Origin of the sequence: Agrobacterium tumefaciens, from assembly GCA_025559845.1 — a bacterium.
In the GTDB taxonomy this organism is placed as follows: Bacteria; Pseudomonadota; Alphaproteobacteria; order Rhizobiales; family Rhizobiaceae; genus Agrobacterium.
On the sequence record CP048470.1, the window covers coordinates 446,028 to 503,698 of the forward strand.

Below are 57,671 nucleotides of genomic sequence, written 5' to 3' on the forward strand. Positions count from 1 at the left end.
GCGCCAAACAGCGCCGTGATAACCCCGATCGGCAAAACCTGTCCGGGAATAACGATACGGGACAGAATGTCGGCGACGATCATGAAGACCGCACCCGTCAACGCCGTCACAGGCAGGAGAATGGCGTGGCGAACTCCGACCAACATGCGCGCGGCGTGCGGAATGACCAACCCGATAAAGCCGATTGAACCGACCAGCGACACCATCACTGCCGTCATCGTGGCCGAAACGCAGATCAATACTGCATAGACACCGCGGACAGGAACACCGAGAGATGCGGCTGCATTCGCGCCGAAGGAAAATGCATCGAGTGCTCGCGCATGCCACAAGCAGACGGCAAGCCCAACCAGGCAGACCGGGAGCGCCAACCAGACATCAGGCCAGCGAACACCGGAAAGGTTTCCAAGCAGCCAGAACATGATGCCGCGCGCCTGTTCGGCGTTTGCGGATTTTGTCACGACGAATGAGGTAAGCGCATTAAAGAGCTGCGAGCCCGCGACACCAGCCAGGATGATGGCGCTATTGCCATGTCCCGCCCGAATTGCGAGCAGGCTGACGAGCGTGAAAGCAATGAAAGCGCCGATCAATGCACCGACAGGCATCGTCAGCATCCCAGCCCCGAAACCGAGCAGGGCGACGGCGACAGCCCCGGTCGATGCACCCGCGGAAATGCCTAGGATGTAAGGATCTGCAAGGGGATTACGCAGGAGTGATTGCAACACGGCCCCTGCTAGAGCAAGCGAGGCACCGCAACAGGCAGCCACCACGGCCCTGCTTAATCTGTAACTCCAGACGATCCCCTCATCGAGCGGTTCGAGTGGATAACCCGCATGGAAAACCCGATTGGCTATGGTTTTGACAACGACATCGAAGGGGATCGACGTCTCACCGATGGCCGCACCTGCAACAAGCGCGGCAATCAGTAGAACAAGTGCGGCAACGGCCGCACTCACTCTGGTTGGATTGAGAAAACCCGGCCTCACTTGGCGAGGCCGGATGCGGCAATCGCATCAGCCAGCGTCTCGATTCCTTCGATCGTCCGGATCGTCGGGTTCATGGCCTGCGCATCCATGTCGAATATGTGGCCTTCCTTGACTGCGGGCATGATGCTTGCAACGGGATCGCTGGCAAGGAATTCGCGTTTCACAACGACATCATCTGCGGGGAAGCGACGGCGGTCCATCTTTCCGGCCACGATGATGGTCGGATTGGCCTTGGCCACGGTTTCCCAACCGACGGTCGGCCATTCCTCATCGCTTTCGATGACGTTTTTAATGCCAAGTGCAGACATGATGTAACCCGGTGCACCCTTGCGACCGGCGACATAGGGATCGATATCGAGTTCGGCGCTGGAGAACCAGAAGACGGCAGAAAGCTTTCCTTCAGCCGACGCGAGCTTGGCGCGCGCCGCTTCCTCACGCGTTTTGAGGTCATTGACGATTTCTTCGCCGCGATCCTGAACGTTGAAGATCTTCGCGAGATCGCGAACCTCCTGATAGATCAGATCCATCGTGAAAACTTCGTTTCGCACGCCGTCACCACCACCCGAATTGTCCTTGCCCATGCAGTCGGCAGGAGAGGTGTAGACCGGAATGCCCAGTTCCTCGAATTGCTCGGGGGTCGCAACGACACCTTCTGGGCCTATCTGCCACTGAAATTGTGTCGTCACCAGATCCGGCTTTTTGCCGATCACTGCTTCAAAGCTTGGATCGTTATCGGCCAATCGCTCAATCTTGGCATTGGCGTCCTCGTAGCCTGTCAGGACCGGGCCGATCCACAGAGCCGTACCGGCGACTTTCTCGGAAAGTCCGAGCAGGTAAAGAACTTCCGTTGTACTCTGACCTACGGATACGGTGCGTGTCGGAGCCTGCTTGAAAGTGATCTCGCGACCGCAATTGTTGATTGTCAGCGGATAGGTGGTTTCGGCGGCATGTACCGGCTGCGCGAGGGGAAAAACAGCAACGGCAGATGCAAACAAGGCCGCGCCAAAGGACAAAGGTTTAAATTCGAACATGCGTTCTCCAGTCAGTGTGTTTGCGTCGGGTGATGGGAAAAATCGCAAAACGTCAAAGCGCATTGCGACAAACGTCCGACATTCCTGGAAATGGAGAACAAGACACGGAACACATGTCCGCGCATGAAGGTATCATAACCTGCTCCTCTTCCGGGCATCCCCGCCCGTAATGATGGTCGTTGTTCTGACGGCAGGTCTCCTGGCTCACGAATATCTATCGTCCACCTACCTTCCCGCATCTCTTCAAGATGCAGTGGCATGACGCCTCAAGCGCCACGAGGATGGACGGTAATCCGCTTACAGTTGCGGGGGCAGCCATGGCATTGAACCGTCAAGCAGATCCGCACCATGTTCCCTATTAATCCCCTCACCCTTTGGGTTCGAGGAACCGTCGTCCGTTGACATACGCAGCAACGCCCTGTGCGTCAATGCCTTGCCAGCATCCAGATGCTCCGATGAATTGCGTTTCTCTTCTTGGGGGAGAATGGAAAGAAATGTCTTGGCGTCGTGGAGCCTCGAAAATCCGAGCCGACGCCTGCACTTTCAGCGCGAAAAGCCCGATAAACAGGCTTGCAGAGGAATTCGCTAAAAACTACTTAGTAAGTTGAAAACAATCGATCCGGCATTTCAGAGTAAGCCGGTTGCACCCGGGCGGAACAATGCTGACGAAAAAAGGCAAATACGGACTGAAGGCTCTCGTTGATCTGGCACGCCTTCCGCCTGGTGAGACGGCCTTCGTGACCGAGATTGCAACGCGCAACAATATTCCAAAGAAATTCCTCGATACGATCCTTCTGGAATTGCGAAATACCGGCATTCTGCGTTCAAAAAAGGGTCCGAACGGCGGTTATTCGCTGTCGAAAATGCCAAACGAGATCATGATCGGACAGGTCATCCGGACGCTTGATGGCCCCTTGGCACCCATCCGTTGCGCCAGCCGCACCGCTTTCGAAGCATGCGATGACTGTGACGATCCGGATAACTGTCAGGTAAGGTTGTCGATGACAGACGTTCGAGACGCCATCGCAACCATCCTCGACAATATGACACTGGCCCAGTTCGTGGAAAAGGACGCCGCAAGCGCTCAATCCATCCCAGCCGGCAAATAAACGGCGTAACAGCCTACCGACTGAGCAGGTCACTACCGAGAACAGCGACCGGATGAATTGTGCTGTCTGTCACGGCGCTTCTCATTCTGGTCATCAATATCTCGAGAGCGGCGGCGCTATGCCGGACGGATTGAACAGTAACATGCTCAGCCCCGACCTGTGCCGCATCGATGATTGCTGCGACACGCGCGATTTGCGCCTTCAACAACTCGGTCCCAAGATAGGCCTCGCCGACTTCAAGCGCTGTGACACCTTCATTTGTCGGGCTGCGTTCAATCAGATCGGATAGGATGCACTGCGTCTGTCCAAGCAGAATTGCCGCGCGCAGCAGGGTTGCGACCGAAATCGGAAGGTTTTCTGCGCCTAAGGTGAGCGGCAACACGTCATCGACGCGCAGGTCCGTCTCCACGGCAGCGGATCGCCGGTTTTTCACCACGACGAGCACGGGCTGGCGAAGATAATTGAGCGCGGGCATGACGATCCAGTCGACATCGGAACGAACAGACGTCAGCCGCGCATCGGAAACCCAAAATGACAAGTCGTCCCCGAGCAGTACCGGGTGCTCCGGATCTGGAGAATCTGCAACCAGAAAAAATGTCTCTCCAAAACCTGCCCGGGCAAAGAGCGCTCTACGTTGATCTTCACTCCCGGCGTTGCGAACAAACTCCAGAGCTTTGAAGTGATCAGCAAGGCGCCGCGCAACATCAGCATCCGCTTCTGCGATAATCGTTACAACCTGCGCCAGAATATCGTTTGTCACGTCCGCACCACCGAGATCGCTTGGAACAGATAGCGAAAGCAGTCCCGAATGCGACATCGCCTCGTGGACCCGGTCAGCCGTCTCCAGGCCGCATCTACGGGCAATTGCGCGCGCTGCGGTCAGGATATCGTCGTCAGCGAAAAGTTGTGGCGGAACGGAGCGTATCTTCTCATTGAACTGCGTAACAGAACCCATGCCCAACTCCCTCAAAAGCTTCAAACACAGATAGCGGGATACTCATCTCGCGCGCAGCTTCACCAGGGCTTAGCCCAGCGCGTGATAGCGACCATTCTGGTAGACAAGCGAGCCACCATTGCCGATCCGGATTGCTTCCACCTTGCCGATGACGATGACATGGCTGTGCCGTTCGATGGCCTCTTCCACCGTGCAATCGATGGCCGCGACGGCGTCTTCCAATATCGGTGCCCCGCTGGCGAGCCTGGTCCACTCCGCGCCGCGATAACGCTCAACGCCCTTCAGGCCACCGATGCCGGCAAACTGGTTTGCAACGAACTGGTGGTGCTCGCCGATAATATTGATGGCAAGGTGGCCAAAGCGTTGCACAATCGGCCAGGTCGAGGAAGACCGGTTCAGGGCGACGAGCATTCTTGGAGGATCGACAGACAAGGCAGTGGCCGAGGTCACCGTTGCGCCAGTGCGCAACTCACCCTCACCTGCCGTCACGAGACTGACACCGCCGCCAAGCGCTCTGAGCGCAACCTTCAGACTATCGGCATCGGCGACACGGTCCGAAACGCTCCCCTTTGCAGCCCTGAACTGTTCATCATTTGCGGCAAATTGCACTGTCATGGAAAGCTCCCGAAATCATTTGCATTGTCTAAACAGTTAGCGGGCCGGGCGATTTCTACACAGGCATTCTTTTTCATATTTGATATATTATATGGAATTAATGTTTTAATTGCTGACAACGTGCGGCGTCCCTGCGACGCGAAGCAATCTCAGCGCAGCCAATCGATCATGATCCAGATGCAAGCTTGATGTTGCCGCCATGACCTCCGCCACCGAAGGCCTGTCTGGCGCCAAAGGATGAGCGGATTTGATTTCGCGGCGCGCCGAGACCAATTTCGGGGAACAGCAGTTCCGAAACGCGGTACGCTTCCTCTAGATGCGGATACCCGGAGGCAATCACAGTGTCGATGCCGAGATCCTGATATTCCCGCAAGCGGGCAGCGACGGTTTTGGGTGAACCGACCAAAGCCGTTCCGGCGCCTGACCGAACAAGTCCTATACCTGCCCATAAATTTGGAGAGACTTCCAGACTGTCGCGTCGGCCGTTGTGCAAAGCCTGCATGCGCGCCTGGCCAACGGAATCGGATGCCTTGGAAAAGACCTCCTGCGCAGCGGCGATCGTTTCATCGGAAAGCTTTGAAATCAGCCTGTCCGCATCCGCCCACGCTTCTTCGTCGGTCTCTCGCACAATGAAGTGCAGCCGAATTCCGAACGTCACTTCGCGCCCCTGTTTTGCAGCGGCAGCGCGCACCTTGGCGATCTTTTCGCCAACCTGTGTCGGCGGTTCGCCCCAAGTGAGATATTTGTCGGTGATGCCTGCAGAAAACTCGATCCCCGCGTCCGACGACCCACCGAAATAAATTGGCGGACGCTCCTGAACGGGCGGCAAGCCCAGTCTTGCGTCATGTGCCTTGATGTATTTTCCGTCGAGATTGGCTTTGCCGGTTTCAATCAGCGAATTGAAAACTTCGAAAAATTCTCCAGCATGATCGTAGCGCTCGTCATGCGGCAAGAAGATACCGTCACCCGCCAGTTCCTGCGAACTTCCGCCCACAACAATGTTGAGCAACAAACGCCCGCGAGAGACGCGATCGAGCGTGGATGCCATACGCGCATAATAGGCTGGTGAAGCGACACCCGGCCTTATGGCAACGAGAAACTTCAGTTTTTCCGTATGGGCAGCGAGATTGGCCGCGAGAATGAACGATTCCTCACAGGCAACGCCTGTTGGAATGAGTACGCCAGAATAACCGAGACGATCGGCAGCCTGGGCAATTTCCTTGAAATAGTCGGGATCAGCAGGGCGTGAGAGGTCGTCCGAGCCAAGATAACTCCCGTCACCCGAGGAAGGTATGAACCAAAGAAAATCGAGCGGCTTATCTGTCTTGCTCATTGAGAAACCTCTGCAGTTTGCCCGGCTGGGCTTCCTAGACCGAGTTAAAAGGGTAGCCATTTCTCCGAGGCAATTAAGAAATTTTGTTCCAATTTGCGATCAGGAGAGAGAGTTTCTCTCTACGCAAGGATGTAATCACGTCGAACGCGGCACGACGGGTGCGAAGCCGATCCCGCCTGTCCCACCCTGTTTGACTAGAGCACCGGGTGGAAGCCGAACGTCGCAAATGCGATTTCGGAGATCTCTTTCCTCTCCAGCTCCAGATCGGTTTTCTCCGGCTCCTTTTCCAAGTCTCCGGTGACTGGCACGTCAAAATCCGGCGATGGCCTCGAAGGAGCGTTACGGGTCGAGCCAATGAAATCGAACGCAAATGATTGCAGTGCTTGCAGCATGGTCAGCCTCCAGCAACGAGATCGTCATATCGTTAAGTGAAAGGCCCGGACCGTCAAGATTTTCCACTAAATCACTATTCTATTTTCGCGTTCGCACACGATGGTTTCAACCCGGAAAATTCGCAGCCGTGGAAGACAGTTTCAAACGGGTGAAAGCAACCAAATTCACGTCCTATGGCAACGCAAAACGACGTTTGAGGATAAGGCCACAAAAGGCGCCAAGACCGCAAAAGAGTAAGAACACCCAGCCGGACAAGGCGCCCGCGTGAATGCCTGATAGCAATACGCCAATGGTGCACCCCAACGCGGTCATCCCACCCCAGCCCATCAGCACACCGCCGACAAATCGGGTCGCCAACCCACCTAGAGATGGCCATGATGGCTTGAACTTCTCCGAAACCAATGCGGAGGCGAGACTTGCAACAATAAGCCCAATGACGAATACGCCGTTTGGAGAAAGCAGCGTGGTTTTGACCGCGCTTATGCAACCCCGCACCGTATCGAGCCCAGCCAGCGTTTCGGACATCCAGCCTTGCTGGGTGGAAACGGTTCTAACAATGCTTCCCAATTCAGCCGTGACGCCAATGGGTGCTAGCCGAAAATACGAGAATGCGCTGATCGTGGCGACGAGGATGCCGGTGACGACAGGGGGCCAGCGGGCGATGAACACCCGTGTCAGTGCCTGATGCAACTTTGCGTCTGCCGCCTTTTCGGGCGGGATGTCGTTGTTGTTATCCGCATAAAGAACAAGGGCAATCAGGATTGCGAGTACGCAAAACGACACAATAAACGCTGGACCGTAGCCCAGGTAGTGCGGCAGCCACACAGGAATGTCGTCGTACACAGCCAGGCTGTAGAGAAAATTCCAGCTGAGGAACGCCACGAAAAAACCGACGGCCGCACCGGCAAGCGCGAAAATCGATCCAAAGGCACCCTCCCCGAGACGATAAAAATGACCGGAGAGGCATGAGCCCGACAAAGCGGCGCCCAGACCGAAAATCGATGCGGAAACCGCGAGCACCCAGCCGACGGGACCAACATGAGCGTTGGGCGGCAAACGGCCCGGCTGTGGAACAGGGACCCAGGCCATCATGACAATCTGGTAGAACGCGACCCCTGCAATCAAGGCTACAAAAATCGCGACAAGTCCATCAGATCGCCTGTTTTCAACGAAATCGCGAAAATTGCAAAGAAAACAAAAGCGACCGCGCTGCAGGACAATGCCGAAGGCTGCCCCGGCAAGCAGCGCAAACCCCAATTGACGCCCCTCTACCAGCATGGAAACGCCGTAGAAGGTAAGAGCCAGTAAAGCTATCAGGGCAATGCCTGCCCAGCGATGGAAGCGTAAATTCATGAGATGCCAGGCAAATCTTTCAATTAACATCGCCAGCACGCCTAACGCGGCGTGCTGGTCGTGGATGGGATATGATCAGTGGTTATTTGCCGGTCCAGACGGTTCCAGTCGGGTTGCTGATCGGGACGCCGACGGCATTGCCGTATTCCGTCCATGAGCCGTCGTAGTTGCGGACATCGTATCCAAGTATTTTCTTCAGGGCGAACCAGGTGTGGCTCGATCGCTCACCAATACGGCAATATGTGATGACCGGAGCTGTACCGTCGATGCCCTTTTCGGCATAAATCGCCTTGATTTCTTCAGCCGATTTGAACGTTCCGTCCTTGTTGACGATGGTGCCCCATGGGACATTCACCGCGCCTGGAATATGGCCCGCCCGCACTGACAGCTCCTTGACGCCATCGGGCGCAAAGATTTTGCCGGAATACTCATCTGCCGAGCGGATATCGACGAGCTTGATATTGTGCTTGCCCTCAGCCACAGCGACGACATCGATAAAGCGGGCGCGAACTGACGGGTCGCTGTCCTTCAACGTCAGTGTTGTTGCCGTCGTTTTTGGCGCGGAGGTATCCAGAGGCAGACCCTCAGCCTCCCAAAGCTTACGACCACCGTCCAGAAGCTTCACCCGATCGCCCAGACCATAGGTTTCAAAGATCCATGCTCCCCAGGCTGCGAACCAGTTGTTGTTATCGCCGTACAAGACAATCGTTGTATCATCGCCGATACCGGCCTGCTGCAACAGGCTCTGGAAATGCTCCCGAGAGGCTATATCGCGACGTTCCTTGTCGACGAGATCGGTGTGCCAGTTCAGATTGGTCGCGCCGGGAATATGGCCACGCTCGTAAACGCCGGTGTCGACACTGACTTCGAAAACCTTGACCTTCGGATTTTCCAGATTTTGCTTTAGCCAGTCCGCGGTAACCAGCGCGTCCGACGCATTGGCCGATGCCAGACCGACCGTTGAAAGCAACAATCCCCCGAATACGGACGCCAGCAACTTGATATTGTACATTTCCCTACCCCTTCCTGATTTGATGACAATGGAAAGGTAAGAAGAAAGCGGAGGCACGCGAAGAAACCATTTTCCATATTATCGATAGGAAAAGAATAACTCGGTCAAAAACAATCAAAAGGTGAATATGAATACCCTATGGCAATTTACTCCCACAAAAACCCCCATAGGTTGTGCATCACACCGGCATCAAACACCCTCCAGCGGTTTAAACCGTTGGCTCAGTATTTTTATCGTGGCAGAGCCTCGATATAGGCGCGATATGCGGGCGATAATGTGTGGCGGTCGCGCCCGATAGCTGGAATGTTTTCGACAGAAACGCTCTTCAATCTGTCGAGCAATCCGTAACCCTGCGACCAGCGTCCGAAGCCGCTGGCAATGTTGATATGCCCGACATCGCCAAGATTAAGGAGATCGCTGCCCCAGGCCGCGCTCGTTGATGCCAGCTCTTCCGGCTCCATGTAGGGGTCAGACATGCTACCGACAACAAGGCTCGGAAACGGGAGCGGATCGGTCGGGAACTCACCAAACCGCACGATGCATGGATGGAGCGCCTCGACCTTTTGAAGGTGGGCGGGTGCGACTAACAACGCAGCCTTTATCTTGGCAGCAAGGGGACGCGCAGCCATATTGGCGACCAACAGGCAACCAAGGCTATGAGCAACGATGTAGGCGCCGTCACTAGCCGCGATCGCATCCTCCAGCCTCACCAACCAGTCCTCTAGGACCGGGCACTGCCAATTGTCCTGATCGACCAGGCTCGCGTCCGAATGATCCAGCAGCCAGTGCCGCTGCCAATGTCCTTCATCCGAACCATTGAGGCCAGGCACGATCAAGGTGGTACACATGTTTGCTCCGTGGATTGCTTGCGTCCCACAGCCAAGATGATGAATTCCACTATTTTAGTCGACTATTACATTTTCATGCGCCCGAGAGATCGGGAAAAAAGCATCCATTCATTTTCAAAAGCATGAAAAAAGCATCGCTTCAGATTTCCGCGATGAGCGAAACCGGCAAACTAAGTGTGATATCTCCAAGTCGGCGAGACGCTTGCAAGGCGCCTGAAGGCGCCTGCAAGCTCCAATCATGTTAGCGAACTGTATGACGCACTTCAGCGGGGTTTTCGGCCGCGCTTTTCCTGATCAGTTCGCGACCAATGATCGTACGGATCATATGGCTCTGCGGCGCATGTGCTCTTGCAGTGATCGCATCCCGGTGATGGCGCTCCAGATGATAGTCCCGGCGCAAACCGCGATTGCCGCCAAGCTCTAGTGCAAGATCGGTGATCGTTACCGCATTCTCGATGACCACATGGCGTACGGCCAGTGCATCGGTTCCGACATTTTTCTTGTCATCAATGTCGCGGCCGACGGAGACCAGGAGGCGTCTGTTCGCGGCAATCAACACCTCGATTTGCCCGAGCGCTTCCTGAATTCTAGGGATTGATGAAAGTGGTGCGCCGAGGCTCGCCGGCACATGGCCGGTCAGATGCTTTATCAGATCATTGCGGGCTGAGACGGCCACGCCATGGTAGACAGCCGCCAGCAGGACAAAAAAGTTATACCCGTCGACCTCATCCCGACGAAGAGGCTCACTCGCCGGCTGCTCGGCAACGACGTTTTCCAGAGGCACGCGGACGTCATTTAAAAGCAAGTCATCACTCGCGGTCGCAAACATGCCCGTCGCGTCCCAGGCCTTCTCACGGCCGATACCATCGAGGTCCAGAGGAACCAGCAACTGGATCAGTCGCGGTGTCTCCTCAACCGTCGTCGCCAGAACGATCGCCCATTTCAGACCGGGTAGCCCGGTTACGAAACTCTTGCGACCGTTGACGACCCAAGCGTCTCCGTCGATGCGCGCGACCGTCTCTGGCAATCCACCGTGGGCTGGAGAACCAATGCCTGGCTCGGCCTGTGCATTATTGAGCAAAGCCGGTCCGGAAAGATTTGCCGTCAAGACTTTGGCAGCAAGAACATCAGGCCACTTGCCGCGGCGGATGCTGCCGTGAACACTATAATGCATCGCAAGAACAAGGGCGGTAGAGGGGTCACCTTCAGCAATCGCTGCGATGACAGCCTGGGCTGTCTCGATCCCTTCGCCCCACCCCCCGGTTTCCTTAGACTGGATCAGGCTGAGAAGGCCTGACCTGAAAAGCTCGATAAAATTCTCTGCAGGAAATTCCCCTGTCCTGTCGTGAGCGGCTGCGGTCTTACCGAAGCCCTCAGCAAGCGATCTGGCAATATCGATCGGGTCTAAAGTGGGCCTTTGTGACGGCGCCACAGCGGAAATCAGGGCCGTCATGCAACTGCCCTTTCATTCGCCAGAACAAAACGGTCATCGATCCAGGTGTGAATGTCGAAGTTGTCCTCAAGGAAACCCCATTCGTGCAGGAAATCCTTGTAGTGGCTAATGGCCGTTACGAGTTCCTTGTCGAGGCCAAGGCCAAGATGGCGATGAACATCGGGGCCATTGGCAGCCAGAACCTGTTCTTCAGTGGCACCGGCTTCGCGCGCTATGAAGCGTCTTGTCTCTTCCGGGTGCTCTTCTGCCCAGACAGACGCCTTGCGGATTGCGTCAACCAGGCGCTCGACAAGGTCCGGACGTTCATCGGCCAGGCGAGCATCAACTGTCAGAACCCTCGGCGAACCCGAATTGATACGGATGTTCGGGTCGGAATGAAACCCGAACTCAATCACCTGGACTGCGCCAATCAGATTTGCGACAGAAACACCGGCGGTCCCTTTGACAAAGATCGCATCGACCTCGCCGCGCAAGAGTGCAGCGATCTCCTCTCCAAACGATTGTCGGCGCTTCAGACCGAACAGCGAAGGTCCCTCCTGCGTTTCCAACACGGAATGGTCCTGGACGATATCGATGAGCTCAACATCGCCGATCCGCAAACCTCCAAGAGACAAGGCCGAGACGATGCCCTTCAGCGCCGTTGCGCGCATGAAATCGACAATGCCCTCCGGCCTGCGCGGTACGCCAACGCGGCGCCCTGCTAGATCAGCAACCGTTCGAATACCTGTTTGCGGCAGCGTAATGATTGCCTGAAACTCGTCCGTCCATGTAATGCCGACAAGACGTGTATCGCGTCCTTCCGATCGGGCGCGGATGGGCGGAACGTTGCCACCGTGCCTGAATGACCATTCCAGCGTGTGGTTGAAATGGCTTTGCCTGATGGAACGATCCGGCGAATCGATGATCGATTTCAGGGCAATACCGACATCGCCAAAGGCCTTTTCGAGATAACCAAGCTGGACGGCCAGACCGACCGGGGTCGGAACCGGGCAGCGCGTATACCAGATTTCAGATAGTGGAGTGCTCATCGCTTGACCCTTCATGACAGGCGGAACATCGACAGTGTCTAATGTCCGCGAATAGACCATTTACTGAAGGCCCGCCGTTACCGGGCGGGCGATATTGCTGTTGAGCTCAGGACGCAACGATGTGCGCAAAGGCAAGGCTTCCTGAGACCCCTTCGGCCCCGACCGTGTGGCCCGATATCCGTTTGTTGAAGATGGTAATCTCAGGGGCCGCGACGATATCGATCGCAGGGACATCCTCGATCAGGATCTGCTGGATCTCTTTCCACTGGGCAACGCGTTTGACCGGATCAATTTCGACCGCCGCCGCTTCCAGCAGGGAATCAACCTTCGGGTTGCTGTAGGCCGCACCATTGGAAAAAGGCACGCCTTTCTTGAAGTTCTTTGACCAATAAAGACGCTGAACACCAACCGTCGGATCGAACAAATTGCTCATGCCCTCATAGGCAAAATCGAAATCGCGATCGGTGTAGATGCGTTTCGTATAGGTCGCGAAGTCCTGGGTACGCACCGTGACATCAATGCCGACCTTCGCCAAAGCCTGACGGATATAATCCGCTCCGCGCGGATAAGCCTCGGTACTCGGAACGTAATCCAGATTGAGCTTGAAGCGAATGCCGTTCGCGTCTCGTTTGTAGCCTGCATCATCCAGCAGCGCTTCCGCAGTCTTGAGATCGATCGGATAGGTTTTCAGATCGTCGACAAACCATCGCGTCAGCTTTGGGTTGATGGGCCCGGTGATCGGCGATCCGTATCCGTAATTGACAGTATTGAAGATGACGTTGCGATCAATCACATGGGCAAACGCGCGACGGACGCGCACGTCCTTGAACACCTCTTTTTCGAGATTGAATTCAACGCGGCTGATGGAATTTGAGTACTGATAACCATTGGTCTCAAAGGCCAGGTCCGGCAATTCCTTCAGGCGATCAAGGTCGCTGTAGGCCACCGGTGTGCTTGGCGCGAGATCGATCTCGCCAGTTTCGATCGCAATGGCTCGGGCGGCCGCATCGGGAATGAAACGAACGATAAGCTGATCCAGATAGGGGCGTGGCGCATCCCAATAGTCTGGATTGCGCTCATAAACGACATGGCTGCCACGCACCCACGCCTTGAATTTAAACGCTCCCGTGCCGATTGGTGCCAGATTGACCGGGTTTTCGGTCACCTTCGTTCCTTCATAGAGATGCTTGGGCACGATCGGCGATTCCGCAGCGGCGAGCGCGGTGATCAGGTAGGGTGCGGGCTTCGATAGAACCAAGACTGCCGTCAGCTCGTCCGGAGTTTCCACATCCGTCAAATTCAGGAACGTGTTGCGCCCGCGCGGATGGACCTCCTTGAGGGTCCGGATTGAGAACGCGACATCGGCAGCGGTAAACGGCTTGCCATCATGCCACTTTACACCAGACCTCAGATTGAAGGTGTATCGCAGGCCATCGTCACTGATCGCCCAGGACTTCGCAAGAAGTGGTTGGGGGTTGAGGTCGAAGTCGTAGGTCAAGAGCCCCTCGGTGACCTTCGGCGATACATAGACGGAGTTGTAGGCGGTGTGGGCGATCGTTGTCAGAACAGGTGGCTCGGATGATATCAGCAACGTCGCAGTGCCGCCGCGTGCCGGCTCAGCGGCACCCACCTTCAAACCCGACATTGATGCCGCGCCGAGCGCGACCGACGCCAGAAGGAAACTCCGTCTCGTCGTGCGATTGAAATCAGTCATGTGATATTCTCTCCTTTTGAGCGGTAAAAACCGGCAAACCAAACGCTGGCGCATTGAGAGAAGTTTCTTTCGTCATTGGGAGCCCTCGCGCCAAAAAACGCTACAGCTCCCATTTTGTAGAAATTATCTTTTCTTATGCGGGTTATTTTCTGTAATTTACGGAAAATAATTCCATTACTCTTTGACAAATTCCATAAAATTAGTCAACTAATGACGCACTCCTGATGGAGCATGAGCGACTTGGACGGTTACGGATGGGAGCCGATGTCAAATTCGAAACGGATTTTCTCTCAGGCACGTCGTGTCGCCATTCAGGCGGTTCCGACAGTCCTTGGAATTGTCATTCTGAACTTCTCTCTGCTGCAACTTGCACCGGGCGACGCAGCCGATGTCCTCGCTGCTGAAGCTGGTTCGGCGACGGTCGAGACCATGGCCGAAATCCGCTCCCGCTTCGGACTGGATCTGCCTGTTCTTCATCAGCTGATGAACTATCTGGGCAATCTGGCGCAGTTCAGCCTCGGTTATTCTCCGCGCTACGGCATGCCTGTTGCAGATCTCATCGGTCAGAGACTACCCGGGACCCTTGCGCTGATGGGCGCAGCACTCGGAATCGCCATTGTCGCAGGCGTATTCCTTGGTGCGATCATGGCGCTTTTCTCCGGCAAGCTGCCAGACCGGATTATCTCGATTGGATCACTGATCTTCTATTCTGTACCGGGGTTCTGGATCGGGTTAATGCTGATCCTGACATTTTCCGTGAAGCTCGGCTGGCTTCCGTCGGGTGGGGACAGCACGATTGGTAGCAGTCTCACGGGCTTCGACGCGGTCGTCGACAGAGCCCGCTATATCGTCCTACCGGCTTTGTCGCTCGCCTTATATTTTCTGGCGATCTATGCGCGGCTGACCCGCGCCGCGATGCTGGAGGTCAAATCACAGGATTACGTCCGCACGGCACGCGCGAAGGGTGTTTCGCCCTGGCGGCTGACAATTCGCCATATCCTGCGCAATGCACTCATTCCAATCACCACGATGGCCGGCATGCATATTGGCGGCCTGCTTGGCGGCGCCGTCGTCGTCGAGACAGTCTTCAGTTGGCCAGGCCTCGGTCGACTGGCGTTCGAAGCCGTCATGGCCCGCGACTTCAGTGTCCTGCTTGGCATCCTGCTCCTGTCCTCTCTGGTCGTCATCGTCGTTAATGCAGCCGTAGACCTCCTGCAGGCATGGCTAGACCCTCGCATTGGAGAAAGCCGATGAGTTCCACGAACACCACCGCACTCCTGCACGCTCCCGAGATCACCGCTCAGGCAAAGGCCGGCACACTCGACACCCAAAACGCCTTGCCCCCCAAGGACGACAAAACCTGGCCTTACCTTCATGCCCCTGACGCCCTGTCGGCCAGGACCGCATCGGTACCGCGCAGAGGATTGCGTCGTGAAATCAAGGTCTTTCTGAAAAACCCGAATGCGATTGTCGGGTTGCTCTTCCTTGCCACCGTAATCGTCACCGCACTTCTCGCCCCGCTTGTCTATCCCGGCGATCCCCTGGAGATGGTAGCGCGTCCGTTCCTGTGGCCCGGTCAGAACGGAGCCTTTCCGCTTGGCACGGATTCCATGGGCCGCGATGTGCTGGCCGGGATTGTACATGGTGCGCGCATCTCTTTGACCGTCGGCGTCGTTGCCACGCTGATCGGGCTCACGATCGGCATTTCGGTCGGCGCCTTTGCCGGGTACTTCGGCGGTGTCATTGATGACGTCCTCGTTAAGCTGATCGAAATCTTCCAGACGTTGCCAAATTTCGTACTGCTCGTTGTACTCGTCGCCATTGCCCAGCCATCCGTCACAACGGTGACCTCCGCAATCGGTATCATTACCTGGCCCTTGGTCGCCCGGCTGACGCGCGCCGAATTCCGCGCAATCCGCGAAAAAGATTACGTCCTGGCGGCCCGCAGCCTGGGATACGGACACGCGCGCATTGTCTTCACCGAAATCCTGCCCAACGCCCTGCCTCCCATCATCGTGACGTCATCTGTCATGGTCGCCGGTGCGATCCTGATGGAAGCAGCACTGTCCTTTATGGGTCTCGGCGACCCCAACCGTGTCTCCTGGGGTTCGATGATCGGATCCGGACGCGACGTGATCAGAACCGCCTGGTATCTCACCGCACTGCCGGGCCTTGCCATCGTCTTCACCGTCATATCGCTGAACCTCATCAGTGACGGGCTGAACGACGCACTCAATCCCCGCTTTTCGGAGGAACGCAGTTGACCCCTTTGGTGGAAGTCCAGGATCTGTCCGTTGGCTTTGGCACGGCACAGCCCGTAAAAGGTGTGAGCTTCAAGGTGCACTCCGGTGAGATGTTGGCAATCGTTGGCGAAAGCGGTTCAGGTAAGTCCCTGACGGCCCTCTCTCTGATTGGACTGTTGCCATCGAACGCAAAGATCGGTGGCCGCATTTTACTGGAAGGTAAGGATCTTTTACCTCTTTCCGAGCGCCGCTGGCGGTCTATTCGCGGCCGAGACATCGGCATGATCTTTCAGGAACCGATGACCTCGCTCAACCCTGTGCTGACGGTTGGCGAACAGATCATTGAGGTCCTGCGCATTCACGAGCGCATTAATAAGCACGAGGCGCGCAAACGGGCCATCGAACTCCTGGAACTCGTCAACATTCCGGAAGCTCGACGCCGTGTCGACGACTACCCTCATCAGCTTTCAGGGGGCATGCGCCAGCGTGTGATGATCGCCATCGGCGTCGCCTGCAACCCGAAACTGCTGATCGCCGATGAAGCAACAACAGCGCTCGATGTCACGATACAGGCACAAATCCTCCAGCTCCTCGACAATCTTCGACGCGATCTCAACATGGCGGTCGTGCTTATCACACACGACCTCGGCATCGTCGCACAATGGGCTGATCGGGTTATGGTAATGTATGCGGGACGAAAGGTGGAAGAGGGCTTACCGGAGCCCGTGTTCTCCCATCCCTACCATCCCTATACGCGTGGATTGCTTGCCGCCTCGCCAAGAGCAGAGGACGGACAACACTACCGAGATGGCCCACTGATCGAAATCCCGGGGTCCATCGTCTCCGCAACGGGTGAACGAGGCTGCGCCTTCCGTCCGCGCTGTCCGGACGCCCGCGGTTTCTGCGGGCAGTTTGTTCCCCCGCTCCGCTCTATTTCCGAAGGGCGTTATGCCGCCTGCCCGTTTGTGTCCGAAATTTCAGGGGAGGTCTCCGATGGCGCTTTTGTCAGTGCATAAACTGTCCACCGAATATGCTGGAGGGCGCGGAACGGTTCGCGCCGTCGATGACGTCTCCCTGGAGATAGAGGCCGGTGAAACCGTTGCGCTGGTGGGAGAATCCGGCTGCGGCAAGTCTTCGCTCGGCAAATCTCTGATGCGCCTTGTTGAACCGTCCTCGGGACAGGTCGTGTTCAATGGCGCCGACGTAACGGCGATGTCATCGACGGAACTGCGTGGCATCCGCCGGCGCATACAAATGATCTTTCAGGACCCATTCGCCTCTCTCAACCCTCGCCAGACAGTCCGCACGATCCTTACTGGCCCACTGAAAGTGCATGGCATCGGCGACAGGAAGCAACAACAGGAAATTGTCGAGGCAATCGTCGCGCAGGTCGGTTTGCCCGAGGATTCCCTCGACCGCTATCCGCACGAATTTTCCGGCGGTCAGCGTCAGCGCATCGGCATCGCCCGTGCCCTGATCCTAGAACCGGAACTGGTCGTCTGTGACGAACCGGTTTCCGCGCTCGATCTATCGATCCAGGCCCAAATTCTCAACCTTCTGGTAGAGATGAAGAACCGGCTGTCGCTGTCCTACCTCTTCGTCTCGCACGACCTGTCCGTGGTCCGTTATTTTTCTGATCGTGTGCTCGTCATGTACCTTGGAAAAATTGTTGAAAGCGCACCGACTGCGGAATTGTGGGCTGCACCTCGCCACCCCTACACCCGTGCCTTGCTGGCTGCCGTCCCAGATCCTTCACGTCGCAAACAGGCCGCACCGATTTCTGGTGATCTTCCAAGTCCTCACAACCCGCCATCAGGCTGTCGGTTTCACACCCGGTGTCCATTGGCGAGCGACCTCTGTCGCGAGAAGGCACCCGAATACCAGTTCTTCGGCAAGAACCACGCTGTGGCTTGCCATCACGCACAATAACCTCAAGGAGTACTTACCAATGGTCGACTATCGTTATCTCGGGCGCAGCGCGCTGAAAGTTTCGCCGCTGAGCTTAGGCACCATGATGTTTGGTGGCCCGACACCGGACGAGACTGCATTCCGGATCATCGACAAAGCCCGTGAACAAGGCATCAACTTCATCGACACGGCGGATGTCTATCACGACGGAAAGTCCGAGGAAGTTGTGGGCCGTGGCATCAAGGCACATCGCGATCATTGGGTGCTGGCGACGAAATTCGTCAACTCGCACACCAAGGGCCCGAACCTTGGCGGCCATTCGCGTAAATGGGTCATCGAAACAGTCGAAAACTCCCTGCGGCGTCTCAATACCGACTACATCGATATCCTCTATTTCCACCGCGCCGTATTCGATGCTCCACTGGAAGAGCCGGTTCGTGCCATCGCCGACCTGATCCGCGCCGGCAAGTTGCGTTACTTCGGTGTTTCGAATTTCCGTGGCTGGCGTATCGCGGAAATATCGCACATCGCAGATCAGCTTGGCATCGATCGCCCTGTCGCCAGCCAGCCGCTTTACAACATCGTCAACCGCACGGCGGAAGCCGAGCAACTGCCGGCCGCCCATCATTATCGTCTCGGCGTCGTTTCCTACTCGCCACTGGCGCGTGGCGTTCTGACTGGCAAATACCAGCCTGGTCAGGAGCCTGGCGCCGACACACGTGTTGGCCGTGGCGACAAGCGCGTCCTGGAAACGGAATGGCGTCCAGAATCTGTTGAAATCGCCCAGAAGGTTGCAGCGCATGCCGCCGCCAAGGGCGTCTCCGCGGCGGACTTCGCGCTTGCATGGGTGCTGAACAACAAGTTCGTCACCGCCGCCATCACGGGCCCCCGCACCGAGGAACATTGGGACAACTACGTTCGCGCCCTCGACGTCACGATCGATGCCGACGATGAGGCACTGGTCGACAGCCTGGTCACGACTGGTCACCCCTCGACACCCGGCTTTAACGATCCAAGTCACCCGGTCGAAGGTCGCGTTCCGCGCAATCTGGCACCCGCGACACGCCCGGCTGTAAAGCCTCGCGCCGTCGCGTGACAACAGGCCTGCGGCAGGAAACGTGCCGCAGGCTTTTCCAATTTTCAAGGAATAGCGCGATGTCCAAGACCAATATAGCGACGACCGGCACTGCTTCCCCCTCCGAGGTGCCGAGCCGCGACGAAATACTGGAGAGGGCGAAGGAAATCGCAGATTACGCGGCCAAGAATGCTGCGTTGCGTGAACGGGAGCGGATTCTGCCGTTCGATGTTTTCAAGCTGATCAAGGACGCCAAACTCGGAACCCTGCGTATTCCGGAAGCCAAAGGCGGACCTGGCGGATCAATCTCCGACTACATTGAAGTACTGATGATCCTCGGGGAGGCGGACAGCAATATCCCCCATGCGCTGCGCAGCCATTTCAACTTTACTGAACATCTCGCCCTCACGCCCGTCGAACTTGAAGATCGCCGGCACCTCGAAAACGTTCTGGCAGGCAAGCTTTTCGCAGGCGCCAGCACGGAACAGGGCACCAAACGACCGGGGGAAATCACCACACAACTGAGTACCGATGGCGATCGCTACAGGCTGAATGGCAGGAAGTGGTACGCGACCGGCACAGCGTTTGCAGACTTCGGCACTTTTAGTGCTGTCGACGAACAGGGCAATCCGATTGGTGTCTTGATACCCCTCGACCGCGAGGGCATCACAATCCTGGACGACTGGGACAGCATGGGCCAGAGGATGACTGCAAGTGGTGGCGTTCGCCTCGATAATGTGGAGGTACTCCCGCACGAACTTACGACACGGCGGCTTTCCAGCCAGGTCGGGCGTCACTCATCTGCCCTGCGTCAGCTTCATCTGGCCGCATCGGCAACCGGTGCTGTTCAAGGCGCGGTCAATGATGGCATTGATTACGTTCTCAACCAGGCTCGCACTACCCTTCACAGCTCAGCCGAGATTGCCAGCCAGGACCCGTTCGTTCAAAAAACTGTCGGTGAACTGAGTGCTGGCGCTTTTGCCGTCAAAACACTCATTCGGGAAGCTGCACGAACACTCGACAAGACAGCTGCCGCGTTTGCCGCAGGCGACGAAGAGGCATTCGAAGCCGCATTGCTGGAAGGCTCACTTGCAACGGCGCGCACGCAGATCATTGCCTCCCAGATTTCCCTGAACGTAGCGACAAGCCTCTTTGAACTTGGCGGCGGCTCGGCAACCTCGGCGGAACGGAACTTCGACCGGCACTGGCGTAATATCCGCACCGTCTACAATCACAATCCGCTGCTGCACAAGGCGCGCGTGGTTGGAGATTACTTTCTGAACGGCACCACAACGCATCTTAGGGAAGGCCGGGTTTTCTGACGCCGGCGAAGAGTAAAGCCCATGCCAACAGAACTCGCCTCCTCCTCCAACACAGTCGCAGCTCTGCGGCTGCCAACCCTTTCTCGATTGCCGCCGCTGACAGCTTTGCGAGCCTTTGTCGTCGCCGCCAGACATGCGAGCTTCGCGCGCGCCGCCGATGAGCTGCATGTATCGACGACCGCAATTGGACAACAGGTCCGCATCCTCGAAGGCCACCTCGGCCAGCCCCTGTTCAACCGCCAGCGTGGAGAACTCAGGCTGACAGATGCAGGGGCCGCTCTTTATCCTGGCCTCGCAAACGCTTTCGACACAATGATCGACAGCATTTCCGATCTATTGCGTTCGGGCTCCAGACCAAGGCTTCGTATGCTGGTCTGTCCGTCCTTGGCAGCACGCTGGCTTGCACCTCGGCTTGGCAACATCAGCCAAGCTCTGGGCGATGTTGAGCTCTCGGTCGAAACAACCGTGAACGGGCCGCTTGGCCTGCAGCAACTTGATGATGTCGACTGTGCCATCGTCGCAAGCGATGAACGTATCCCGGGCTTCACCTATGAGCCGCTTTTCGATGATGCGGTCATTGCGATCTGTGCTGCGGATTTCGCTTCGCGCCACCAGCTAGCCGGTGAGCCCGAAAGACTAAAGCGCAATTCTATTCCGATACTGCACGGCGCCGACCCCGATCCTGTATTTGAATGGCCACATTGGTTGCGCGCCAACGGCATCCATTCCCGCATACCCACGACGGGCCCACGCTTTACCCATCCGCAGGTTCTCATTGAAGCAGCCGCTGCTGGCCATGGCATCGCGCTTGTACGACATTCTCTTGTGGCCGGAGACCTGACGACGGGCCGTCTGGTTTCTCCATTCGGCACGCCACAGCCTACGGTCAATCGTTATCATCTCATCGCAAGCCATGAGAGGCGGCGGCAGCCAGAAATAACCTCACTCATCGCAATGCTGCGCGAGGATGTCCCCTCTTTTGCCACCGCCGCCTGACGCGCCCGTCCCACTTCAGGCGCGAATTCTGCTTGTTTCATTGATGGTGTGGATGTTCTGCGGCCGTGGCAGACCATAATGGTCGCGAAGCGTGTCACCGGAATAGTCGGCGCGAAACAGTCCACGCTTTCTCAGAAGTGGCACAACCTCATCAATGAATATATCAAATCCGCCCGTGAGCCACGGCGGCATGATATTGAAGCCATCGGCAGCTCCTTCCCGGAACCAGGTCTCGATCCAGTCGGCGACCTGTTCTGGGGTTCCTGCGATGACCTTGTGGCCGCGACCGCCAGCAAGCCGGTGGAGCAGTTGCCGAATGGTCGGGTTTTCACGATCGATCACATCAAGCACCAGTTGATGCCGGCTACTGTCTGCACGGGCTCTCGTCGCCTCCACAGCCTCGCTTGGAAGCGGCTTGTCGAGATCGGCATCACCAAGATCGATACCTGTGATCCTGGTCAGTTGTGTCAGCGAAAAAGCGGGCTGGATGAGATCGTTGAACTCGGCTTCCAGCTTTTTCGCATCTGTCTCCGTACCGGCGATAAAAGGACTGATCCCCGGCAGGACCTTCACATGGGCCGGATTGCGACCAGCACTTGCGACCCTCTTCTTGATGTCCGAATAGAATGCCTTTGCGCTTTCTATCGTCTGATGTGCGGTGAAGATCGCTTCGGCATATTGGGCGGCAAACCCGCGCCCGTCGTCGGAGGAGCCAGCCTGAACATAGACAGGCCGACCCTGCGGCGAACGCGACACATTCAGTGCACCCTGGACACGGTAAAACTCGCCTTCGTGATTGGCGGGATGAATACGATCGGTATCGGCGAAAAGCCCGCTTTCTTTGTCGGCAACAATAGCGTCGTCTTCCCAACTGTCCCAAAGCTTGGTTACGACATCAACGAACTCGCTCGCCTGTCGATATCGATCCGCATGTGACGGGTGTTTTTCAAGATTGAAGTTTGCGGCGGCAGCATCCACTGACGTGGTCACGATGTTCCAGCCGACGCGGCCACCACTGATGTGATCGACGGATGCAAACAGACGCGCGAGGTTGTAGGGCTCATAATAGGTCGTGGACGCGGTTGCGATGAAACCGATCTTTTCCGTGACAGCCGCAAGGGCCGCCAGCATAGTGATTGGCTCCAGCCGGTGTTTTGCGGAGTATCTGATATTCCCGTCGAGAACTGGCGCATCAGCGAAGAATATCGCATCGAGCTTTGCCGCTTCAGCGCGCCTTGCGATATCCTGATAAAGCCGGATATCGGTGACGCGATGCGGCTCGGACTGCGGATGGCGCCATGCAGCCTCATGATGCCCGCCGGGATAAACAAATGCGTTGAGTACGAGTTTTTCGGACGATCTTGCCATGAGATCCTCATCCTTTTGCCGTTTGCGAAAAAATGTGGCGCGTCCGGACAATCCGACGCGCCGCAGTCATCAGGCTTCTTTTGCGAGCCAGGCTTTGGCGAGATTGCCGCTTAAGCCCTCAGCACCAACGGCGTAGTCCTTGACCTTGACGTTTCCGACCACGGGCTGAACAGGAGATACGAGGTTGATGACCGGGAGATCCTTTGCAACGATGGCCTGGAATTCCTTGAAAAACGCCGCGCGCTTCTCGATATCAGGCTCCACAGATGCAGCTTCCAACAAGCGGTCTACCTCCGGGTTCTCGTAGTGGCTGGCATTGGAGAACGGCAGACCGATCTTGAAGTTCTTGCTCCAGTAAACACGCTGCACGCCGGCAGTCGGATCGAAGGTGTTCGAAAGCGACTCTACCGACAAGTCCCACGCCCGATCGGTATAGACCACCTTCACATAGGTTCCGAAATCGAACTTCTGGATTTCGGCTTCGATGCCGATCTTGGCGAGAGCCTGGGCTATGAAATCCGAATAGGTCTGAGGGTTGAATGGGTTCGTCGTCACACGCAACTTGAAACGCTTGCCGTTTTCCTTGCGTGGGAAACCCGCTTCCTCCAGGAGTTTCTCGGAAAGCGCGGTGTCGAACTTCGCAAAGCCGATATCGGGATTGTGAAATTTCGGCAAACCGGGACTGATCGGCGTTGGAGACGGAACAGCATATCCGTAAAGCACTACATCGATGAGCGCGGGAACATCGATCGCATGTGCGATTGCCTGCCGCACCTTGAGATTTTTCAATATCTCGTTTTCGAGATTGATGACGAGCTGGTTCTGTTGGCCCGCGTAAGCATAAATGCGGTCATCGACCTTTAGGTTTGGAACTGATTTCAGTCGCTCGAGGTCAGCAAGCGCTACAGGGTTTGGGCCAACATCGCCCTCTCCTGTCTCGAGCGCTGCGGCACGCGAACCTGCATCGTTGATCAGACGGATGATAACTCGTTCCAGATAGGGACGTGGCGCATCCCAGTAGTCTGCATTCCGTTCTAGCAGGATATGGCTGCCTGGCACCCACTCCTTCAACACGAACGGTCCACTGCCTATGATTTGGTCCGGCTTCGGATTATCTGTCGGCTTGAACGTTTCGAAGATGTGCTTCGGCACAATCGGCGATTCCGATGATGCGAGCGCTGTGATGAGCCCCGGTGCAGGCTTCGCAAGCTTGACACGCGCAACCAGCGGGTCTGATGAATCGACACTTTCTACCTGTGAAAAGGTTGCGCGGCCGCGGGGATGTGCTTCCTTTAGGCGCAGGATAGAGAACGCGACGTCTGCAGAGGTTAGCGGTTTTCCGTCATGGAATTTTGCCCCAGGCTGCAAATGAAAGACGTACTCCAGTCCGTCTGCAGAAACCGACCACTCCTTCGCAAGACTTGGCTTTGGAGAAAGGTCGTAGTCGTAGGTCAGAAGCCCATCGTAAATCTTCGAGCCAATAAATTGCGGACCGCCCGCACTGGTGTTGATCGCGACAAGCTGCGTCGGCTCGGGGAAATAAACAATCTTCAGCGTCCCGCCGGAAACTGGCTCTTCCGCTGCTGCAAAAGCACCGCCGGGAAGTGAGACGATAGCGCCGGCAGCAAGCGCAATCTTATGAAACTGCCGTCTGGAAAGGTTCATCTTTGTCTCCGAAAAAATGGGGCCGACCTTCAATGGAGGCGCGGAAATCCGTGGCGATCAGCCAGCAAATCGAGAATGCGTTTGGTGTCCCGCACGAAGCGTCTGTCTCCATACGCGGCGGCATCATCCGGGGGATTTTCGCCCAAGATCAGGAGTGGCAACGATTGATTGTCCTCCCCGACCTCGGCAATGACAGCAGCGCGCGGCCTTTGAAAATCAACACGCTGGATATCCAGCGAGGCAGCAATTTCAGGGAACGAAGCGAGCAATCCTTCAACCTGGTTGCAGTGCGGGCAGACAAACCGGTCACCTGGTTGTTTGGGATCTTCGAAACCGGGAGAAATCAGAAAAAGTGTATCTTTGGCCATGCCACCCATCATTGCTAACTGCGATGGAGTGAGAGTGCCGGGAGGTGAGGAGAGCGTCCAGAAACGTATTCTTGCCTCGAAAAGAAGAATAAATTTGCGAACCAATCAGCCGGAAACGGCTTTCTTCAGAAGAATTTTCCGATGCGAATTTATTTCGGTACCGCTCTCCATCAAGCAATGCGATTGCCAGAAATTCCAAAGGGACGCGAATGCCGAAAACCGCCGGCAACCGGACTGAGACATAAAAAAACCCGGCGAAAACGCCGGGTTGGTGGAAAAGAGGCCGAAGACCTCAGCCCTGGGGCTGTTTCCAGGCATTGGCCAGATCGCCGTAGGCGATATCGATGGTGGTCACAAGCGATTGCAGGCTGGCATTTCGCAAGATGACCGTCGGCAATGCGACAATGGAGAAGTTCGGCAAATCGTCACCGGTGATCGTTTGGATCTCCTTGAATTGCGCCGCGCGCTTTGTCTCGTCCACTTCAACGGCCGCCGCGCGGAAAAGGTCATCGACCTTGGGATTGTTATAGTGCGCTGCGTTGACGTAGGGAGCCGGGTTCTTGATCCCGTCCGACCAGTATAGGCGCTGGACCCCAGCCGTCGGGTCAAACAGGCGGCTGATCCCGTTTACATTTACGTCGAAGCCGCGCTCCGTATAGACCCGCTTGATGAATGTCGCGAGATCGCCTTCAAGGATCTCCACCTTCACTCCTATCTTGCCGAAAGACGAACGCAGGTAATCGGCCGTCTTGCGGAAGGCATCCGATGGCAGGAACGCAAGCCTTAATGTAAATCGCGTGCCATCAGCCCCCTTTGGGAATCCAGCCTGATCGAGCAGCGCATTCGATTTTGCAAGGTCGAAGGGATAGTTGAACGGTGCCTCATCATTATAGGCAGTGAACACCTTGGGGATGTTCGAGCCTGCCGGTTTTGCCGTACCAAAAAAGATTGCGTCATTGATGAAATCGCGATCGATCGCGTGTGCCAACGCGTGGCGCACCTCCTTCTTGGCCAGAACCGGATTTTCGAGATTGAATTCGAAGACCTCAGCATTGTTCAGATAGGCATCGGTATAAACTTCGACGGCGAGTTTGGGGTTTTGCCGCAACCGCTCCAGATCGCCGTATGACACATCCGCCGCGTAATCCGCTTCACCGGTTTCGACGGCAATCGTCGCAGATGCCGCGTCGGCAAAAAAGCGCGCGACAAACCCGTCGAGATACGGCAGTCCTGCGTCCCAATAGTTGGGATTACGCTTCAGCTTGACATAGCTACCACGTTTCCATTCCTCGAAGACGAAGGGACCGGTACCGATCGGGGCGTTGCCATTCGGGCTTTCGTTGAAGTTTTCCGACGGATATGCGTGCGCTGGCAGGATCGGCGTCTCACCGCCAGTCAGTGCTCTCAACAGATAAGGCGCGGGCTTTGACAATACGACCACCGCAATATGGGGATCAGGTGTTTCCACATCGGCAATATTGGCGAATGTGATGCGCCCGCGCGGGCCAACCTTCTTGAAGGCAAGCAAGGAGAACTTCACATCCGTGGAGGTGAAATCCTTCCCGTCATGCCATTTCACGCCTTTACGCAGACGGAATGTATGGCGCAGACCGTCGGCGGAGGTTTCCCAGCTTTCGGCCAGGACCGGATGCGGTTTGAACTCGCTGTCAAAGCGCACCAGACCTTCCAGGATCTTTGTAGAAATCGCTCTGGTGCGCGTATTGCTGTCGGAGAGCGGTACCAGCGTCGTTGGTTCACCAAGACCGGCAAAGGTCACAAGACCGCCCTTTGTCGGCTGCTTGGAGGCGGCAAACGAAACGGATGGGAGCAATGCGGCCCCACCAAATGCCGCCGTCAGAAGCAATGTCTTTCGTCTTGTCAAATCCATGATTGTTTCCTCTTTGTGTTTTATACCGGAACCGCCGTGAGGCGCTGCTCGATCAGACGCGCAAACAATGTGGCACCCACCGGCAAGATCGCGTCGTCGACAATGAAACCTGGGTTATGCGCAGGAACGTTGCCCGCATGACCAAGCGTGAAAAAGGCACCAGGAGCGTGCTTCAGGAAGTCTGCGAAATCCTCACTGCCCATAAAGCGACCGGGCTCGGTCGAGACGCGCGCGTCGCCCAAGACATCGCGTGCGACCTCCGCAACGATATCGACAGACGCGTCGTCGTTGGTGAGGACCGAGAAAATGTCTCTGATATCGACATCCGCTATCAGGCCGTGGGCGGCAGCAACATGTTCCGAAATCGTTGCGATCCGCTCGCGGATCGTCGCGCGAACTTGATCGGAAAACGCCCTCACCGTTCCGGCAATCGACGCCGTTTCTGGTATGACGTTGTAGGCTGAACCAGCCTCGATCCGTGTGATCGACAGGACTGCTGGATCAATCGGCGAAACGTTTCGGCTAACGATCGTTTGCAATGTCTGGATGAGTTCGCCGATTGCCGGTACCGGGTCATGGGAGACATCCGGATGTGCGGCATGTGCGCCTTTGCCCTTCAGCCTGATATCGAAGAAGTCAGCACCGGCGAGAATTGTGCCGGGAGAGACTTTGAGATGATTGGGCGCGGCATGAGAGGAGTTATGCAGTCCATAAATCTCATCGACGGGAAAGTCCTTGAACAACCCATCGGCGATCATGGCACGCGCACCACCAAGACCTTCTTCCGCAGGCTGAAAGATGAAAACGACCGTGCCGGCGAAATCGCGAGTTTCGGCCAGATAACGCGCAGCCCCCAAAAGGATCGTCGTGTGCGCATCGTGACCGCAGCCATGAAATTTGCCGGGGTAGATCGAGGCATAGGGCAAACCCGTATCCTCCGGCATCGGCAGGGCATCCATGTCGGCGCGCAGACCAACCGAGCGATTACCCGCATGTTTTCCACGCAAGATACCGACCACGCCTGTTTTGCCATATCCGCGATGCACCTCGATACCCCAGGACGCAAGTTTCTCGGCGACGATCCCGGAGGTTCGCACCTCTTCAAAGCCAATTTCCGGGTGCTGGTGCAGATCGTGACGGATCGACACCAGTTCGGGAATGTAGGTAACAATCCTGTCGATGACTTTCGGTGCTGGGGTGTTTGTGGGGTCTACGGCGATGTTCACGGCATATCCTTTGGCAATGGAATTCCCTGCCGCTACCGGAGGGTGGCGAGCGATCAGGGACGTTTGATGGTGAAACAGAGGTGGCGAAGGCGTCAGAGCCTTAAGCCGGCCTCTTTCATCAGTGGCAGGATCCGGTCGGCGAAATATTCGAGGTCTTCCCGGAAATCGTAGAAATTGAGCTGAACGCCGTCGATCCCCGCTTTCTTGAGGCCAATCAACTGTTCAACGACCTGTTCAGGCGAACCGATAATCTCGATATTGCCGCCGAGATTGCGTCCCTGCTTGTGGCGCGCATCGCCACGTCCCCGCCAGGCATGCGCATCGCTCTCATAATTGTTGGTAGCAAAAGCACGTGTACCCGGCTGTGGCTTTCCTGCCTCGATGGCGTCAGCATACGCAAAGGCTTCAGCTTCAGTATCACGGCTGACAATTATCGGATTGATGAGTGTCTTGACCTGACGGCCATGTGCTATTGCACGGTTTTTAACATTGGCGACATGGGCCGGGAGTGTTTCCAATGCACTATCGATGTGCGCGCCACCAGGCGATGTCACGAAAACCAGGTCGGAATGACGTGCGGCAAAGTCAATCCCGGCAGGCGAACCCGTCGCAGTTACCAGAGGTGGACGACCAAAGGACGGCTTTGGTGTGATCCAGCCGTTGTTGACCGCCCAGGGATTGAGCTTTCCTTCGTAGGAGTAGTTTTCGGTTTCACCCCACAATCGGTGCAGCACATCAAACAGTTCACCCGCCATGTCGTAACGTTTGTCGTGTTCGATCCTTTGCCAACCAAACATCTCATGCTCGATGGCCCGGTGCCCGGTGACGATATTAATGCCCCAACGGCCATTGGCGATGTGATCCAGTGTCGCCCCGTATTTGGCGAGATGGAGGGGATGCAAGGGGCCATAAAGGACGTGGATGGTCGAAATTAGCAGGATGCTTTTCGTAACCGCCGCCATAGCACCAAGCGCGATAAAACTGTCGAGGGAGGAATCACCGTCATAGCCGCCCTTCGGCAGCCATTGCGTGCGACTGAAGGCGATTTCGAAACCCAGCTCCTCAGCGCGTTTGACCAGCTCGACATTGTAATCGAATGTCCAGCTATTGCTCGTTGGCAGGCTGGAAAAGTTGATATCCTGCAAATTGAGAAAGAGCCCGAGCATCAACGGCTGTTGTGCAGCACGGCTTAACGGGCTTTCCTCAAAATCGAACGGTGCCTTCAATTCGAGTGTATCGCTGACCGGCGCTGTCAGTGCCATGATTTTTCTCCCTTCGGATTATGTGTAGGAATGTCAGCGCCTGCCAGGCGCGCGCTGAGGTAAGCGTCTACGGTTCGCGGTTCGCGGCCGGTGATCCGACGAACGTCATCGCTTAACGAGGACGCCAAACCTTCGGCGATCAGCACACAGAACTCACCAACCGCCTTTTGCTCAAAGGTGCCAGGGTGTGATGGCAGCGCGGTGTGAACTGTCTGCGACACGCCGATCGGGCGATGCAAGATACGCGCGGCAATCCGCCCGATTTCGAGTGCTGTCAGCGCTTTGCCACCCGTCAGGACAAAGGCACCGTTCAACGGTGTCTCTTTCGTCAATGCCGCAACGGAAACATCCGCGATATCATCCGCATCGATGTAGGAGACGGCGGCACCGGAGTAACGGTCAGGCAAATCCTCCCGGCTGAGAATTGCCGCGATTGTGGGCTCAAGTGCGACCTGCATCCACGCATTGGGTCTCAGGATCGTGTGTGCGACACCGCTTTCAGCCAGATGGGCTTCCACCAAGGCGTGAGCCGATCCGGAAACCGAGCGATCTGCATTTCGTATCGTCCAGTCCGAACCGGATACCTTGACGATACGCTCGATCCCGGCAGAAGCTGCCGCATCAACTGCCGCGTTTTGATGTGATGCCAGCGCTTCGCTGATCGGCGACAGCAGAAAGAGTGCATCGATATCAACCAATGCCTCTTTCAAGCTGGGTGGATCCGCAAAGTCACCTTGAGCGACCTCCACAGCATCGCCCCACAAGCGACGCGCCTCCTCTGGTCTGCGCGTCAGAATGCGCACCTCGGAATTCTTTTTCAGAAGGCGCTCGACGACGCGTTTTCCGAGTTTGCCTGTCGCTCCTGTGACGAGAATTCTCCGAGCCATGTCCGACCTCACAAATCGCGGGGCTGGTGTGCCGCCAAGGGGCGCGCATCAACCCAATCAAGAACATCGAAATCCGCAGGTATGAAGTGCCACTCCAACAGGAAGTCCTTGAAGTGCGCGATCGCTTCTACCTCTGCCGGATCGAGAGTGAGGCCAAGGTTTTGACTGACATTCGGACCATTGGCAGCGAGCACCGCATCCTCGCTTACGCCAATTTCACGCGCGATAAACCTGACGGCGTCGCCGGGATTTTCTTTCGCCCAGCCGGAAACCCGCTGCACCGTGGTAACCAGTTCCGTTACGAGGTCCGGTCGTTCATTTGCAAAAGTCGCATCGACCGTGAGTGGTCGCGGAGTGCCGTTGTTGATGCGAATTTTCGGGTCAGGGTGAAATCCCGTCGACACGACAACAAGAGCACCGATAAGGTTGGCGACAGTGATACCCTCCGCACCCTTGACGAAAAACGCATCGATGTCACCGCGATTCAGAGCTGCAATTTCCTCCCCATAGGGAAAACGCCTTTTCAGCCCAAGAAACCGCTCGTCATCTGGACCGAGCAAGACCGGTTCGTTTGCGACGAGGTCGACAAGCTCGACGTTGCTTGTTGTCAGCCCGGAGATCGTCAGTGCTGAGACAATGCCCTTTAACGATGTCGCGCGCTGAAAATCGATCGTCTCGTGCGGCCTTCTGGGAAGTCCAACACGCCGCCCCTTCAAATCCGCGCCATTGCGGATACCGCTCGCGGGCAATGCGATAACAGCCTGAAACTCGTCTGTTCTTGTCAGACCGATCAGGCGTGTCTGACGACCACCCGATCGCGCCCATATTGGTGGAATGCTACCCCCCTGCCGAAACGACCACTCCAGACTGTGATCAAAATGGCTTTGGCGGATGGAAGGGTCTGCCGCATCGCGTATTGAGGAGACATGGATGGCGTGGTGAGCGAAGTTTTCCGCGACCCAACCAAGTTGAACTGCGATCGACAACGGCGTCGGCGCAGGACAGCGTGTATACCAGATTGTTTCCGGTTGGAGAGTTTTGCGTAGTGCCGCCTCGACCATGTCATATCCTCAGTGATGACCATGCGCGATAGGCTATAGGCTTAAAAATATTTTCTATAGATAAAGTGTACTATTTAAATTGCCCACTGGAGAATTCGGTTCCGCATAGATGGCGCTTAGCATCGTAATCCCGATTCAGCTTCTCGTGTGGAGCATGTGACTGCGTGCAACTGGGACTGAAAGAGCGGCTGTATATTGTTTCCGCGATCATATTCAGTATACCATTGGTATGTTTATTCGCAGAGCAATCAAATTGCTGCAGACGCAAGTCCCGTCCGTTCCAGAAGGAGACCACCGTGCCATTGATTTCTACGGAGACGAAGGGTGTCTTCGTCATCGCTGTAACGCCCTTTCACGAAGACGGCGCTGTCGATCACGAAAGCATCGATCGCATGGTCGACTTTTATTACGAGAAAGGTGCCGATGGCCTGACAATCCTGGGCATGATGGGTGAAGCACCCAAGCTGACACAGGCCGAATCCATCGAAATAACCCGGCGCACCCTGAAACGTTCACCAGGCAAAGCGGTCGTTGTCGGCGTATCAGCTCCGGGTCTGGCTGCTATCGGTGAACTGACCAAGGCTGTTATGGATATGGGGGCAGCGGGCGTCATGGTAGCGCCGCCATCAAACCTGCGGACCGACGAACAGATCATTACCTATTACCGTAATGTCGTTGAAACCGTCGGGACTGAAGTCCCTCTTGTCCTGCAGGACTTTCCGCTATCGACAGGCGTTCAGATATCCTCAAAAACACTCGGCGTTATTTTTGAAAACCACCCCAGCATCGTCATGCTGAAACACGAAGACTGGCCGGGTCTGCAAAAAATAACAGATCTGCGTGAGGCCGAAGCCAGAGGGCGCCGCCGTATCTCGATACTCTGCGGCAACGCCGGCGTCTTCTTGCCGGAAGAAATGCAACGTGGCGCTGACGGTGCGATGACAGGTTTCGCCTACCCGGAGATGATGGTCGATGTCGTGCGGCTCAGCAACGAGGGCAATCATGACGCCGCACAGGATATGTTCGATGCCTATCTGCCGTTGATGCGCTACGAGCAACAACCGGGCATGGGACTGGCGATCCGCAAATATGTGCTCGCACAACGTGGTGCGATTGCTAATGCTGCACAACGTCGTCCTGGAGCGGCCCTCAGCCCACGCGCGGCTGACGAAGTTGACCGGTTGATTGACCGCCAGACCCGCAGACTTGCCAAGCTTGCCTGATTGGCACGAAAGAGGGATGCAGAGATAGGCGATGTCTCAACACCGCCTATCTCCCCCATCTCCATTTCATTGAGCAAATACGCCGTCGAAGTCCTTGAAACCCTTGACCTCGATCGGATTGCCGCTCGGATCAAAAAAGAACATCGTGCGCTGTTCGCCGGGTTCTCCTTCGAACCGCACGACAGGCGGTATGTCAAAGGCAATACCGGCATCTTCGAGGCGTTTTGCCAAAGCAAACCAGTCATCAAGGCGCAAAATGACACCGAGATGCGGCATCATCACCATATGGTCCCCAACCTTGCCGGTCCGGGTCACTTCGAATGGCTTTCCGAGATGAAGCGAAATTTGATGACCAAAGAAATCGAAATCAACCCAGGTGTCGGTGGAGCGGCCTTCCTCACAACCCAGCACATCGCCATAGAAGCGGCGAGAAGCATCAAGGTCGGTGACGTGATAGGCAAGATGGAACAATGAACGCATGGCTGTCTTCCTTTGGAGGGTAAAATCAATCCGGACCTGCCGGATTATCGGATGCTCATATCGCGCGGCAGGCTGGAAAGAGGCTCTATGCCAGTGTCTGTCACGATGACCGTTTCGGATGCGCCAACGGTCCAGACGCCGTAACTGCGCAATGTGGCTGGGAGGTGAAAGACCATTCCGGGTTCGATCGATCGCTCAACGCCAGAAAAAAGACTAAGCAGAGCGCCCTCGCCCCAATCAGGTGCAAACGCAATGCCCATGGAGTACCCGATGCGCTTGCGAAACGCCGCCTTGTAGCCGGCCTCATCGATGATCTTTTGCGCCGCCTCGTGTGGCGCGGAGCACGCGACGCCTGGACGCATGACAGACAATGCAGCATCCAGCGCTCTCAGGGCGCAATCCATCATCCGTCTCGCCTCGTCAGGCGGGTTGCCGATCCACGCACAGCGCATCAACGCGGCGTGATACCGTGCATGGCTCCCAGAAAGCTCGAGAAAGATGGGATCGCCATCTTCGAGCTTTCGCCGCCTCCATGTCATGTGTGGAAGTCCGCTGCGATAGCCGGAGGAAACCAGGGGCTCCATCGCCATCGTTTCGGAGCCTGCGAGTGTTGCTGCTTCCAGCATCGCTGCCGCAACGGCATTTTCATCCGATCCGAGGCTGCAACACGACAATCCGGCCATCAACCCCTTTTCCGCATATTTCGCGGCTGTCCGGATGGCCTGCAATTCGGCAGATGACTTGATGATGCGCAAGGGTGGCAAGACAGCCGACCCATCCTCGATTGCGGCAAATCCCGCTTTCTTTGCAATGTCTGCGGCAAACCGCGGTGAGACGAACCAACCATCCAGCTCCATCGCCAGACGACTTGCACCAAGGCCACGAAGCACGCGCGAAAGAACCTCTGCCGGATCCTCACCGTCCTGATAGCTAACGATATCGTCGAGCCAGGTGTTGGCGACGGCACCGGGCATTTCAAGTTGCCGGACGAGCAGCACCGGCGGCCCGCTTGTCGGCATGATGAAGGCTTGAAACGCAAAATATCCGGCAGTCTGACGACCCGTCAGCCAGTAGATATTCTCAGGGCTCGTGACAACAAGGGCGTCAAATCCGGCCTTGTCGATCGCAGCACGCGCCCGTTTCTGCCGCTCAGCAAACTCCGCCGCAGGAAATGCGGCCTCGCAGCCCTGAAAACCTTTATATTCATGCACTGTCGTCATCGATCCAGGATTGTCCTGCGCCATCTGCCTCATGGTCGGGAAAGCCAACCGAGAAAACGGTTCTTGGCACTGTCGAAATGCGCCTCCATGGCAGCGGCGGCCCGGGGGGCGTCACGCTCCTCGATTGCGTCGATCACGGCAATATGCTCCCGGGCCTGATCGGCAAAACGATCATGGGTTCGGGTAATGGTACAGCGCCGTGCAATGCTGCGCAGTTCGTTCAACATCCCGGGAAGAAGTGCGAGGCCCGCGGCATCTGCCACAGCCTCATGAAACCGGTCGTCATCCATCCAGAAATTGTCGAATGCAGTGTCCTTGCCGTCGGCATAATCCTGCATGACCACACGCGAGGTCTTCAAAGCGTCCGTGAACGGACGTTCTGCCGCACGCGCAGCGGCCGCTGCTTCCAGAAGCCGTCGGATCTGGATGATCTCGAGAAGCTGTTCCAGCGTGACAGGCCGAACCATCAAGGCGCCATTGGCCAATCTGGAGACAACTCCCTCTTTTTCAAGTCGGGAAATGGCTGCCCTGAGCGGCGTGCGGGAAATACCGGAATCACCTGCAAGCGTTCGCTCTGTCAAAAGGTCGCCCGCCTTGAACGTTCCTTGCAATATGCGCTGTTTGAGATCCTTGTAGGCCTGCTGAGCCAAGGTTTCCTTTTCACTCATGTCGCCCCCTTCAATGACCCGACCATGCACGGTGAAGAACCTGTACGGCCAATGCTAGATCGGCCGGGTTCATCGCCTCATCCGGATTGTGGCTGCCATTCCAGTTACGCAGGAACACCATAACGGAATCCCAGCCAGCCTGTGCGAAGGCCGCCGCATCGTGGCCACCACCGGACAACATTGTCCGCGGTGAGAGGTTCATTTTTGCTGCGGCACCGGAAATTTCCGCGGCAAGACCGCTGGACAGTTTCGTTGGCTGGCTGCGAGATTGCGGCCCCAAAATGAAACGCACACCCCTGGCCTTTTCAATGCGCGCGATCTCGTTGAGCAGGACAGTATCTACCCGGTCCAGAACCCTATCGTCGTCGCTTCGTATATCGACACAGAAATCCAGGCGACCCGGGACCTTGGCGAAGGCATGTTCACTGCTGGCCGCATCCACCCGGCCGAAGGTCACGGCGAGATCATCACCATCCTGCAAGACACGCTCCCACGCTGTGTCCATACCCACGACGAGATCGGCAAACGCAAACACCGCATCTGACCTCGCTTCGCGCGGCGCACCGCCCGAATGTGCCCAGGCGCCCTCAATCGTTGCCTTGCGATAACGCAAACCGCCACGCACGCCGTGGACGATGCCGAAGGCTTCGCCAGCATTATCGAGGACTGGACCCTGCTCGATATGCAGCTCAACAAACCGCGCCGGCGCAAGGCCAGGCCCCCGCAGGACAGCCTCAGGATCGCCTCCAAGCTCGGCCATGTGATCGGCGAGTGTGCGTCCAGTATCAGCCCGAAGCGCTTGCATTTCTGGTGCGGTCAGCCTGCCGAGTGCAGCACGCGAACCGACGTATGACACCGGAAACCAGACACTTTCTTCCGCCCGCGTTACCATCACCACTATATCGCTTGGCGGCACTTCACCGCTTTTGACGAATGCCGCGGCCAGTGCCACGGCGCCAGCCACGCCCGCCTGTCCGTCAAAAGCACCGCCCATAGGCACGGTGTCGAGGTGAGAGCCAATATAAAGCGGCGGGGCGGTTCGATCCTTGCCCGGCAGGCGCGCAAACAGGTTTAGGGCCGGATCACGCGTCACCTCGAGACCTAGCGCCTCGCATTCCACTGCAACAATCTGATGAGCCGCGCTTTCCAGTGCGCTGTAAGATGGACGGGTAAAGCCTGGTCCCGGTTCGGATATAGCATTGATGCGATCTATGAGCCGGTCGATCGTGTCCTTGATGAAAACCTCTGTCATGCCAGCAAACGCTCCGGTTCATTGAGTGCCGTCACCGGACGTTCGCCAGAAAGCGCAGTCAAAACATGCCTTGCCGAGCCGATGGCCACGCGCTTCAAGGCTTCCAGCGTGGTTCCCCCGAGATGCGGTGTGAAGATCACCCGTCCGCTGGCAGCAAGAGGACCAATCGGTGCATCGTGGGAATAAACATCCAGCCCCGCAGCTGAGATACGGCCGTCGGCGACGGCATCAGCCAACGCGCTCTCGTCGATCAGACCGGCACGCGCTGTGTTGATCAAAATGGCCCCTTTCTTGATCATGGAAAGGGCGTGTTGGCCAATCAATTCACGGGTCTCCTGCCTGAGGGGGGTGTGAAGCGACACCAGATCGCATTGGCGCAACCCATCCTCGAGTGTTGGCGCCCGCTCGAAACCGTCGATGTCGGCAACGCGTGGCGAATATACGAGAACGCGCATGTCCAGTGCCGCTTTCAGCATCTTGCCGAGGCCTGCACCTGTGGCGCCCCAACCAACGATAAGTGCCGTTTTTCCAGACAGCTCCGAAAAGGTCTCACGCTCGCGAAAACCGAAAAGGCCGGCACGCTCATCACGATCAGCTGCGGCTATACCACGGGCGGCCGCAAGCGCCAGCCCGAGTGCCAGTTCGGAAACAGAGCGAGCATTGGCGCCAGGTGTGTTGCAGACCAGGATTCCTCTTGCCGTCGCTGCCTCCTTATCGACCGCGTCGTGCCCGGCACCATGTACCACGATAACCCGCAGCCGATCGGCCGCCTGTATCGCTTCGGCCGACAAACCTCTGTCCCGCGTGATAACGGCATCGCACCCCTGGATGTAGTGCGACACCACGGCCATGTCAGGGCTCGGGCATATCACCGGTTCAACGCCTGCGGCTTTCAAAATCTCCAGACCGTCGGAGTGGACCGGTTGGACAATAAGACACTTCATCCCTCGTCTGTCCTTTCGGGAAATTGCTCCAGTTTAGCGAGAACGGCATCACGCGCATGTACGATGTGGTCTGCCATCATCCGGCCGGCCTCATCTCCACGGCCGTCACGCAATGCCGCAATCATGGCTAGATGCTCATCGCAGCTTTTCAGAAACCGGTCCGGAACCTGCGTGTGGTCAAACATGCAGGTGCGACGGCGCAAATCCTCGATCATAGCCGCCATTGTCTCGCTGCCCGTAGAAAAGGCGATCGTGCGGTGAAACTCGTCATCCACCTGACGCTGCTCATCATCCTCACCCGGGCCGTTCTGCTGCAGGTGCCTGACACGCGCCTCCAGACTATCAAGGATGGTTGGCGCGACCATCGTTGCGTGCCGCGCACAATAGGATTCAAGCACCTGTCGTAAAAAGAAGATTTCCTTGACTTCCTCAGAACTTAACTTGCGGACCCTCAGAAACCGGCCATCCTGTGAGACCAAACCTTCCGCCTCGATACGCTTGATCGCCTCGCGTACGGGTGTGCGGGACATTTCAAGCACTTCGCCCAGCTTGGCCTCCTGCAAAGCGTCGCCTGGCGTCAAAGCGCCTGACAGGATCATCTGGATGATTTTGCCATAGGCTTGCTTTGCAAGCGGTTGCGTCGTCATGACATGTCTCCTCGAACATTTTGCCGGTTCGGCTTTGTTACCAGATTCCCCAACACGTTGCGCAACGCAGCACGCTCGGAAATCAGCAACGCCTCCGCCTCATCTTGCGACACGTAGTTGAACCGCACGCTGCGGCCGCTTGTAACCTGCGCAAGCCTTGGGAGATCGACGGATGCAACCGTGCCTATCTTCGGATAACCACCTGTGGTCTGCCGCTCCGCCATCAACACGATCGGCCGGCCGGATGACGGAACCTGAATGGAACCGGCAGACGTCCCGTCGGAAACGATGTCATGGCCACGCTCGGCATGAATTTCCTGTCCATCCAGCATTTGTGCCATCCGGTCTCGCGCAGCAGAAACAATGAAGTCCGCCTGTGTGAAGGCCTTGCGTGTCTCTGCTGAGAAATAGTCGTCCTGTGGACCCGGGACGACCCTGATCGGGCGCACTGATCGTCTCCACATACCACTCAACGCCATTTCGTTTTTCGAATGGGCTTCGTGAAGAGACAGGCGATCTCCTGCCTGCAGCCGGCGGCCGTCCAAGCCACCAACACCGCTGCGCAAGTGTGTGGAGAGCGAGCCAAGCACGGATGGCAAGTCTATGCCACCCGCGAACGCCAGATACCCCCACACGCAGTCGCGCAAAGCACCGATATGCAATTGCTGCCCCGGCTCCATCCTGTAGCTTTCCCACGGGTGCAGGGCCGTCCCATCGAGATGAATGCTGACATCGCCGCCCGTTACCGAGAACAGTGCAGGTTGCGAGACGGAAAACATGCCGCCAACGCCGGCGAACTCCAGAGCGGCCGCATTGCCATGATTGCCGACGAGTGCATTGGCAATCCGGAAAGAAGGCGTATCCATTGGGCCGCAGCCGGAAACGCCAGCATGATGCAGCCCTTTCCGCCCAAGATCCTGAACGGTCGCCATCGGCCCGACCTGATGAACATCAAGCACATTCATGGCTGCAAACCCATGATGTTTTCACCTGCGGCGATAGCGCGATCGAGGTCAGCCCCCTCGCTCTCGCTGACAGGACGAAATCGAACACGGTCACCCGCTTTCAACAGGAAGGGATGAAGCCGTTGCGGGTCAAAAAGCTTGAGCGGGGTACGGCCGATGAAACGCCAGCCACTTGGCCCGGCAACCGAGTTGACGCTCGCCTGCTTGCCGCCGATACCAACGGCACCCGCCTCGATGCGTTGACGCGGCGTCGCAAGGCGCGGTGTGTGCAGGGCCTCCGGCAAGCCGCCGAGATAAGCAAATCCTGGAGCAAAACCAATCATGTAGACGCGGTACTCGGCAGAGCTGTGCATCTGGATAAGGGCATCGGGCGACAGGCCCTTCATTCCCGCCAACTCTTCGAGATCAAGACCGACGGTTCCGCCATAGACGACGGGAATTTCGAATTGACGGGACGGACGCGCATCCGCAATCAGCGAGGACAGACGCTGCAGCAATGCTCCAGAAAGCATCCGGCCCCGAACGATTTCAGGATCATACATTACCATCAGTGATCGGTAGGTCGGAACAAGCTCGTCAATTCCGTCGATGGGATTTTCGGCAAGATCATCAGCAAGAGCAATAACGCGCGCGCTTACGCTTTCATCGATCTCGTCGGACAATTCAACAGATATGGCGCTATCACCGCAAGCAAGAATGCGCGGAAACTTGTCAGCCTCTCGAATCCGTATTTCCTTACCGGTCATGCACGCTCGATTCACGATCTTAGTTTCATCAATGTATTTCAGTATACCACCAGTATGTCAACGCTGGCATTATGGTGAAGCGCTCGGCCCCTGAATCTGAAAGCACACGACAAGCTCGCTTGAGTTTTGAGTATACCACCTGTATGTCCGAATGGATACATCTGCGGCACGCTTCGCGAAACGCTCAACAATAAGGGGAACCGACCGATGGCAACAATCGATCTGAACTGCGACATGGGCGAAAGCTTCGGCGCCTGGACGATGGGCGAGGATGCAATCATGATGGAGCTGATCACCAGCGCCAACATTGCCTGCGGCTTCCATGCCGGAGATCCGGTCGTGATGCGCGACAGCATCCTGGCAGCCAAGGCACGCGGCGTTTCCATCGGCGCCCACCCGTCATTCATGGATCTTTACGGTTTCGGTCGACGCCGCATCTACGGCGAACGCCCCGCCGATGTGGAAGCGCAACTGATTTATCAGATCGCTGCAATGCAGGGCATGGCAACATCGCTTTCCTGGCCCATGACGCACGTCAAAACCCATGGTGCGCTGGGCAACATCGCCGCCATTGAACCCGAACTTGCCAAGGTCTGCGTGAGCGCCATCAAGGCTGTCGATCCGTCGCTAACCTTTATCACCCTACCTTACTCCGAAACCATGAAAGCAGCCGAGAAAGCCGGTCTGCGTGTCGCCTGCGAAGTCTACGCCGATCGTACCTATGACGATAATGGCATGCTGACCTCGCGACAGACCGAAGGCGCAGTCATTCACGATCCGGCGCAAAGCGTCGAGCAGGTCTTGTCGATGGTCTGCGACGGGATTATTCCAACGACGGGCGGCAAGAAACTGCCGGTGGAGGCTGCAACGATCTGCGTTCATGGCGACACCCGCGGCGCGGCGGAAACTGCGCGCGCACTCCGCACGACATTAACACGGCACGGGCTGGAATTTGCCCCCTTCGCCAAACCAAACATCTGAACCGGAGATCCGCATTGACACGTACAGTTTACCTGAATGGAGAATGGCTTCCCGAGGCCGAGGCAAAGGTTTCAATTTTTGACCGCGGCTTCCTTTTCGCCGACGCCATTTATGAGGTCACTGCCGTCATCGGCGGCAAGCTCATCGACTATGCCGGCCACTCCGCACGCCTGCAACGATCCCTCTCCGAACTTGGCCTGACCAACCCGCTTTCGGCAGATGATCTGCTTACGGTTCACAGGGAGATCGTGCGCCTCAACAATATCGATGAAGGCCTCATCTATCTTCAGATTTCGCGCGGCGTCGCTGATCGCGACTTTGCATTTCCGGTCGACGCCAAACCTACAATTACACTGTTTACTCAGGCCAAGCCTGTTCTGAACAATCCGCGCAGTGCGACAGGAATAAGCATCGCCACAGTGCCTGACAGACGATGGGAGCGACGCGACATCAAGACCGTTCAGTTGCTTTACCCGTCAATGGCGAAGATGGAGGCGCTTTCTCGCGGCGCAGACGATGCCTGGCTTGTCGAAGACGGCTACGTAACCGAAGGCAGTGCTGCAAATGCGCATATCATCAAGAAGGACGGCACACTTGTCACCCGGGAGCTCTCCACTGCTCTTCTGCATGGCATCACCCGCGCCAGTATTCTAGACCTCGCCGTACAGGCAGGAATTCCGGTTGAAGAGCGTACCTTTACGGTGGAAGAAGCGAAGGAGGCGGCGGAAGCCTTTGTGACATCGGCAACCAATTTTGCCACCTCCGTCGTCAAAATCGACGACACAACGATTGCGGACGGGAAACCCGGCCCGATCGCTGCCAAATTGCGCGATCTCTACATTGGAAGCAGACTTGCCTCTGCAATCTGAGCGTTTGCCAGACAATCATCTTGAGGGTCGGCGCGACAGCGCCGCCCTCGCTATCGCCTGTACGTGACCCCCTCCATAAACGCAGGCGCCTCACTCTTTGGAGAAAATTATCTTGATTAAATACCAACCAGTCTGTATTTAATTTCTTCAGAGGAGATTGAGGATGGCACGCAGGCAAAATCCATCGACGAGACCAAGTCTGCTGGAGGCAGCCTTTTCCGTTATCCGAACCAAAGGCTATACCGCGACAACGGTTGATGACGTCTGCGCAAAAGCCGACTTGTCAAAGGGTGCGTTCTTCCATCATTTCTCCAGCAAGGAAGAAATGGCGGTTGCCGCGGCGGACCACTGGTCAGAAGTCACGGGAGCAGTATTTGAAGCAGCACCCTATCACAGGGCCGCCGACCCACTTGATCGCCTGCTGGCCTATATCGAGTTCCGAAAGCATCTGATCGCAGGAGAACTCCCTGATTTCACCTGCTTTGTCGGCACGATGGCGCAAGAAGTCTACGAAACGAGCATGCCGATCCGGCAAGCCTGCTGGAATAGCATTTCGGGTCATGCCGACACACTCATTACCGACATCAAGGCTGCCATGGCTGAACATCGGGAGATCGGTTCATTTACGGCAGAAAGCCTCGCCCTGCACATCCAGGCCGCCATCCAGGGCTCATTCATTCTCGCCAAGGCAAGTGGCGACCCGAAGCAAGCCGTCGAAAGCCTTGGCCATCTCTACCGGTATATCGAGCTATTGTTTGGCCGGCCGAGGGCCGGCCAAAAAAATTGACTGACCTTGAAACCAATGGGAGGAAATCATGCCTAGCACTATCCGTCTACATCGCGTCTTTTCGACCAAACCCGAAAAGCTCTATCGTGCATTTATTGAACCGGACGCCATCGCCAGTTGGCTGCCACCGTTCGGCTTTACGTGCACGGTTCACGAACTGGATGCAAAGGTGGGAGGCAAGCACCGGATGTCATTCAGGAACTTCACCACGGGCGAAAGTCACTCATTCGGCGGCACCTATCTCGAACTCGTGCCAGGTGAACGCCTTGTCTACACCGACAGTTTTGAAGATCAGAACCTGCCAGGCGAGATGAAAGTAACGATCAGCCTGAAGGCCGCTCCGTCGGGGACTGAGGTCAACATCGAGCAACAAGGCGTGCCTGACATCATACCTGCTGATGCATGCTACCTCGGTTGGCAGGAATCGTTGCGAAAACTCGCCAAACTCGTCGAACCGGACATTACGCAGTAATCCAACCATGACTATTCACTGGCCGCCTCTTGAAAAATTACAGGCGGCCAGCGCTGCATTTGCGCCTGCTTGAGCGTGTTTGCAAAGACAGGTGCCAGCCAATAGCGCCCATGCTCCCCTATCCGAGAAAAGCCTCTTAAGTCCCTGTTTTTCCGTTTTCTTCTTTGTTTTAGACAGGGTGTTTGCGCAAGCGACTGACGCGTGACGCCACGCCTCCATGTGGCTTCAAGCTTTCTCGCAGAACAAATATTCATCACCTTATTGCGTCGCACAAAAAACGACCATATAGTCCTGACGCTCGGAACACGGCTGGTGTACCGAAACAAATCGACGCCAGATCGGTCCTGCTACAAGCGAGCCAGAAACAATAATGAAGGGGTTCATGACGATGAAAAATGCAATTCTTGCCGGGTTGGCTCTGACGCTTGCCAGCTTTGCAACCTCTGCTTTTGCCGAGACAGCCTGGGACATGTCAGTCGTATGGCCGGAGGGTAATTTTCACACCAAGAATGCGATGAAATTTGCCGAAACGGTCAAGACCGTAACTGGTGGAGAGGTGGTCATCACCGTTCACTCCGGCGGCGCGCTCGGTATCAAGGGGCCTGAAGGCATGACCGCCGTACGCGACGGCATTGTGCCGATAGCAGACATCCTCATGAGCCAGCAGGTGGGCGAGGCACCCGTGCTCGGCGTCGAGACGCTGCCTTACCTGGCGCCGACAATGCCCGACCTTGCCCTGTTGCACAAATTCTTCCGCCCCAAGATCGAGGAAGTCGCCACCTCGATGAACCAGAAGCTTCTCTACATGGTTCCGTGGCCAGGACAGGCTGTTTACTCGCCCAAACCCATCGAAAAGATTGAAGACGTCAACGGGCTGAAAATCCGCGTCGTTGATTCCAACGGCCACAACTTCTTTCATGCGCTGGGAGCCCTCCCCGTCCAGATGCCATGGGGCGAAGTCGTACCATCGCTTGCCGCGGGTACCATTAACGGTGTCACCACCTCATCATCTTCGGGTGTCGATGGCGCCTTCTGGGAGTTCATGAAAGACATGAGCACCTTCAACTGGCAGGCATCGTCCAACATCGTCACCGTCAATCTCGACGCCTGGAATGCATTGTCTCCAGAACATCAGGCAGCCATTGAACTCGCCTCCAAGCAGCTTGAAGGCGAATTCTGGCTTGTGAGCCGTGCCGAAGACGAAACCAAGCTCGCTACACTGAAAGAAAAGGGCATTACCGTCACCTCGCCATCGCCGGAGCTCAAGGCAGCGCTGATCGAACGAGCCAAACCACTATGGGACGACTTCCTCAAGCGCGTGCCGGATGCCGCACCTTACGTTGAAGCCTACCTGAAGGCACGGAACTAAGTTTCTCCTCGTCGGACATGAAGGGGTAGCCGGTCCGCCGGCTGCTCGCCCCATTCTGCGCATTCTGGAGAAGCATCATGCACAGACCACCCAATCCTGCATTCAATGCCATCATTGACCCGATCGATCGCCTGACCGAGGTTGGCAACACACTCGCCGCCATCTCGCTGCTTGGTATCTTCACTCTCATCGCCTGCGAGATATTTCTCAGGAACGGTGTTGGCTATTCACTACCCTTCGCCTGGGATGTTGCAGCCTACCTGATGGCGGCCAGCTTCCTTCTTGCTGGTGCAAGCGCTCTGAAATCCGGCTCCCACGTCCGCGTCACAGCAATCGGCGAGATGCTGTCTTCGTCCGGTGCGCGCTGGCTGGACGTCGTTGCCTGCCTCATCGGTCTCGCAATCTGCGTTGCTCTATCCATCGCGCTCACCGACATGGCTTTCCTGTCCTTTCAGCGCGGCTCGACCTCCTCGTCCGTCATTCGTATTCCGCTTGTTTATCCGCAGGTCGCCCTGGCAGCCGGCGCGATCATCCTGAATTTGCAAATGCTGGCCCAATTGTTGCGGCTTCTGCGCGGTGAGACCCTTTCAACCGGCCCAGGACTGGAATGAACCATGGGAAAAATTACCTTCAGCCTGCTCGGCCTGATGACACTCATTCTGGGAACCGGCGTCTGGATCGGACTTGGCCTTGTCGGTACGGGGGCTGCCCTTGCAGCACTTTTTCGCCCAACCCTGCCTTTGTTCAAGCTTCTCGCCCAACAGGCGTGGAACACACTTGTTTCGCCGGAAATGTTGGCATTACCACTGTTCATATTCATGGCGGAAATTCTGTTCCGGACGAAGATCTCCGAAGCGCTATTTTCCGGTCTTGCCCCTTGGCTACGCCATGTACCCGGACGCCTCGCCCATATCACGGTGCTTGGCTGCACACTTTTCGCATCTGTCTGCGGTTCCTCTGCCGCCACGACGGCAACGGTCGGGCGCATCACCGCCAAGGAGTTGATCTCACGCGGTTATAACCGCGATCTTATCACCGGTAGCCTCGCGGGAGCCGGAACCCTTGGTTTTCTCATTCCGCCATCAACGATCATGATCATCTATGGGGTCATGGCCGAGGAATCGATCCTCAAACTCTTTATGGCGGGAATCCTGCCGGGGTTCCTGATGGCCGCGTCCTATATGGGCTATATCGGCATCAGGGCACTCATGAACCCAGCACTTGTCGGTGAAGCTTTACCTCCAACGACGTTTTTACAGAAGCTCGCCGCTCTCAAAGATCTCGGACCATTGCTGCTGCTCATTATCGGTGTCGTCGGCTCCATGTATGGCGGTATCGCCTCGCCAACCGAAGCTGCAGCTGTCGGTGTGGGTGGAGCAATCATCATCGGTGCTCTGCAGAAGACGTTGACGTTCAAGAACCTGATGCAAGCTGCAAAGCAGGCTGCTGACTCCTGCGCCATGATCGGCCTCATCATGGTGGGAGCAATGTTCCTCTCGACCGTTATCGGTTACCTCGGCATGCCACGTTATATTGCGGGTACGATTGAAAGCTGGGGGCTGTCGCCTTTCATGCTCATCCTCGTCCTGCTGATCTTCTACATCATCCTCGGAACGGTCATGGAAGGTCTCGGCTGCATTGTCATGACACTGCCGATCACCCTGCCTCTTGTCATGGCCGCAGGCTACAGCAAAGTCTGGTTCGGTATCTTCATCGTTATCGTCGTAGAAATGGCACAGATTTCTCCGCCTGTCGGGTTCAATCTGACCGTCATACAACGCCTCACTGGAGACAGCATGGCACGCATCACCCGCGCCACCATGCCGTTCTTTTTCATCATGTGCGCATTCGTACTGCTGATCGCGCTTTTCCCGGAGATCGTCTCAATCGTTCCGGACATGATGGCGAAGAACTGAGGCAAAGCAAAACACCGGCCAGTGGATGAAACTGGCCGGCGATAAGGCCGTCACGCCGCAGCCATGACAGAGTTGCTCGAAAACCGGCTGCGATATTCTCCAGGCGAAAGACCGAGAATGCGATGAAACACGCGCCGAAATGCGGCCGCGTCCTCATAGCCGACTGACCACGCGATCTGATCGACCGATCGCTTGGTGAATTCCAGCAGTTCGCGGGCCTTGCCGACGCGCAGATGTTGAACATATTCGATCGGCTTCATGCCAGTTGCAGACTTGAAACGCCGCAGGAAGGTCCGCTCCTCGAGCCCGGCCTGATCTGCCATGTCGGACACGCTTGTTGCACGCCCGGCACGCGCCTGAAGCCAATGTTGCACTTTCAGGATCGACTCATCGCCATGCGTCAGGCGTGGTGCGAAGCTGCTGTAGTGTCGCTGCTCGCGACCTGACGGATCGATCAGCAGAAATTTCCCGGTTTCGATCATTACCGATGGCCCCAGAAGCCGGTCCACGATGCGCAAACCAAGATCGGTCCATGCCATCAACCCGCCAGCCGTGATGATGTCACCATCCTCGATGACAATCTTGTCGATCTCGACACGGACATCCGGAAAACGTTCGCGAAAACGCTCCGCAAACAGCCAATGCGTTGTGGCTGGGCGACCGGCCAGCAGACCTGTTGCCGCGAGAATGAACGATCCTCCACAACTCGCGGCCAACGTCGCTCCTTGTGCGTGACGGTCAAGCAACCAGCGAGCGTAAGGTGCAGCCTCTTCGACTTCGGCGGGACCCGTCAGCCTGCCGGGCACCACCAGAATGTCCGGATGTCCGGCCGCGTCAGGACTGGTGTCGTAACAGCGGCAAAAACTACCGTTCTCTTCCATGTTCCAGTGGCTGACACGCAACTCGGGTCCGCCACGATCCTTGGAAAACAGTGACGCGATTGCAAAAAGGTCGGTTATGCCGTGCACCATGGCAATCTGGCAGCCCCGGTAGAGAACGAGGCCAACCTCCAAAGCACTCCCTGAAGCTCCTGCCATCTCTGTTTTCCCCTTTTTGTCAGTTTTGGCCCGTCTTCTGTCAGAAGCGCCAATCCTGCGCTCGCTGGCTCCAGAGTATCTCTATTCCCACGGGACGCAAGCAAGCTCCCTGAACCAAAGGAGAGAGAGAAATGAGCACGATCACCACCAAAGACGGCACGCATATCTACTACAAAGACTGGGGCTCCAAGGATGCTCAGCCGATCATCTTCTCGCACGGCTGGCCACTCAGCGCCGATGCCTGGGATGCGCAGATGGTGTTCTTCGCCAATCACGGTTTCCGCACCATTGCCCATGATCGTCGCAGCCACGGTCGCTCCGATCAGGTCTGGGATAACAACAACATGGACCAGTATGCTGATGACCTTGCTGAACTGATCGAACAGCTTGACCTGCACGACATTATTCTGGTCGGTCACTCCACTGGCGGTGGCGAAGTGACCCGCTACATCGGACGCCATGGAACAGCGCGCGTCGCCAAGATCGGCCTGATCGGCGCTGTACCGCCGCTGATGCTGAAAACGGAAAGCAATCCCGGCGGTTTGCCGATCGACGTCTTCGACGGCATTCGCAAAGGCACCTACGACAATCGCAGCCAGTTCTTCAAGGATCTGACAATACCCTTCTACGGTTACAACCGTGACGGCGCTGTCATCTCCGAAGGTATTCGCGAAGAATTCTGGCGCCAGGGCATGATGGGCGGCCTCAAGGGCCAACTCGACAGCATTCGGGCCTTTTCCGAGAGCGACTTTCATCAGGATCTGAAGGCTTTCGACAAACCGACGCTGGTCTTGCATGGAGATGACGATCAGATCGTCCCGATCGGGGCGTCTGCACACTCGACGGTCAAGATCGTCAAGCACGCTGTCCTGAAGGTCTACGAAGGCGCCGACCACGGTTTGACGCAGACACATCAGGATCGTTTCAACGCCGATCTCCTCACCTTCATCAAAGCCTGAAACACCAACGGCAAAGCACTGGCGCCTGGAGGCGCCAGCCCGCCGCTTTCAAAAGGAACATTCGAAATGACCAAGGAAACATTTCTCGTCACCGGCGCATCGGATGGTATCGGCGCCGTTTATGCCGATCGTCTGGCAGGGCGCGGTTACAATCTGGTGCTTGTCGCGCGCCGCGCTGAAAAACTGCAGTCGCTGGCTGCGCAACTCGAGAAGGTTCACGGTGTCTCGGTGGAGGTTTTGGCCGCTGACCTTTCGACCGCCCAGGGCCTCGAAAAGGTAGAAAACCGCCTGCGCGAAGACAGCCAGATCACTGGCCTCGTCAACAATGCCGGCATTGCAGGGGAAGGCAACATAACCGAACTCGACCCGTCCTATGTCACCGGCATGATCCACCTCAATATCCTCGCCGTCACCCGGCTCGCAGCAGCGATCGCCCCACGCTTGTCTTCCCGTGGTAAAGGCACAATCATCAACATCACCTCCGTCACGGCACTCATGCCGGCCGCATTCACGGCGGTCTATCCAGCGACGAAGGCTTTTGTACTTGCTTTCACAGAGGCACTGCAGGCACAACTCGCTCCCTCCGGTGTCCGCGTCCAGGGCGTTCTGCCAGGAATTACACGCACAGCAATCTGGGAAGAAGTAAAACTCAGCACCATCCCTGCCGCAATGGTCATGGACGTCAATGACATGGTCGATGCTGCCATGGTTGGTCTCGATCTCGGCGAAGTAATGACCATTCCCTCGCTGCCAGACAGCGCCGACCTTGAAACCTATCTCAGTGCGCGTTCGGCTTTGCGACCCAATCTGTCGCTTGCAAAACCGGCCGCCCGCTACAGCGTCGTCACCGCAGTAAAGTAGTGGGTACCGCCATGATCCTCGGACTGACAATTTCCCAATTCACCCTATTGCATGTCGCCTTGAGCTTCATTGGCATCGCTTCCGGCCTGATCGCGCTCCCGGCCTATGCATCCGGAAAGTGGATGCCGCGCATGACTGGTCTTTTTCTCGCGACGACCCTGGCGACAACGCTGACGGGATTTCTCTTTCCCATCAGTACATTTACCCCGGCACTTGGGGTAGGCATCATTTCCACCATCATTCTGGCGGCCGCACTCGCAGCCCTTTATGTTTACAAGCTGAACGGCAAGGCACGAGTAATCTACGCTGTCACGGCAACGACAGGCTTATATCTCAATATGTTCGTTTTGATTGTTCAGTCATTTTTGAAAATCGAAACGCTGAACGAGCTTGCCCCGAATGGTAACGAACCGCCGTTCGTCGTTGCCCAAAGTGCGCTTTTGCTCGCCGCAATCATTCTCGGTCGCAAGGCGTCTACGAAGAGCCGACATTTCGGGATATTCGCGAAATGACTGCCCGGCCCCTTCCGCAGAACTCCCAACAGGTCGTTCTGCGGAATTTACATGAGGGAAGCTCTGGTTCTACAATCAGAAACGATAGGTCAAGCCGAGAACGGGGCCTTTAAGCGTTGAATCAAACACGTGGCCATCAGAATCATAATCTACGTCGAGAATTTTGTAGCCTGCAGACACAGACAGGTGGTCGGTAAACGCATAATTTGCCGTGGCAAGCGCCTGCCAGGTGTGATCCGATCCCGCTCCAAAACCACCGATGTCGGCCTGCGCGTGAACAGAGAATTTCGGTGTAACTTTGTAAAATGCCCGGAAACCAATCACCGGATCGACCCAGCCGAAATCCTCTCCGTAACTGCGTGAAAATGTGCCGTAATTGACAGTCACATCGTTGGAAATATGCCAGATACGCATGCCTGCAAGGAGATCGAGCGTCAGATCCTGATCATCATAGACCCGGTATCCACCTTTCAACGTCGCAGAAAACTGGACCGTATCGACGTCCGCACTCAACCCATGCGTCGCCCCAATGACAGGAAGCGCGCCGATCACATGGCTATCTGTGGTGTTGACGTACATCATGTCGCCGGAGAAAACGAGACGGTCATATCGCCCCCAAACGTCGAGGAAACCTCCGACGTTGAGATGATCCACCACGTCCGAGAAGGACTTTTCGACCGAGATTGTCGGTCCACGGCGAAATGGGGAGATATCGCCTTTGAGCCCTGCGGCCCAGAGATACGGGGTAATCTGCAAAGCCCAGCCTGGCGGAAGGCTGCTATCTTCGGTTACGTCAGCCACCGCCTGCGGCAAAGATGGATCAGCCGCCTCGGCGCTGACTGCCAGCAACGGCAAAAGCACCAAAGCCCATTTCAAACCATTCCCCATTTATACGTTCTCTCGTTCCACCAAACCGCTAGGAATCGGACGGGCGAAACCGCCCGACAATCACGCTATCATTCTGTCAGAGCCCTTGAAACGGGAAAGGCTTTGCGTCCTGGAAATCTGCCGTTGCATCACCGGAAAATGTGTGGACCTGATCTGTGCCAAGATCGAGCCGTTTGACCTTGCCCGTCTCCTTCGAAAAATCGATCTTCTTCAGATCGACCCAGAAGGTATTGGGCGTCATGGCGGATTCGAAGAAATAGAGCTTGCGTTTGTGATCGTAGACGGTGCGCCACCGGGTGGACGAAATCTCCGGCTGGTCCGGTGAGGAAATACCAAGCGGAACCGATACGTTGCGGATCACTCCGAAAACGCTTGCAAGCAACCGGTTCGGCTCACCACTTTGCGGTATTGCATTCACATAGAACGCTGCGCGTGTGAAACGATCGGCAGCCCGGTTCGTACCAGGCAGCATGACGGTGCCGCCGATGTCTTGCCAATAGGACGTTAACGCGAGTTGCTCGTCATAAGTCGGGGAGTTGGTCATGACCTGGTATTGGCGGCCATGATGGATGACCTGCTTTCCGTCGATATATTCGATAATGGCACTGTCGCCACTTGAATCGGAAAGAGACAGATGGAGCGAAGTTAGTCGATCCTGCCCCGGCACATTGTCCGTGACTATCGTGAACGGCTGCGTCTTCAGAACCTCGACGGTCTCCGCGACCGTGGCAAACCGATCAAGGACATATTGCGCCCAGGCAGCAATGGTCAGGCCGGGTTTGCTGCTCGCCTCAAACTTCGGATACTCCGATTCAGTCAGCCACAGGACATTGGCAACGAGCCCGGCTTCGTTTGCACCATCAGTTGTCGAAACGTCGTAGCCTGTCGTCACCACAGACCCATATTTGGCAGTCCATTTCAGGGAATTCGGACCTGCTTCTCCGTTGCGCTCGATACCACGAGGCAGGATGTAGAGATTGCTGCCAATATCGTATTTCCAGTCCATCGATCGGGCGGTGACAATGTTGCCATCCTGCCCAAGGAACACGAACCGCGTGCATGCGTCTGCTGTTAGTGGTGACGCGACGGCATAAAAACCAGCCAAGCCGAACGTGAATACTCTCCGGAACGCTTTCGAAATCATCGGCACCCCCTGACGAAAATGATCGCCAAAGGACAATGGATTTCCTTCTATCATCCTCAGGCGATGCAAGAGTGCACCAGGTTTACGACAACCTCAAGATGAGAACGACCTTAATCATGCCCCTGATTATCTCCACACATTCAGACGGCCATGTTCTGGCCATAGCGTCATCATGGCGTGGCAATTACTGAAGATGTCAAAAGCTGAAAAGGAAGGGCTCGCGAACACCTAGGTATACGCGAGCCATAGCCATCACTTTGCGATGAGGCTTTTTCCAGTCATTTCAGCAGGTTGCGGCAGGTTCATCAGTTGCAGGATCGTCGGTGCGACATCAGCAAGAATACCGTCGCGCACCGTTGCACCGTCCGGTCCACCGAACAGGATGACCGGCACCGGATTGGTGGTGTGTGCCGTGTGCGGTCCTCCGGTGACCGGATCGACCATGGTCTCGCAATTGCCGTGATCGGCGATCACCAGCATGGCGCCGCCAACCTTTTCCAGCGCTGCAACAACTTGCGCCAGTCCGCGATCTACTGCTTCGCATGCCTTGATTGCGGCATTCAGGTCACCGGTATGCCCAACCATATCAGGGTTAGCGTAATTTGTGACGATGAGATCGTAACCCTTGCCGATCGCCTCCACGAATTTCTCCGTGACTTCAGGCGCGCTCATTTCCGGTTGCAGATCATAGGTTGCAACCTTCGGCGACTTCGGCATAAACCGATCTTCACCCACTTCCGGCTCTTCCTTTCCGCCATTCAGGAAAAACGTGACATGCGGATATTTCTCGGTTTCTGCCAAGCGGAACTGGCGCAATCCGTGACTTGCCACCCAGGCACCCAGAGTGTTGGCAATATCACGCTTGGGATAGGCCGTGGCCATGAAAGCATTGTGTTTCGTGGAGTATTCCACCATGCCCAGCAGGGCGGACAGTTGCGGCTTCTGACGCGCAAACCCGTCGAAATCTTCGGCACCGATGGCAGACAGAATTTCACGGGCGCGGTCCGCGCGGAAATTGAGGCAGAACAGGCCGTCACCGGTCTTGAAGCCTTCATACCCACCAATCACAGTTGGCAGGATGAATTCATCCGTCACGTTGTTTTTGTAGCTTGCCGTAACGGCGCTGACAGCGTCTGGCGCATGTTCGCCCTTGGCGAGAACCATCGCATCGTAGGCTTTTTCGACGCGCTCCCAACGATTGTCGCGGTCCATGGCATAATAACGCCCGATCACGCTGCCGATGCTGGCCCCCTCGGGCAAGCTGTCGACAAACGTCTGCACGAAGCCTTCTGCCGATTTAGGGGCAACATCGCGTCCATCTGTCATGACGTGGAAAATGACTTTCAGCCCAAGATCCACCAACAGTTTGACGGCCGCCTGAGCATGCACGATATGACCATGCACGCCACCGTCGGAAATAACGCCCGTAAGGTGCGCGGCACCGCCGGCAGCCTTTACCTTCGAGGCAAAATCCAGAATGGAAGCGTTTTTGAAAAAGCTGCCGTCCTCAATGGCAAGATCAATTTGACCGAGATCCATCGCAACGACCCGGCCCGCACCGATATTGGTGTGACCAACTTCGGAATTGCCCATCTGCCCCGTCGGCAGTCCGACGTTCGGTCCAAAAGTGGTGAGCGTCGCATGTGGGCACGTCGCAAACAGCCGGTCCATGGTTGGCGTGTTGGCCAGGGCGGGCGCGTTGCTCGACCGATCCTCGCTCAGCCCCCAGCCATCGAGAATGGTCAGAACAACGGGTTTCGGAGTGCTCATGAATGGACCTTTTCTTCGTTAATCGTCTGCGGGCGACGAACAGAAAGGCCGCCGGAGCGTGCCCGTTCGCCGTTTTGTCATGGTGAGAAGCAGGCTTCCCGTTCTCACTCTTCTATACTCGAAGACCATGAACGCAAGCCCATATCGTTGCCGGATCAGCCTTCACAGATCCGACGTCCCTCGGCATGACGGGCAGACGACATCAGTCCTCGATGAAGATCAGTGCCGGTTTTTCCAGCAAGGTTTTGATCTTCTGAATGAAGACTGCGGCATCCCAGCCATCCACCACCCGGTGATCGAAACTCGACGACAGGTTCATCATCTTTCTCGGGACAAACTGACTGCCGTCCCAGACCGGCCGCGTGACAATCTTGTTGACCCCGATGATTGCGACTTCGGGATGGTTGATGACCGGTGTAGAGGCGATACCGCCCAATGCACCGAGCGAACTGATGGTAATTGTCGAGCCGGACAGTTCCTCACGTTTGGCAGTGCCGTTGCGAGCGGCCTCGGCAACACGGCCGAGTTCTTCTGCACATTCCCACAACCCGCGCGCTTCTGCATGGCAGACGACCGGTACAATGAGACCAGCCGTGGTCTGCGTCGCGATGCCAATGTGAACAGCGCTGTAGTGATTGATCACCCCGGCCTCATCATCGAAGGTTGCGTTCATTCCGGGTTGATCGGAAACCGCCCGTACCATTGCGCGCATCAGAAAAGGCAGGATCGTGAGTTTCGGTTGCCCACTCCTGCGCTTGCCGTTCATGATGGCGCGCAATTCCTCAACGTCAGTGACGTCGATTTCCTCGACGTAGGTAATATGGGGAATACGCGAGACCGAAAGCACCATCTTCTCGGCAATCTTGCGCCGTAGCCCTGTCATTCTCACCTGTTCGACCGCACTATCGCCGGGCGATGCACGAAGACGCTGCTCAGTCGTGGAGCGCGATAAAAGGAACGCATCAAGATCGGCGTGTGTGATATGCCCATCCGGACCAGTCGGCTTAACCTGATGGAGATCAAGATCGAGATCGTCGGCACGTTGGCGGACAGCGGGAGAGGCGAGCGGTTTATGATCGTCCTGCAATGCCGGCGGGACATCGGGTTTAATATCGGTAACAGGCGGGGGTGTTTCCACTTGAGCGGGCTCATCAAGAGCAATTACGGCATCTTGTGCCTCCGGCTCATCCTCTACCACCGTCGCTGCGTTAACCTCGGTCTCTATGCGCAGCAGTGGCGCCTTAACCGCGACTGTGTCTCCAATTTCAGCGGCGATCCAGGTTACCACGCCTGAAACCGGCGATGGAATTTCGACTGTCGCCTTGTCGGTCATCACTGCGGCAAGGACCATATCTTCATGGACCGGATCACCGGGCTTGACGTGCCATTCGACCAGTTCGGCCTCCGCGACACCTTCCCCGACATCGGGCATAGTGAGAACGTATTCCGTCATCCTTCAGGCCTCCATGACGTCTATAAGTGCACGCCCGACACGGGCTGGACCGGGAAAATAATCCCACTCCTGTGCATGCGGATAAGGCGTATCCCAACCGGCGACGCGAACGATCGGTGCCTCCAGATGATAGAAACAATGTTCCTGAACCAATGACACGACTTCCGCGCCGAAACCGGATGTGAGCGTCGCCTCGTGGACCATGACACAACGTCCGGTCTTGGCGACCGAGCGCGTGATGGTTTCGAGATCAAGCGGCAACAGGCTGCGCAAGTCTATCACCTCGGCATCAACACCTGTCTCCTCCGCTGCCGCCAACGCGACATGCACCATTGTTCCATAAGCAATGACTGTGACGCCAGCGCCAGCACGCCTCACGGCAGCCTTGCCAATGGGAATGGTATAGTGCTCGTCCGGCACTTCACCCAACTCATGTTTGGCCCAGGATGTTACAGGCCTGTCGTGATGCCCATCGAATGGGCCGTTGTAGAGGCGCTTCGGCTCCAGGAACATCACCGGGTCAGGATCTTCGATCGCTGATATGAGCAGGCCCTTCGCATCATGCGGATTGGAGGGAACGACGACTTTCAGCCCGCAGACATGCGTGAAAAGCGCTTCCGGACTTTGGCTGTGCGTCTGACCACCGAATATGCCGCCACCGGTTGGCATGCGCAAAACGATCGGGCAGGTAAAATCACCGTTAGAGCGATAGCGGATGCGTGCAGCCTCCTGGGTGATCTGATCGTAGGCGGGATACATGTAATCGGCGAACTGTATCTCGACACAGGGACGTAGACCGTAGGCAGCCATGCCGATCGCCGTGCCGACAATACCGGATTCGCTGATTGGTGCGTCGAAACACCGGGTCTTGCCGTATTTTGCCTGCAGCCCCTGGGTTGCCCGGAACACGCCGCCGAAGTAGCCGACGTCCTCACCGAACACGACAACATTGTCGTCACGTCCCATCGATACGTCCATGGCGCTCCGGACGGCTTCGATCATTGTCATTCTTGTCATATCAGTACCCCGCCTTTTCACGCTGGCGACGAAGATGCGGTGGCATTTCGGCATAAACACCTTCGAACATATCTTTCGTCGGGGGTTTGCCACCGGCATGCAGGGTCCCGTGGCTTTCTGCCTCGCGCTGCGCGTCGATCACCTCATCCATGATTTCAGCCTCCGCCTGCCGATGCCGCTCTTCGGACCAGACATCCCGGAGAACAAGGTGCTTTTTCAACCTGAGAACCGGATCGCCAAGAGGCCACACTTCGGATTCCGTCTTGGGCCGATACGCACTCGGATCATCGGACGTGGAGTGTGCTCCAACCCGGTAGGTGACATACTCGATCAAGGTTGGACCGAGATTGCGGCGTGCACGTTCGGCAGCCCAACGCGCCACCGCATAAACGGCAAGATAGTCGTTCCCATCCACCCGAAGTGCTGGAATACCAAACCCGAGACCCCGGGCGGCGAAGGTTCCCGAACCACCACGCGCAATTCCCTGGAAGGTAGAGATAGCCCATTGGTTATTGACGATGTTGAGAATGACGGGCGCCTTGTACGTAGAGGCAAATACCAGCGCTGAATGGAAATCCGATTCCGCCGTCGAACCGTCTCCAATCCACGCGGCCGCAATCTTCGTATCACCCTTGATTGCGGAAGCCATGGCCCAACCGACCGCCTGAACATATTGCGTGGCAAGATTACCGGAGACCGTGAAAAAGCCGTGCTCTTTCGAAGAATAGAGAACCGGTAACTGTCGCCCGTGAAGCGGATCGTGCTCGTTGGAGAAAATCTGGTTCATCATCGTAAGAAGCGGATAGTCATCGGCGATCAAAAGACCAGCCTGTCGATAGGTCGGGAAATTCATGTCGCCTTTGGACAGCGCCTTGCGGAACGCGCAACTCACCGCCTCTTCGCCGAGATGCTGCATGTAGAAGGACGTCTTGCCCTGCCGTTGCGCCATCAGCATACGCGCATCGAACGCGCGAAGCCGCATCATGTTTTTAAGCCCCGTCAGCAACTCTTCATCCGAAAGGAGACCCGACCAGGGGCCAACCGCCTCTCCCTTTTGATTGAGAACACGGATGATCGAATAGGCCAGATCGCGAATGGTCTCCGGCGCGGCATCCACCTCCGGACGAGGGACGGCCCCTGCCCTTTGCAGTTTCACATTGGAAAAATCTGGCTGATCGCCCGGACGAACTGCCGGTTCGGGAACATGCAGGCTCAGGCGGGTGGTTTCGGTCATGCGTTTTTCCTCCTTCCACCGCCGTCTCTCCTCCAGACGGCGAAACAACTGCTAGAGATTTCGCGCAATCACCATGCGCTGGATATCGCTTGTCCCCTCGTAAATCTGGCAGATGCGCACATCGCGATAAATCCGCTCCACCGGATAATCCGCCATGTAGCCGTAACCGCCGTGGATCTGGATGGCGTCGGAGCACACCCGTTCGGCCATCTCGGACGCAAAAAGCTTCGCCATGGAGGCCTGCGAAAGGCAGGGCTCTCCCGCTTCCTTCAGAGCGGCGGCATGCAGGACAAGCTGGCGCGCGGCCTCGATATTGGTCGTCATATCCGCAAGCCGAAAGGCGACCGCCTGATGGTCAACAATCGCTGTTCCAAAAGCCGAGCGCCCGCGCGCGTAATCGCGGGCAGCCTCAAATGCGGCTTGGGCCATACCTACGGCCTGGGCAGCAATACCGATGCGACCACCCTCAAGATTGGCAAGCGCGATCCGATAACCTTCTCCTTCTTCCCCCAGCCGCAGTGCGGCGGGGACGGTCATGTCCGTAAAGGCGATCTGGCACGTGTCTGACGCGTGAAGGCCTAGTTTTTCCTCTACTCTCACCACCTCATAGCCTGGTGTATCTGTTGGCACGATAAAGGCGCTGATGCCCTTCTTGCCGGCATCTGGATCGGTAACGGCAAACACGATAATGACGTTGCCATTCTTTCCCGAGGTGATGAACTGTTTCGAACCGTTAAGGACGTAGCTATCGCCGTCTCGCCGGGCCCGGGTTTTCAGATTGGAAGCGTCTGATCCCGCCTGCGGTTCAGTCAGAGCGAAGCCGCCTATCCATTCGCCGCAAGCGAGTTTCGGCAGAAATCGCTTTTTTTGTTCGTCCGTTCCGAATTTCAGGATCGGCACGCAGCCAACAGAATTGTGCACGCTCATGATGGTGGAACAGGCGCCGTCAGCAGCGGCAATTTCCTCAAGTGCCAAGGCATAGGCGACGGCACCGGTTTCCGATCCCCCGTAGGTCTCCGGCACAAGCATTCCAAGGAAACCGAGTTCGCCCATTTCTTTCAATTCGCTCCGCGGAAAACGGCTCTCCCGATCACGTAAGCTGGCACCGGGTGCCAGACGTTCTCGGGCAAAATCGCGGGCCACTTCTCTGATCTGCTGCTG

The 57,671-nt window shown here is 56.6% G+C and carries 55 protein-coding genes and 1 riboswitch (2 of these 56 cut by a window edge); of the genes, 19 read left to right on the forward strand and 36 right to left on the reverse strand.

The features are described 5' to 3' along the window. Window positions 1-953, reverse strand: partial view of an iron ABC transporter permease gene (locus FY156_18530; GenBank protein UXS03555.1) — the 5' portion only. 46 nt of this gene lie to the left of the window's left edge; the window shows 953 of its 999 coding nt (coding positions 1-953); it begins with the start codon at window positions 951-953; the stop codon falls past the left edge of the window. A 26-nt stretch (window positions 954-979) separates the two neighbouring features. After that, window positions 980-2,014 carry an ABC transporter substrate-binding protein gene (locus tag FY156_18535; protein UXS03556.1) on the reverse strand — a complete coding sequence of 345 codons (1,035 nt, stop codon included), beginning with the start codon at window positions 2,012-2,014 and terminating at the stop codon, window positions 980-982. Window positions 2,015-2,185: 171 nt separating this feature from the next. Next, window positions 2,186-2,422: riboswitch (cobalamin riboswitch) on the reverse strand. Window positions 2,423-2,673: 251 nt separating this feature from the next. Here FY156_18535 and FY156_18540 point away from each other — a divergent pair. After that, the gene (locus FY156_18540) at window positions 2,674-3,123 is read left to right on the forward strand and encodes an Rrf2 family transcriptional regulator (protein UXS03557.1); all 450 of its coding nucleotides are present in this window, start codon (window positions 2,674-2,676) and stop codon (window positions 3,121-3,123) included. A gap of 13 nt (window positions 3,124-3,136) precedes the next feature. Here the strand turns inward: FY156_18540 and FY156_18545 are convergent, their stop codons facing one another. The 10 genes from FY156_18545 to FY156_18590 form a co-directional block, all read right to left on the reverse strand. After that, on the reverse strand, window positions 3,137-4,078 hold the full coding sequence (locus tag FY156_18545) for an acyl-CoA dehydrogenase (protein ID UXS03558.1): 942 nt from the start codon (window positions 4,076-4,078) through the stop codon (window positions 3,137-3,139). Window positions 4,079-4,147: 69 nt separating this feature from the next. Continuing rightward, window positions 4,148-4,693: a flavin reductase gene (locus FY156_18550; protein UXS03559.1), complete on the reverse strand. Its 546-nt coding sequence runs from the start codon at window positions 4,691-4,693 to the stop codon at window positions 4,148-4,150. Window positions 4,694-4,859: 166 nt separating this feature from the next. Further along, window positions 4,860-6,026 (reverse strand): FMNH2-dependent alkanesulfonate monooxygenase, encoded by a 1,167-nt coding sequence (ssuD, locus tag FY156_18555; protein UXS03560.1) that lies wholly within the window; start codon window positions 6,024-6,026, stop codon window positions 4,860-4,862. Window positions 6,027-6,220: 194 nt separating this feature from the next. Next, window positions 6,221-6,418: a hypothetical protein gene (locus FY156_18560; protein UXS03561.1), complete on the reverse strand. Its 198-nt coding sequence runs from the start codon at window positions 6,416-6,418 to the stop codon at window positions 6,221-6,223. 172 nt (window positions 6,419-6,590) lie between these two features. Then, window positions 6,591-7,772, reverse strand: a complete 1,182-nt coding sequence (locus FY156_18565; GenBank protein ID UXS05143.1) for a YeeE/YedE family protein — start codon at window positions 7,770-7,772, stop codon at window positions 6,591-6,593. Window positions 7,773-7,854: 82 nt separating this feature from the next. Next, the gene (locus tag FY156_18570) at window positions 7,855-8,784 is read right to left on the reverse strand and encodes a sulfurtransferase (GenBank protein ID UXS03562.1); all 930 of its coding nucleotides are present in this window, start codon (window positions 8,782-8,784) and stop codon (window positions 7,855-7,857) included. Between the two features lie 230 nt (window positions 8,785-9,014). Then, on the reverse strand, window positions 9,015-9,632 hold the full coding sequence (locus FY156_18575; protein ID UXS03563.1) for a serine hydrolase family protein: 618 nt from the start codon (window positions 9,630-9,632) through the stop codon (window positions 9,015-9,017). A 241-nt stretch (window positions 9,633-9,873) separates the two neighbouring features. Further along, window positions 9,874-11,085 carry an acyl-CoA/acyl-ACP dehydrogenase gene (locus FY156_18580; protein ID UXS03564.1) on the reverse strand — a complete coding sequence of 404 codons (1,212 nt, stop codon included), beginning with the start codon at window positions 11,083-11,085 and terminating at the stop codon, window positions 9,874-9,876. After that, window positions 11,082-12,113, reverse strand: a complete 1,032-nt coding sequence (locus FY156_18585) for an ABC transporter substrate-binding protein (GenBank protein ID UXS03565.1) — start codon at window positions 12,111-12,113, stop codon at window positions 11,082-11,084. The genes FY156_18580 and FY156_18585 overlap by 4 nt, the downstream gene beginning before the upstream one ends. Before the next feature lie 106 nt (window positions 12,114-12,219). After that, on the reverse strand, window positions 12,220-13,827 hold the full coding sequence (locus FY156_18590) for an ABC transporter substrate-binding protein (GenBank protein UXS03566.1): 1,608 nt from the start codon (window positions 13,825-13,827) through the stop codon (window positions 12,220-12,222). 264 nt (window positions 13,828-14,091) lie between these two features. Between FY156_18590 and FY156_18595 the strand changes: the two genes are divergently transcribed. From FY156_18595 to FY156_18625, 7 genes are read left to right on the forward strand one after another with little or no spacing between them, the layout of a single operon-like run. Next, the gene (locus tag FY156_18595) at window positions 14,092-15,081 is read left to right on the forward strand and encodes an ABC transporter permease (protein ID UXS03567.1); all 990 of its coding nucleotides are present in this window, start codon (window positions 14,092-14,094) and stop codon (window positions 15,079-15,081) included. Next, a complete protein-coding gene (locus tag FY156_18600; GenBank protein ID UXS03568.1) occupies window positions 15,078-16,091 on the forward strand; it encodes an ABC transporter permease in 1,014 nt (337 codons plus the stop codon). The genes FY156_18595 and FY156_18600 overlap by 4 nt, the downstream gene beginning before the upstream one ends. After that, window positions 16,088-17,086, forward strand: coding sequence for an ABC transporter ATP-binding protein (locus tag FY156_18605; protein ID UXS03569.1), 999 nt, complete (start codon window positions 16,088-16,090; stop codon window positions 17,084-17,086). The genes FY156_18600 and FY156_18605 overlap by 4 nt, the downstream gene beginning before the upstream one ends. Next, entirely contained in the window at window positions 17,064-17,999 is a 936-nt protein-coding gene (locus FY156_18610) for an ATP-binding cassette domain-containing protein (protein ID UXS03570.1), read from the forward strand. Before FY156_18605 ends, FY156_18610 begins: the two co-directional genes overlap by 23 nt. A gap of 19 nt (window positions 18,000-18,018) precedes the next feature. Further along, window positions 18,019-19,074, forward strand: a complete 1,056-nt coding sequence (locus tag FY156_18615) for an aldo/keto reductase (GenBank protein ID UXS03571.1) — start codon at window positions 18,019-18,021, stop codon at window positions 19,072-19,074. A 59-nt stretch (window positions 19,075-19,133) separates the two neighbouring features. After that, window positions 19,134-20,375 carry an acyl-CoA dehydrogenase family protein gene (locus FY156_18620; protein UXS03572.1) on the forward strand — a complete coding sequence of 414 codons (1,242 nt, stop codon included), beginning with the start codon at window positions 19,134-19,136 and terminating at the stop codon, window positions 20,373-20,375. 21 nt (window positions 20,376-20,396) lie between these two features. After that, a complete protein-coding gene (locus tag FY156_18625) occupies window positions 20,397-21,371 on the forward strand; it encodes a LysR family transcriptional regulator (protein UXS03573.1) in 975 nt (324 codons plus the stop codon). Window positions 21,372-21,386: 15 nt separating this feature from the next. Here the strand turns inward: FY156_18625 and FY156_18630 are convergent, their stop codons facing one another. The 8 genes from FY156_18630 to FY156_18665 form a co-directional block, all read right to left on the reverse strand. Further along, complete coding sequence (locus tag FY156_18630) at window positions 21,387-22,739, reverse strand: LLM class flavin-dependent oxidoreductase (protein ID UXS03574.1); 1,353 nt, start codon at window positions 22,737-22,739, stop codon at window positions 21,387-21,389. A 69-nt stretch (window positions 22,740-22,808) separates the two neighbouring features. Beyond that, window positions 22,809-24,404: an ABC transporter substrate-binding protein gene (locus FY156_18635; protein UXS03575.1), complete on the reverse strand. Its 1,596-nt coding sequence runs from the start codon at window positions 24,402-24,404 to the stop codon at window positions 22,809-22,811. Window positions 24,405-24,433: 29 nt separating this feature from the next. Further along, the gene (locus FY156_18640; protein UXS03576.1) at window positions 24,434-24,784 is read right to left on the reverse strand and encodes a DUF3088 domain-containing protein; all 351 of its coding nucleotides are present in this window, start codon (window positions 24,782-24,784) and stop codon (window positions 24,434-24,436) included. A gap of 280 nt (window positions 24,785-25,064) precedes the next feature. Next, a complete protein-coding gene (locus FY156_18645; protein ID UXS03577.1) occupies window positions 25,065-26,660 on the reverse strand; it encodes an ABC transporter substrate-binding protein in 1,596 nt (531 codons plus the stop codon). Between the two features lie 20 nt (window positions 26,661-26,680). Then, window positions 26,681-27,886, reverse strand: coding sequence for an amidohydrolase (locus tag FY156_18650; protein ID UXS03578.1), 1,206 nt, complete (start codon window positions 27,884-27,886; stop codon window positions 26,681-26,683). 92 nt (window positions 27,887-27,978) lie between these two features. Continuing rightward, window positions 27,979-29,148, reverse strand: coding sequence for an LLM class flavin-dependent oxidoreductase (locus FY156_18655; protein ID UXS03579.1), 1,170 nt, complete (start codon window positions 29,146-29,148; stop codon window positions 27,979-27,981). After that, window positions 29,139-30,035: an NAD(P)H-binding protein gene (locus FY156_18660; protein UXS03580.1), complete on the reverse strand. Its 897-nt coding sequence runs from the start codon at window positions 30,033-30,035 to the stop codon at window positions 29,139-29,141. Before FY156_18660 ends, FY156_18655 begins: the two co-directional genes overlap by 10 nt. A gap of 8 nt (window positions 30,036-30,043) precedes the next feature. Continuing rightward, window positions 30,044-31,096, reverse strand: a complete 1,053-nt coding sequence (locus FY156_18665) for an ABC transporter substrate-binding protein (GenBank protein ID UXS03581.1) — start codon at window positions 31,094-31,096, stop codon at window positions 30,044-30,046. 296 nt (window positions 31,097-31,392) lie between these two features. Here FY156_18665 and FY156_18670 point away from each other — a divergent pair, with 296 nt between their 5' ends. Next, window positions 31,393-32,319 (forward strand): dihydrodipicolinate synthase family protein, encoded by a 927-nt coding sequence (locus tag FY156_18670; protein UXS03582.1) that lies wholly within the window; start codon window positions 31,393-31,395, stop codon window positions 32,317-32,319. Between the two features lie 66 nt (window positions 32,320-32,385). On the opposite strand, the gene FY156_18675 is transcribed toward FY156_18670, so the two are convergent. The 8 genes from FY156_18675 to pxpB are packed head-to-tail and all read right to left on the reverse strand — an operon-like array spanning window position 32,386 to window position 39,241. Further along, window positions 32,386-32,799, reverse strand: coding sequence for a dioxygenase (locus tag FY156_18675; GenBank protein UXS03583.1), 414 nt, complete (start codon window positions 32,797-32,799; stop codon window positions 32,386-32,388). A 44-nt stretch (window positions 32,800-32,843) separates the two neighbouring features. Beyond that, entirely contained in the window at window positions 32,844-34,019 is a 1,176-nt protein-coding gene (locus tag FY156_18680; GenBank protein UXS03584.1) for an aminopeptidase P family protein, read from the reverse strand. A 29-nt stretch (window positions 34,020-34,048) separates the two neighbouring features. Then, complete coding sequence (locus tag FY156_18685) at window positions 34,049-34,687, reverse strand: GntR family transcriptional regulator (GenBank protein ID UXS03585.1); 639 nt, start codon at window positions 34,685-34,687, stop codon at window positions 34,049-34,051. Between the two features lie 10 nt (window positions 34,688-34,697). Further along, window positions 34,698-35,939 carry a hydantoinase/carbamoylase family amidase gene (locus FY156_18690; protein ID UXS03586.1) on the reverse strand — a complete coding sequence of 414 codons (1,242 nt, stop codon included), beginning with the start codon at window positions 35,937-35,939 and terminating at the stop codon, window positions 34,698-34,700. Further along, window positions 35,936-36,883: a 3-phosphoglycerate dehydrogenase gene (locus FY156_18695; protein ID UXS03587.1), complete on the reverse strand. Its 948-nt coding sequence runs from the start codon at window positions 36,881-36,883 to the stop codon at window positions 35,936-35,938. Before FY156_18695 ends, FY156_18690 begins: the two co-directional genes overlap by 4 nt. Then, on the reverse strand, window positions 36,880-37,530 hold the full coding sequence (locus FY156_18700) for a GntR family transcriptional regulator (protein ID UXS03588.1): 651 nt from the start codon (window positions 37,528-37,530) through the stop codon (window positions 36,880-36,882). The genes FY156_18695 and FY156_18700 overlap by 4 nt, the downstream gene beginning before the upstream one ends. Continuing rightward, window positions 37,527-38,495: a biotin-dependent carboxyltransferase family protein gene (locus FY156_18705; protein UXS03589.1), complete on the reverse strand. Its 969-nt coding sequence runs from the start codon at window positions 38,493-38,495 to the stop codon at window positions 37,527-37,529. Before FY156_18705 ends, FY156_18700 begins: the two co-directional genes overlap by 4 nt. Beyond that, window positions 38,492-39,241: a 5-oxoprolinase subunit PxpB gene (gene pxpB, locus FY156_18710; GenBank protein ID UXS03590.1), complete on the reverse strand. Its 750-nt coding sequence runs from the start codon at window positions 39,239-39,241 to the stop codon at window positions 38,492-38,494. Before pxpB ends, FY156_18705 begins: the two co-directional genes overlap by 4 nt. A 207-nt stretch (window positions 39,242-39,448) precedes the next feature. On the opposite strand from pxpB, the gene FY156_18715 reads away from it, so the two are divergent. From FY156_18715 to FY156_18745, 7 genes are all read left to right on the forward strand, one after another. Continuing rightward, on the forward strand, window positions 39,449-40,222 hold the full coding sequence (locus FY156_18715) for a LamB/YcsF family protein (protein UXS03591.1): 774 nt from the start codon (window positions 39,449-39,451) through the stop codon (window positions 40,220-40,222). A gap of 14 nt (window positions 40,223-40,236) precedes the next feature. Continuing rightward, window positions 40,237-41,091: a D-amino-acid transaminase gene (locus tag FY156_18720; GenBank protein UXS03592.1), complete on the forward strand. Its 855-nt coding sequence runs from the start codon at window positions 40,237-40,239 to the stop codon at window positions 41,089-41,091. Between the two features lie 163 nt (window positions 41,092-41,254). Then, window positions 41,255-41,878, forward strand: coding sequence for a TetR/AcrR family transcriptional regulator (locus FY156_18725; protein UXS03593.1), 624 nt, complete (start codon window positions 41,255-41,257; stop codon window positions 41,876-41,878). Window positions 41,879-41,906: 28 nt separating this feature from the next. Further along, a complete protein-coding gene (locus FY156_18730) occupies window positions 41,907-42,350 on the forward strand; it encodes an SRPBCC family protein (protein ID UXS03594.1) in 444 nt (147 codons plus the stop codon). Window positions 42,351-42,738: 388 nt separating this feature from the next. Continuing rightward, window positions 42,739-43,719 carry a TRAP transporter substrate-binding protein gene (locus FY156_18735; protein ID UXS05144.1) on the forward strand — a complete coding sequence of 327 codons (981 nt, stop codon included), beginning with the start codon at window positions 42,739-42,741 and terminating at the stop codon, window positions 43,717-43,719. 77 nt (window positions 43,720-43,796) lie between these two features. Next, complete coding sequence (locus FY156_18740) at window positions 43,797-44,330, forward strand: TRAP transporter small permease (protein UXS03595.1); 534 nt, start codon at window positions 43,797-43,799, stop codon at window positions 44,328-44,330. Window positions 44,331-44,333: 3 nt separating this feature from the next. Beyond that, window positions 44,334-45,635, forward strand: coding sequence for a TRAP transporter large permease subunit (locus FY156_18745; protein ID UXS03596.1), 1,302 nt, complete (start codon window positions 44,334-44,336; stop codon window positions 45,633-45,635). Window positions 45,636-45,685: 50 nt separating this feature from the next. Here the strand turns inward: FY156_18745 and FY156_18750 are convergent, their stop codons facing one another. Continuing rightward, window positions 45,686-46,672: a GlxA family transcriptional regulator gene (locus tag FY156_18750; GenBank protein ID UXS03597.1), complete on the reverse strand. Its 987-nt coding sequence runs from the start codon at window positions 46,670-46,672 to the stop codon at window positions 45,686-45,688. A gap of 131 nt (window positions 46,673-46,803) precedes the next feature. On the opposite strand from FY156_18750, the gene FY156_18755 reads away from it, so the two are divergent. The 3 genes from FY156_18755 to FY156_18765 all read left to right on the forward strand — a co-directional run bounded on the left by FY156_18755 (window position 46,804) and on the right by FY156_18765 (window position 49,004). Then, window positions 46,804-47,631: an alpha/beta hydrolase gene (locus tag FY156_18755; GenBank protein ID UXS03598.1), complete on the forward strand. Its 828-nt coding sequence runs from the start codon at window positions 46,804-46,806 to the stop codon at window positions 47,629-47,631. 66 nt (window positions 47,632-47,697) lie between these two features. Beyond that, complete coding sequence (locus FY156_18760) at window positions 47,698-48,492, forward strand: SDR family oxidoreductase (protein ID UXS03599.1); 795 nt, start codon at window positions 47,698-47,700, stop codon at window positions 48,490-48,492. A gap of 11 nt (window positions 48,493-48,503) precedes the next feature. Continuing rightward, window positions 48,504-49,004, forward strand: coding sequence for a hypothetical protein (locus FY156_18765; protein ID UXS03600.1), 501 nt, complete (start codon window positions 48,504-48,506; stop codon window positions 49,002-49,004). Between the two features lie 75 nt (window positions 49,005-49,079). On the opposite strand, the gene FY156_18770 is transcribed toward FY156_18765, so the two are convergent. The 7 genes from FY156_18770 to FY156_18800 all read right to left on the reverse strand — a co-directional run. Next, window positions 49,080-49,754, reverse strand: a complete 675-nt coding sequence (locus tag FY156_18770) for a hypothetical protein (GenBank protein ID UXS05145.1) — start codon at window positions 49,752-49,754, stop codon at window positions 49,080-49,082. Between the two features lie 214 nt (window positions 49,755-49,968). After that, window positions 49,969-51,036, reverse strand: coding sequence for a linear amide C-N hydrolase (locus tag FY156_18775; GenBank protein UXS03601.1), 1,068 nt, complete (start codon window positions 51,034-51,036; stop codon window positions 49,969-49,971). 252 nt (window positions 51,037-51,288) lie between these two features. Beyond that, complete coding sequence (locus tag FY156_18780; protein ID UXS03602.1) at window positions 51,289-52,806, reverse strand: 2,3-bisphosphoglycerate-independent phosphoglycerate mutase; 1,518 nt, start codon at window positions 52,804-52,806, stop codon at window positions 51,289-51,291. 202 nt (window positions 52,807-53,008) lie between these two features. Further along, window positions 53,009-54,259, reverse strand: coding sequence for a 2-oxo acid dehydrogenase subunit E2 (locus FY156_18785; protein ID UXS03603.1), 1,251 nt, complete (start codon window positions 54,257-54,259; stop codon window positions 53,009-53,011). Between the two features lie 3 nt (window positions 54,260-54,262). Continuing rightward, window positions 54,263-55,276 carry an alpha-ketoacid dehydrogenase subunit beta gene (locus FY156_18790; protein UXS03604.1) on the reverse strand — a complete coding sequence of 338 codons (1,014 nt, stop codon included), beginning with the start codon at window positions 55,274-55,276 and terminating at the stop codon, window positions 54,263-54,265. Between the two features lies 1 nt (window position 55,277). Further along, window positions 55,278-56,510, reverse strand: a complete 1,233-nt coding sequence (locus FY156_18795; protein UXS03605.1) for a 3-methyl-2-oxobutanoate dehydrogenase (2-methylpropanoyl-transferring) subunit alpha — start codon at window positions 56,508-56,510, stop codon at window positions 55,278-55,280. A 51-nt stretch (window positions 56,511-56,561) separates the two neighbouring features. Beyond that, on the reverse strand, window positions 56,562-57,671 hold the 3' portion of the coding sequence (locus FY156_18800; protein UXS03606.1) for an acyl-CoA dehydrogenase. It continues 18 nt past the right edge of the window; 1,110 of the gene's 1,128 nt are visible here — the last part of the coding sequence; its start codon lies beyond the right edge, outside the window; it ends in the stop codon at window positions 56,562-56,564.

What these genes read in the sequence shown, in the direction of transcription:
- FY156_18600 (UXS03568.1), top strand. Translation starts at nt 15,078, where the DNA reads ATGAGTTCCACGAACACCACCGCACTCCTGCACGCTCCCGAGATCACC.
- FY156_18575 (UXS03563.1), bottom strand. Translation starts at nt 9,632, where the DNA reads ATGTGTACCACCTTGATCGTGCCTGGCCTCAATGGTTCGGATGAAGGA.
- FY156_18665 (UXS03581.1), bottom strand. Translation starts at nt 31,096, where the DNA reads ATGGTCGAGGCGGCACTACGCAAAACTCTCCAACCGGAAACAATCTGG.
- FY156_18635 (UXS03575.1), bottom strand. Translation starts at nt 24,404, where the DNA reads ATGAACCTTTCCAGACGGCAGTTTCATAAGATTGCGCTTGCTGCCGGC.
- FY156_18735 (UXS05144.1), top strand. Translation starts at nt 42,739, where the DNA reads ATGAAAAATGCAATTCTTGCCGGGTTGGCTCTGACGCTTGCCAGCTTT.
- FY156_18660 (UXS03580.1), bottom strand. Translation starts at nt 30,035, where the DNA reads ATGGCTCGGAGAATTCTCGTCACAGGAGCGACAGGCAAACTCGGAAAA.
- FY156_18590 (UXS03566.1), bottom strand. Translation starts at nt 13,827, where the DNA reads ATGACTGATTTCAATCGCACGACGAGACGGAGTTTCCTTCTGGCGTCG.
- FY156_18540 (UXS03557.1), top strand. Translation starts at nt 2,674, where the DNA reads ATGCTGACGAAAAAAGGCAAATACGGACTGAAGGCTCTCGTTGATCTG.
- FY156_18700 (UXS03588.1), bottom strand. Translation starts at nt 37,530, where the DNA reads ATGACGACGCAACCGCTTGCAAAGCAAGCCTATGGCAAAATCATCCAG.
- pxpB (UXS03590.1), bottom strand. Translation starts at nt 39,241, where the DNA reads ATGACCGGTAAGGAAATACGGATTCGAGAGGCTGACAAGTTTCCGCGC.
- FY156_18585 (UXS03565.1), bottom strand. Translation starts at nt 12,113, where the DNA reads ATGAGCACTCCACTATCTGAAATCTGGTATACGCGCTGCCCGGTTCCG.
- FY156_18560 (UXS03561.1), bottom strand. Translation starts at nt 6,418, where the DNA reads ATGCTGCAAGCACTGCAATCATTTGCGTTCGATTTCATTGGCTCGACC.
- FY156_18775 (UXS03601.1), bottom strand. Translation starts at nt 51,036, where the DNA reads ATGATTTCGAAAGCGTTCCGGAGAGTATTCACGTTCGGCTTGGCTGGT.
- FY156_18745 (UXS03596.1), top strand. Translation starts at nt 44,334, where the DNA reads ATGGGAAAAATTACCTTCAGCCTGCTCGGCCTGATGACACTCATTCTG.
- FY156_18610 (UXS03570.1), top strand. Translation starts at nt 17,064, where the DNA reads ATGGCGCTTTTGTCAGTGCATAAACTGTCCACCGAATATGCTGGAGGG.
- FY156_18715 (UXS03591.1), top strand. Translation starts at nt 39,449, where the DNA reads ATGGCAACAATCGATCTGAACTGCGACATGGGCGAAAGCTTCGGCGCC.
- FY156_18695 (UXS03587.1), bottom strand. Translation starts at nt 36,883, where the DNA reads ATGAAGTGTCTTATTGTCCAACCGGTCCACTCCGACGGTCTGGAGATT.
- FY156_18675 (UXS03583.1), bottom strand. Translation starts at nt 32,799, where the DNA reads ATGCGTTCATTGTTCCATCTTGCCTATCACGTCACCGACCTTGATGCT.
- FY156_18640 (UXS03576.1), bottom strand. Translation starts at nt 24,784, where the DNA reads ATGATGGGTGGCATGGCCAAAGATACACTTTTTCTGATTTCTCCCGGT.
- FY156_18655 (UXS03579.1), bottom strand. Translation starts at nt 29,148, where the DNA reads ATGGCACTGACAGCGCCGGTCAGCGATACACTCGAATTGAAGGCACCG.
- FY156_18730 (UXS03594.1), top strand. Translation starts at nt 41,907, where the DNA reads ATGCCTAGCACTATCCGTCTACATCGCGTCTTTTCGACCAAACCCGAA.
- FY156_18765 (UXS03600.1), top strand. Translation starts at nt 48,504, where the DNA reads ATGATCCTCGGACTGACAATTTCCCAATTCACCCTATTGCATGTCGCC.
- FY156_18705 (UXS03589.1), bottom strand. Translation starts at nt 38,495, where the DNA reads ATGAATGTGCTTGATGTTCATCAGGTCGGGCCGATGGCGACCGTTCAG.
- FY156_18550 (UXS03559.1), bottom strand. Translation starts at nt 4,693, where the DNA reads ATGACAGTGCAATTTGCCGCAAATGATGAACAGTTCAGGGCTGCAAAG.
- FY156_18630 (UXS03574.1), bottom strand. Translation starts at nt 22,739, where the DNA reads ATGGCAAGATCGTCCGAAAAACTCGTACTCAACGCATTTGTTTATCCC.
- FY156_18570 (UXS03562.1), bottom strand. Translation starts at nt 8,784, where the DNA reads ATGTACAATATCAAGTTGCTGGCGTCCGTATTCGGGGGATTGTTGCTT.
- FY156_18785 (UXS03603.1), bottom strand. Translation starts at nt 54,259, where the DNA reads ATGACGGAATACGTTCTCACTATGCCCGATGTCGGGGAAGGTGTCGCG.
- FY156_18725 (UXS03593.1), top strand. Translation starts at nt 41,255, where the DNA reads ATGGCACGCAGGCAAAATCCATCGACGAGACCAAGTCTGCTGGAGGCA.
- FY156_18685 (UXS03585.1), bottom strand. Translation starts at nt 34,687, where the DNA reads ATGAGTGAAAAGGAAACCTTGGCTCAGCAGGCCTACAAGGATCTCAAA.
- FY156_18760 (UXS03599.1), top strand. Translation starts at nt 47,698, where the DNA reads ATGACCAAGGAAACATTTCTCGTCACCGGCGCATCGGATGGTATCGGC.
- FY156_18645 (UXS03577.1), bottom strand. Translation starts at nt 26,660, where the DNA reads ATGGATTTGACAAGACGAAAGACATTGCTTCTGACGGCGGCATTTGGT.
- FY156_18795 (UXS03605.1), bottom strand. Translation starts at nt 56,510, where the DNA reads ATGACCGAAACCACCCGCCTGAGCCTGCATGTTCCCGAACCGGCAGTT.
- FY156_18780 (UXS03602.1), bottom strand. Translation starts at nt 52,806, where the DNA reads ATGAGCACTCCGAAACCCGTTGTTCTGACCATTCTCGATGGCTGGGGG.
- FY156_18625 (UXS03573.1), top strand. Translation starts at nt 20,397, where the DNA reads ATGCCAACAGAACTCGCCTCCTCCTCCAACACAGTCGCAGCTCTGCGG.
- FY156_18620 (UXS03572.1), top strand. Translation starts at nt 19,134, where the DNA reads ATGTCCAAGACCAATATAGCGACGACCGGCACTGCTTCCCCCTCCGAG.
- FY156_18580 (UXS03564.1), bottom strand. Translation starts at nt 11,085, where the DNA reads ATGACGGCCCTGATTTCCGCTGTGGCGCCGTCACAAAGGCCCACTTTA.
- FY156_18595 (UXS03567.1), top strand. Translation starts at nt 14,092, where the DNA reads ATGTCAAATTCGAAACGGATTTTCTCTCAGGCACGTCGTGTCGCCATT.
- FY156_18535 (UXS03556.1), bottom strand. Translation starts at nt 2,014, where the DNA reads ATGTTCGAATTTAAACCTTTGTCCTTTGGCGCGGCCTTGTTTGCATCT.
- FY156_18750 (UXS03597.1), bottom strand. Translation starts at nt 46,672, where the DNA reads ATGGCAGGAGCTTCAGGGAGTGCTTTGGAGGTTGGCCTCGTTCTCTAC.
- FY156_18615 (UXS03571.1), top strand. Translation starts at nt 18,019, where the DNA reads ATGGTCGACTATCGTTATCTCGGGCGCAGCGCGCTGAAAGTTTCGCCG.
- FY156_18790 (UXS03604.1), bottom strand. Translation starts at nt 55,276, where the DNA reads ATGACAAGAATGACAATGATCGAAGCCGTCCGGAGCGCCATGGACGTA.
- ssuD (UXS03560.1), bottom strand. Translation starts at nt 6,026, where the DNA reads ATGAGCAAGACAGATAAGCCGCTCGATTTTCTTTGGTTCATACCTTCC.
- FY156_18690 (UXS03586.1), bottom strand. Translation starts at nt 35,939, where the DNA reads ATGACAGAGGTTTTCATCAAGGACACGATCGACCGGCTCATAGATCGC.
- FY156_18755 (UXS03598.1), top strand. Translation starts at nt 46,804, where the DNA reads ATGAGCACGATCACCACCAAAGACGGCACGCATATCTACTACAAAGAC.
- FY156_18545 (UXS03558.1), bottom strand. Translation starts at nt 4,078, where the DNA reads ATGGGTTCTGTTACGCAGTTCAATGAGAAGATACGCTCCGTTCCGCCA.
- FY156_18680 (UXS03584.1), bottom strand. Translation starts at nt 34,019, where the DNA reads ATGACGACAGTGCATGAATATAAAGGTTTTCAGGGCTGCGAGGCCGCA.
- FY156_18740 (UXS03595.1), top strand. Translation starts at nt 43,797, where the DNA reads ATGCACAGACCACCCAATCCTGCATTCAATGCCATCATTGACCCGATC.
- FY156_18565 (UXS05143.1), bottom strand. Translation starts at nt 7,772, where the DNA reads ATGAATTTACGCTTCCATCGCTGGGCAGGCATTGCCCTGATAGCTTTA.